This window comes from Providencia sp. M-27 (genome assembly GCF_011077905.1).
Classification (GTDB): domain Bacteria; phylum Pseudomonadota; class Gammaproteobacteria; order Enterobacterales; family Enterobacteriaceae; genus Providencia; species Providencia huaxiensis.
The window spans coordinates 1-57,671 of sequence record NZ_JAALBT010000014.1 but is presented as its reverse complement, the minus strand read 5'-3'; the positions used below and the strand labels follow the sequence as shown (position 1 = coordinate 57,671).

Below are 57,671 nucleotides of genomic sequence, written 5' to 3'. Positions count from 1 at the left end.
TTTGATTTTATCAACCAATTGTTGTGCATCATTTTTTTGAAATTGCGCATCAATCAGTACCACTTCACTTGAGCCGCTAATAATTTCAGAGGAAACAGGGAACACGCTGTTATTTCCGGGGTTATAAACATCCAATGCCAGTTTTTCAGCTTGTGCTAGATTCATAGTTGTGGCGAATAATGTGGTTGCTGCTAATAAGGTCAATTTCATGTTGTATCCTAAAATGAAGTTATACAGAAAAGTTTGTTTTGCATGTCGTGTATACTAAATTGCAATGATAAGATGAAAAACCCCATAATTAGGTGTTGTTTGTTGCATAATTCGGTTAAATGAGAGTGGCATGGATAGATTAAAAGCGGCAGAAGTATTTATTACTATTGTTGAACAGGGCAGCCTAAGTGGCGCAGCTGAAAAACTGGATATGTCGAGAGCGATGGTGACACGCTATTTGTCGGAAATGGAACAGTGGGCGGGAGTGCGTTTATTAAATCGTACCACGCGAAAATTAAGTTTAACTTCCGCAGGGGAAGGTGTATATCAACAATCTTTGCAACTTAATGCTATTTCCCAAATGGTGCCTGTGCAACAAGAGCATGATGCAAAAGCATTATCCGGTTTAGTGCGCATTAGTTGCTCACAATCTATTGCCCAAAGTGCGCTCTCTGTGGCTATTGCTGAGTTTATGACACTCTACCCGAATATGGCTATTGATATGCAAATATCGAATAAATCGGTTAATTTAATAGAGGAGCGAATTGATTTAGCGATCCGCATCACCAATCAGCTGGAACCGAGTTTAATCGCTAAACCCTTGTCAACTTGCCATTCTGTTATTTGCGCTTCACCTGATTTTTTAAAAGGAAAAAAACATCCTGAAAAACCAGAGGATTTAGTTTTACTCGATTGCTTAACCTATAATTTTTTTGGTCGTAGCTTATGGGTATTTGAAAAAGCAGGCATGCAGCATAGTGTGTTAGTTGATGGGCGCTTAAGTGCTAACGAATCCGTATTTCTCGCTGAAGCAACATTGCAAGGCGCGGGTATCTCTATGCAACCTTATTATTCAGTCGCTAATCATTTGGCTTCGGGGGAGTTAGTTCAGTTATTACCTGAATATACGCCAATGCCACTAGGTATTTACGCTGTGTATACTAGCCGGCAAAAAATGCCAACCGCCCTGAGAGTGCTGATTGATTATCTCGCTAACTGGTTTGAAACTTCACCTCACTGGCAGTTATTGATGCAACAGCGCGGAAGTTAGCTGGGTTTTTATTTGATTAAAGTTATCCTCTAAATGTTGAGTAAAAATATTGGTCAATTGTGATGAGGGGCGGTGAATAGGCCTTATCAAGCTAACAGTAAAAGGAATCGAAAAACTGAGTGGGCGCAACGCTAACTTGCCAGCGGATTGTTGGTGAAAATCTAATGCGGTTAAAGGGTTAACAATAGAAATTCCAATTCCTTTTAGTGCCATAGCGCAAATAGATGAAGCCGAATGTGTTTCCATGACCATTTTTCGTTCGACGTGGTGTTCCGCAAAGGTTGAGTCAATCAACTGACGGTAGCTGTCAGTTAATGATAGGCTAATAAAACGTTGGTCTTGGAAATCGTTGGGGGTTAACACGTCTTTTTGGGTTAAAGGGTGGCTTGTGGGTAAAACACACACTTCATTTAAACTTCCCAGTGTTTGTTGTTCAGTTCCCGGTGGCATTTGCAGATGTTCAGTAAGGCCAAAATCGTAACGTTGAGCCGACAACCATTCTTCAAGAACCGGGGATTCTTGCGGGATCACTGTGATGCTGACCTCTGGGTAGTTTTCCATAAATGACTGGCAAACTTGGGGTAATAAAGATTGGGCGAAAGCCGGTAGACAGGTTATCGATATTTGTGCATGTTCGAAGCGGCGGATGGTTTCTGCTGAATTTTTAATACGCTCCAAGCCATAATAAGAGCGTTCAATCTCTTCAAGAAACCGTAATCCTTGTGCAGTAGGTTGTAACCGCCCTTTGACTCTATCGAATAACTTAAACTGCAAAAGGTATTCTAAGCGTGCAAGTTCACGGCTAATAGTGGGTTGTGAAGTGTTCAGCAGCGCAGCGGCTTCCGTCAGGTTGGGGGTAGTCATCACTGCACGGAATATTTCGATGTGCCGCCATGAAATGGCTTGCATAGAAAGTCCTTAAATAAAGTCTATATCAAATATGAATAGACTTTAGCAAAATAGATATTTTTTTTCCCGTATTATTCTTTGAATAATAGCTTTTAATATAATAAAAACTTGCAAACGAGAAAGACAATGACTTCATTCGCAACGACAACAAGCCAATATTTAACTCCTGAGTATTTACGTGTATTACCTGAGCAGTATGGTAGCCCTGTTTGGGTTTATGATAGCGCGGTGATCATTGAGCGTATCAAGCAATTACAAGTTTTTGATACCGTCCGCTTTGCACAAAAAGCGTGCTCGAATATTCATATCCTGCGCTTAATGAAACAGCAAGGCGTTAAAGTCGATTCCGTTTCATTAGGGGAGATTGAACGTGCGCTGGTGGCAGGGTTCCAGCCTGGGCGTGAAAACTCAGAAATCGTATTTACTGCAGATGTGCTCGATAGAGCGACATTAGCGAAAGTCACTGAGCTAGATATCCCTGTAAATGCAGGCTCGATTGATATGCTTGAACAAATTGGCGAACAAAAAGCAGGTCATCCGGTTTGGTTACGCATCAATCCGGGTTTTGGCCACGGCCATAGTCAAAAAACTAATACTGGTGGTGAAAATAGTAAGCACGGTATTTGGCACGAAGACTTACCTTTAGCGTTAGAGAAAATTCGCCTTTACAATTTGTCGTTGGTTGGCATTCATATGCATATTGGTTCTGGGGTTGATTACCAGCACCTTGCTGATGTGTGTGATTCGATGGTGGCGTTTGTCACCACCGCAGGGGTTGATCTTCATGCAATATCAGCGGGTGGTGGGTTATCCACACCTTATCGTGAAGGTGATGAAGTAATCGATGTGCAACATTATTACAGCCTATGGGATAACGCTCGCCAACGTATCGAACAACACTTAGGGCACGCAATTGAACTTGAAATAGAGCCTGGCCGTTATTTGGTTGCTGAATCAGGCGTATTGTTAGCTGAAGTGCGAGCTGTTAAAGATATGGGGAGCCGCCACTATGTGTTAGTGGACAGCGGTTTTAATGATCTCATGCGCCCAGCGATGTATGGCAGCTATCACCATATTTCACTGTTACCTACAGATGGACGTAATGTGGATGGGGCTCAACTAAAAGACACTATAGTGGCAGGTCCGCTGTGTGAATCAGGAGATGTATTTACCCAATTAGAGGGCGGTTTAGTGGTGACTCGCGCTTTACCCGAGGTAAAAGTTGGCGATTTCCTCGTTTTTCATGATACGGGGGCTTATGGTGCATCTATGTCTTCAAACTACAATAGCCGCCCATTATTACCCGAAGTGATGTTTGTTGATGGTAAACCACAATTAATTCGCCGCCGCCAAACGATTGAAGAGCTATTGGCTTTGGAGCTGTAAGTCTTCCTTTCATTATAGATAAATAGATAACGGCATCTTACTCATAGGCTATTATTGTAAGATGCGGTTATTCTGATTCACCACACCTAGATTCCCATGTATTTTACCTACCTTATGTAAATTCTACGTAATACAATAAAAACAAGAAGGTAAAAATCGGTGCAAAAAGCGATGAGGGTTCTTCGTAAACTGTATAAGTATGAAAATAGCCAGTATGACGTTGAGCGTGAGGTTTCTGTTTATAGTCAAAGTACACTTTCAGACAAAGAACAATTGGAACTAACACGAATTAATTGGCAAGTGAATCACATTGAGTCTTTCAATGACCATGCTGATATTATGCGCAAGTTCAACAGTTTAAAAAAAGAGGAAAAACTCAGCCAAGAGCGCTGTTTTGATGCTTTCATTGCAGGTGTTGGGGGAAGTTATTTACGAGGACGTTCAGTACTAGGTGCTTTCCATAAACTCCAAAACATACAGATTCATGACTATATAGAAAAAACACAACTAGCCTGTTGCTGGGTATGCAGTGACTACAACCGAAAAATCTATATTAATGATAGTTATTTTCAGTACTGCTTATATTACGGAAATTCTTATACAGGTAATACCTCTTATGCTTATTTAAATTTAAAACATTTACTTAATGTTGAGCCAGTACAGCCACTTGGGGATGATAAAATTAAATTTAACCAGTTATTGGATTTATTCCGTTCTGCTAAGGATGATGAAACCCCCGGTCATTTTGAAAAGCGTTTGGCAGAAGCCAAAATAATCCCGGGTAATAAATACACACATAGAGGGGTTTTACAATCTTTAGCATTAATCGGTGTGATACCAAATCAGTTTATCCCTTTATCATTAGCATCGATGGTTAATTTTGGTGACCTTGTGAGTGCTGAGTCCCAGTTAAACAATACTAAAGGTCGCTCTGATATGGAGATGCCATGGGCTGGCTGGAAAGGACACTTAGGTATTGATGAAGACAAAGTGGTTGAATATTTCAATGATTATTTACTTTAAATATGAATGTCAAAGGGAACTCTTGAGTTCCCTTTGATTTACAAGCAAAAATCAATCAAGCCGCTTTCTTTTTCTTACTAGCTTCTTCATTTGATGGCTCATTTGGCGACTTTTTTGTAGGAAGTACACCCAAATCATCAAATTCAAACTCATCGACGTTGATCGTCCGTAACCGACTTGCTTCTGCTCTACGCAAAATATCGGCTTCCTCTTGCGTAATCACATTTTCAGGAAGTAATTGGTCAGCAAGCTTATCTAAGCGAGTAAAGCTGAGTTTGCGCTCTTTTAAACGGCAAATACGTTCGAAAATAGGTTCAGCGGCAATGATATCCAGTAATGCTTGGTTAACTAAGCCATGAGGGTTGTTTTCCGTAGGCGTTAAATACTGACCACGGCCCAATCTGTCGCGCGTTTCTGATGGCTCCATCAGGATTTGAGCCAACTTATGGTCTAATCGGTCTGATGGTGTTGACATCGCACGGCCAGTAGGGAATAGCGTGATGCGCATGACCCCTGCAACCAACTTGTTAGGGAAGTTTTTCAGAAGGTCATCCATCGCTTTTTCTGATTGATATAAACAATCTTCAACTGCCCATTTTACTAGTGGCAAATCAGCTTTTTGGCGGCCTTCATCTTCATAGCGTTTTAAAGTTGCAGATGCGAGATATAAGTTACTTAAAATATCCCCTAAACGTGCTGAGATACGTTCGCGACGTTTTAAACTGCCACCTAACACGCCCATGGCAACATCGGATAGCAATGCTAAGTTGGCACTTTGGCGGTTTAGCATTTGATAGTAACGACGAGTTTCATCTTTGGTCGGAGCATGACTTCCACGGCCATTGGTCAAACCAAGCCAGAAGCTACGGAATTGATTACTAATTACATGACCAATATGGCCAAATACGGCTTTGTCGAATTTATGTAAGTTGTTATCCTGCGCAGCGGCCATTTCTTCTAATACAAAAGGATGGCAACGGATAGCCCCTTGGCCAAAGATAATCATACTGCGGGTGAGGATATTTGCCCCTTCAACCGTAATGGCGATCGGTGCGCCTTGATAGGCTCTAGCAACAAAGTTTGAATCCCCAAGGCAAATGCCTTTACCGCCAGTAATATCCATGGCATCAATAATGGCGCGCTGGCCCCGGTGCGTACAATGGTATTTAACAATAGCAGATAGAACAGCAGGTTTTTCACCTAACATAATCCCAGAGGTAATGAGAGTTGCCGCCGCATCCATAAGATAAGTATTACCAGCAATGCGTGCTAATGGCTCTTCAATCCCTTCCATTTTCCCAATGGGTAACTTGAATTGGCGACGAATATAAGAGTAAGCCCCTGTTGCGATGGCAATACTCTTCAAACTACCCGTTGAGTTCGATGGCAATGTTATGCCACGGCCCACAGAAAGGCACTCAACCAACATTCTCCAGCCTTGGCCTGCCATTTTTGGACCACCGATAATGTAATCGATAGGTACAAAAATATCTTGTCCGCGGGTAGGGCCATTCATAAATGGAATATTTAGTGGGAAGTGGCGATGACCAATTTCAACTCCTGGGGTGTTGGTTGGAATTAATGCACAGGTGATACCAAGATTTTTCTCACCGCCTAATAACTTATCAGGGTCGGAAAGTTTGAATGCGAGGCCTAATACAGTGGCAATCGGCGCTAAGGTAATATAGCGTTTGTTCCATGTTAAACGCATCCCTAATACTTGCTCGCCTTGCCATTCACCCATACAAACAACACCTGAGTCTGGGATAGCACCAGCATCGGAACCTGCTTCAGGGCTGGTTAGCGCAAAGCATGGAATTTCTTCACCCGTAGCTAAGCCAGGTAAATAACGTTGTTTTTGTTCGTCAGTACCATAATGTTGCAGTAATTCGCCCGGGCCTAATGAATTTGGCACACCTACCGTGATAGCAAGAATACCAGACACGCCTGCGAGCTTCTGTAGAACCTGTGACTGTGCATATGCAGAGAACTCAAGGCCACCGTATTCTTTTTTGATGATCATAGCGAAGAAGCGGTGATCACGTAGGTACTGCCATACTTCAGGTGTTAAGTCTGCAAGTTCATGGCTAACTTCGAAGTCGTTGACCATGCCACAAACCGTTTCAACAGGCCCATCAATAAACGCTTGTTCTTCTGCCGTTAATTGAGGTTTCGGGTAGTTGTGCAGCTTGTTCCAATCAGGAGCTCCACGGAAAAGGTCACCCTCCCACCACGTTGTTCCTGCATCAATCGCCTCTTTTTCTGTACGCGACATCGGTGGCATGACTTTTTGGAACATTTTCATCGCACGAGCGGAAAAAAGAGATTGGCGTACTGGGCTGAATACAAAAGGAAATAGTACCAAGGCGACTGGTAGTAACATCCAGTAGCTCCAAAGGTTCATTGCGCCCATCACCGCGGTATAGGCTAATAACAATATCGAGCTAAAAATTAAAGAGGTTTTGTGATAACAAAGTACGCCGATTAAGGCGAGAAATAACACAATGCTGAGAAGGATCATAGTTAAGCTCCCGTCTACTTGTAAGAGGTCTGACCTGTTTGTTGCTTTAATCTATACCCATTAATAAAGAATTAGCAATGTATTTACATCTTAATTACAACTTAGCTCACAAAAACGTCATGTAAAGGAAGTTATTGCAGTAATTTGTCTTATTGGTTATGAGTTTCGATGAATTTTGTCGATAGGGCCAAGACAGCACAATCAAAAGTAGAAACAAAATTATCCCTGTGCAACAATCTGACTATTAAAGATTAATTACTGATATCTATCTGAGTTTTGCCATGGAGCGCCATTTTTCTTTTAGGATAATTTGGATATGAATTAATCGTACTCTCTATAACGTATTCTTAATTAAGAGGAAATCTCATGTATCAAGACTTAATCCGTGGTGAGCTGACAGAAGCGGCCGAGACGTTATCGAATTTTCTTAGCGATGATGCCAATATTGCTGCTATCCAACAGGCCGCTGTACTGCTCGCTGACTCTTTTAAAGCGGGTGGCAAAGTATTATCTTGTGGTAATGGGGGGTCTCACTGTGATGCAATGCATTTTGCTGAAGAATTAACAGGACGTTACCGTGAAAACCGCCCGGGTTATCCTGCAATTGCAATTTCAGATGTGAGTCATATATCTTGCGTGAGTAATGACTTTGGATATGAATACGTTTTTTCACGTTTCATCGAAGCTGTTGGTATGAAAGGGGATGTTTTACTCGGAATTTCTACCTCTGGTAATTCAGGGAACATTATTAAAGCGATTGCGGCAGCACGTGAAAAAGGCATGAAAGTCATCACGCTAACAGGCAAAGATGGCGGGAAAATGGCTGGCACCGCGGATATCGAAATTCGAGTCCCACACTTTGGGTATGCCGACCGTATCCAAGAAATTCATATTAAAGTTATTCATATCTTAATTCAGTTAATCGAAAAAGAGATGGTGAAATAACAGTTATTACTGTTTCAGGAGTTTTTAAATGTGCGAGTTACTTGGCATGAGTGCCAATGTTCCAACCGATATTTCGTTTAGCTTAAGTGGGTTAATTTCCCGAGGTGGGCAAACTGGCCCACATAAAGATGGCTGGGGAATTACCTTTTATGAGGGGCTCGGGTGTCGCACATTTAAAGATCCTCAACCTAGTTTTTTGTCACCTGTCGCCCGCTTTGTGCAGGAATACCCGATTAAGTCAGAAAGTATTGTTGCTCATATTCGCCAAGCAAACCGAGGGGATGTGTCGTTAGTAAACACTCACCCCTTTACTCGCGAGCTATGGGGGCGTAATTGGACTTATGCGCATAATGGGCAGTTAAAGGGATATCGTACACTGAAAACTGGGCGCTATTGGCCGATAGGTGAAACCGATAGCGAATGGGCATTTTGCTGGATACTTCATCAACTCAGTGAAAAGTACCCACGCAGGCCATCGAATTGGAAAAGTGTGTTCCGTTTTATTGCGACCTTAGCTGACCAATTGCGTCATAAAGGCGTGTTTAATATGTTGCTGTCTGATGGGCAATATATGATGGCCTTTAGTTCAACGAATTTGCATTGGCTAACGCGCAAGGCACCATTTGGTAAAGCTAAATTACTCGACCAAGATATTGAAATCGATTTTGAGCAGTGCACGACACCCACTGATGTTGTTTCTGTCATCGCAACGCAACCATTAACGGGTAACGAAAATTGGCAGCGAATTGACCCCGGTAATTTCGTCTTATTCTATCTTGGTGAGCGCATATTGTGATTTAGACCCTAACAATTTTGTTGGGGTTTCAGGTTGGTCAATAACTGCATATTTACCTAACGCGACGGACACCTCAGCGGGTCTTCCTGTACGGTTGAAATACTCGTAAGCAGGTTGGAGTTGTTTCCAAAAGGCATAGTGGCTGGAATTGCGGTAGCGCAGCATATTTTCATTTGTCATTCTAAATGGGTAAATGCTGACATTAATGACGGGCTGTCCGCTAAGTAAGGCTGTCTCTACCCTTTGGTAAATTTCACCCATATATTCATCCGTCATGGCATAACACCCAACTGAAACACAACTGCCATGGATCATAAGGTAGCTACCGTTATAGCCTTGTGCCTTATCAAACTCATTAGGGAAACCGATATTGATAGATCGGTAATACCGACTGTTAGGATTGAGCTGTTCTGTTGTAATTTGATAAAATCCTTCTGGGCTTTTTAGGTCACCTTCAATCTTTTTGGGACCTAGCCCGCCAGAGAATTTACAAATTGGGTAAGTTTTCGACAGTTTATATTTTCCTGATGGCGTTTTTTGATAGAGTTCTAATAAACCTTCTTGCTTAAATATTTGAATAAAAATAGATGAATTTGGGTTATCAGATACGTTATTATTAAGTAGAAATGAATAGTTACTCGCCTGAATAGCAGGGGAATATATGAGTATAAATAAAAAAATTGCACTAAAAAATTTACTTAATTTCATATCTAAGCCATATCACGAAAATGTTATTGAACAAAAAGAGTACATATTTTATGCATTTTAGACGAGTAAATCGAAAATTAATATAGTTTGTTAATAGTTTTTAAATGAACCTTTATTGCTTAAAAATTAAACATTGGTCGATAAATATGAGCTTAAGCATCGATAATAACGAATTGTTAACAGAAAAATTTAAATATTAATGCAATTTGCTTGAACTATGTCACTTCTATAGCCGGACATAGAGAGTGGGAACTGATAAAATTATGGTTGGCAGAAGATAAAATTTAGTAACAATTATGTGAGAATACCTGCTTAAGTGATGACTATTACTTGAGCTATTTTTTATTTAATGAGTCGCTATCATTCATTGCTGAATCGTTAGCTTAGGGTTTAACTGATAAACTTGTGCAGATCTTATGATTAAAATTAAAAAAGGCCTCAACCTTCCTATCGCAGGTGAGCCAGCCCAAGTGATAGAAGACGGCCCGAAAATTCAACACGTAGCTGTGCTAGGTGAAGAATATGTCGGAATGCGTCCTTCGATGCTGGTTAAAGAAGGTGAGCGTGTAGTTAAAGGACAGGTTCTTTTTGAAGATAAAAAGAACCCAGGGGTTTTGTTTACAAGCCCAGCCTGCGGTCAAATTATTGCTATTAATCGTGGTGAGCGTCGTGTGCTTCAATCCGTTGTCATCGAAATTGATGGTGACGAACAAGAAACTTTTGCAGCTTATACTCGTGATGAGCTATCAACGTTAACTCAACAGCAAGTTGAAGATAATTTGATAAAATCGGGTATGTGGACATCTTTAAGAACGCGTCCATTTAGCCGTTCACCACAGCCTGGTTCTTCACCTATCGCTATTTTTGTCACTGCAATGGACACTAACCCACTTGCAGCGGATCCTGTTTTAGTTATTCAAGAGCAAGAACAAGCATTTAACGATGGGCTTTTGGTTTTAAGTCGCTTAACGGAAGGTAAAATCCATGTGTGTCATGGAGAGGGAGACTTACCGAAGAATGCGGCTCATAACCAAATTTCTTATACCCAATTTACAGGGCCGCATCCTGCTGGTTTAGCGGGAACTCATATCCATTTCTTGGAACCGGTCAGTATTAAGAAAAAAGTTTGGAGCCTTAATTACCAAGATGTAATCGCTATTGGTAAGCTATTTGTTACGGGTCACCTTTACACAGACCGCGTGATTTCATTAGCAGGGCCACAAGTTGAAAAGCCTCGTCTTCTGCGTACTCGCCTAGGTGCTGATTTATATGAACTAACACAAGGTCAGCTTAAAGCAGGTGAAAACCGTATTATTTCGGGTTCAGTCCTTTGGGGCGTGACATGCGATGATACCCATCACTATCTTGGTCGTTTTCATAATCAAGTCTCAGTGTTAGCCGAGGGTCGCGATAAAGAATTATTTGGCTGGATTATGCCAGGTGTTAATAAATTTACGATTACTCGTACCACAATCGGGCACTTCCTGAAAAATAAACGCTTTAATTTTACAACGACAATGAACGGTGGCGAACGTTCGATGGTACCAATTGGTAACTACGAGCGAGTCATGCCTCTCGACATCATGGTCACTCATTTATTGCGCGATCTCCTTGCTGGAGACACTGACACATCACAAGAATTGGGCTGTTTAGAGTTGGACGAAGAAGATTTAGGTTTATGTACCTACGTTTGCCCAGCGAAATATGAATATGGTCCGGTGCTACGTGATGTTCTGACCAAGATTGAGCTAGAAGGGTGATTCCATGGGTCTGAAAAATTTATTTGAAAAGTATGAGCACCATTTTGAGCCCGGTGGAAAGCTAGAAAAATACTATGCGTTATTTGAAGCAGTTTCGACTGTTTTTTACACGCCGGGTACGGTAACAAAAGGGCGTTCTCATGTCAGGGATACCATCGACCTGAAACGTATGATGATATTGGTATGGCTAGCGGTTTTCCCGGCGATGTTCTGGGGAATGTATAACGTTGGTAACCAAGCTATCCCAGCTTTGCACCAATTATATAGCGGAGCTGAGTTACAGCAAGTTCTCGCAAGTGATTGGCATTATAGCTTAGCACAGTTTTTAGGCGCATCACTTTCGATGGATGCAGGGTGGGGAAGTAAAATGCTGCTGGGTGCAGTGTATTTCCTGCCTATTTATGCAGTCGTTTTCTTAGTCGGTGGTTTCTGGGAAGTGTTATTCGCCATGATCCGCGGCCATGAAATAAACGAAGGCTTCTTTATTACCTCGATTCTATTTGCCTTGATTGTGCCGCCAACTATTCCTTTGTGGCAGGCTGCATTAGGTATTACTTTCGGGGTTGTTGTCGCGAAAGAAATTTTTGGCGGTACTGGGCGTAACTTCTTAAACCCGGCATTAGCGGGTCGTGCTTTCTTATTCTTTGCTTACCCTGCTCAAATATCAGGTGACTTAGTTTGGACTGCCGCAGATGGCTTCTCTGGTGCAACACCATTATCACAATGGGCAACAGGTGGTGAGCATGCGCTAATGAACACGGTGACTCATGAGCCGATTACTTGGATGCAAGCTTTTTTAGGTAACATGCCAGGTTCAATTGGTGAAGTGTCAACACTGATGCTGTTTATTGGTGGTGCTCTTATCATGTTCTTCCGCATCGCATCATGGCGTATTGTTGCTGGTGTGATGGTCGGTATGATTGCAATGTCTTACCTATTCAATGCTATTGGCTCTGATACCAACCCATTATTTGCCATGCCATGGTGGTGGCACATGGTACTCGGCGGCTTCGCATTTGGTATGATTTTTATGGCGACAGACCCAGTATCAGCGTCATTCACAGACAAAGGTAAATGGGCGTACGGTATTCTGATCGGCGTAATGTGTGTCCTTATCAGGGTTGTTAACCCAGCTTATCCCGAAGGGATGATGCTGGCTATCCTATTCGCCAACCTGTTTGCTCCTCTGTTTGACTATCTGGTCGTTCAAGCAAATATTAAGCGGAGAAAAGCTCGTGGCTAATGAAAAACCAATTAATAACGATAGCGTCGGCAGAACATTTCTAGTCGTTTTTATTCTTTGCCTAGTGTGCTCAATTGTCGTCGCAGGGGCTGCCGTTGGTTTAAAACCACAGCAGCAAGAGCAGATTCAGTTAGATACTCAACGTAATATTTTAAGTGTGGCAGGTTTGCTACAACCTAAAATGACCGCTGAGGAAATTCAAAGTGTATATAAGGAACGTATCGAGCCTAAGCTTTTGAATTTTAAAACTAATGAATTGTCTGATAGCACTAGCCGTTATGACTTAAATAACGAGCTACGTAGTGAAGAAACGAGTATTGCATTATCTCCAGCAGAGGATATTGCAAAAATCCGCCGTCGTGCCAATAGCGCTGAAATCTATTTGGTTAAAGATGAAACAGGGAAAGTATCACAAATTATTTTACCTGTTTACGGCTCTGGCTTGTGGTCTGTGATGTATGCCTTTATTGCGGTTGATGTAGATGGTGTCACTTCTCGTGGTATTACTTACTACGCACATGGTGAAACCCCAGGTCTGGGTGGTGAGGTTGATAACCCTCAGTGGAAAGCGCAATGGCCTGGTAAAAAACTGTTCAATGAACAGGGGGTTCCGGCAATTAAAATCGTGCGCGGTGGTGCTACAGATAACCCATTCGGTATCGACGGCCTTTCAGGTGCGACTCTAACATCAAACGGGATCCAACATATGTTTGATTTCTGGTTAGGGGATAACGGTTTTGGTCCGTTCCTGAAAAAAGTACGTGAAGGAGCGCTGAATAATGGCTGATTCAAAAGAAGTAAAACGCGTCCTACTTGGGCCGCTATTTGATAACAACCCGATTGCCTTACAGGTATTAGGGGTTTGTTCTGCACTTGCAGTGACAACGAAGTTAGAAACCGCACTCGTTATGACGATTGCTGTAACCTTAGTGACGGCATTTTCTAACTTCTTTATTTCACTTATCAGGAACTATATTCCGAGCAGTGTACGTATTATCGTTCAAATGGCGATCATTGCATCTTTAGTTATTGTGGTTGACCAAATTTTACGTGCATATGCCTATGAAATATCAAAACAACTTTCTGTATTTGTTGGCTTGATTATTACTAACTGTATCGTAATGGGGCGTGCTGAAGCTTATGCAATGAAAGCGCCACCAATTGAAAGCTTCATGGACGGTATTGGTAATGGTCTAGGTTATGGTGTGATCCTTATTTTAGTCGGCTTTTTCCGTGAGTTATTTGGTTCCGGCAAATTGTTTGGCATCACAGTTTTTGAATCACTACAAACCGGTGGTTGGTACATGCCAAATGGCTTGTTCCTCCTCGCGCCAAGTGCATTCTTTATCATTGGTATGTTGATTTGGGGATTACGTACTCTAAAACCAGCTCAGATAGAGAAGGACTAATAACATGGAACATTATATTAGCCTGTTTGTTAAAGCCATTTTTATTGAAAATATGGCATTAGCGTTTTTCTTGGGAATGTGTACTTTCCTTGCGGTGTCGAAGAATGTAAAAACCGCTTTTGGACTGGGTATTGCTGTAACGGTAGTTCTTGGGATCTCTGTTCCAGCCAATAACTTGGTATACAACTTGATATTACGTGATGGTGCGATTGCGGAAGGTATCGACTTATCCTTCTTGAACTTCATCACTTTTATCGGGGTTATTGCCGCGTTAGTTCAGATCCTTGAAATGATTTTAGATCGCTACTTCCCATCACTGTATAACGCGTTAGGTATCTTTTTGCCATTGATTACCGTTAACTGTGCCATTTTCGGTGGTGTTTCTTTCATGGCTCAGCGTGATTATAACTTTAGCGAATCGGTCGTGTATGGGTTCGGTTCGGGGATCGGTTGGATGCTCGCAATCGTATTGCTGGCGGCTATCCGTGAGAAGATGAAGTACTCAGATATTCCATCGGGTCTAAAAGGGTTAGGTATCACCTTTGTGACAACCGGTTTAATGGCATTGGGCTTTATGTCCTTCTCCGGTGTGCAGCTATAAAGGCGAGAAGAATTCATGGAAATTATTATTTTAGGTGTCGTGATGTTTACCCTGATTGTCTTGGTGCTGACAGGTTTAATCCTGTTTGCAAAATCCAAGCTAGTCAACACAGGGAACATCAAAGTTGAAGTTAATGGCGATCCAGACAAAAGCTTTGAAGCTCCAGCAGGTGACAAGCTGTTAGGCATGTTATCAAACCAAGGTATTTTTGTTTCATCAGCGTGCGGTGGTGGTGGCTCTTGTGGTCAGTGCCGTGTGACAATCAAAGAAGGCGGTGGTGATATTCTGCCAACTGAGCTTTCACACATCAACAAACGTGAAGCAAAAGAAGGTTGCCGATTAGCGTGTCAGGTCAACGTTAAACAAGATTTAAAAATTGAGCTTCCAGAAGAAATTTTTGGTGTGAAGAAATGGGAGTGTGAAGTTATTTCTAATGATAACAAAGCCACTTTCATTAAAGAGCTAAAATTGAAAATCCCAGAGGGCGAGGTTGTTCCTTTCCGTGCGGGTGGCTTTATTCAAATTGAATGCCCGGAACATGTCGTCAAATATGAAGATTTTGATGTGCCGGAAGAGTATCGTGAAGATTGGGATAAATTTAACCTGTTCCGTTATGTGTCTGAGGTTAAAGAGCCAACGGTTCGTGCTTACTCAATGGCAAACTACCCGGAAGAGCATGGCATCATCATGCTAAACGTGCGTATTGCTACACCTCCACCTCGTAACCCTGATGTTCCACCAGGAATTATGTCCTCTTATATTTGGTCATTAAAGCCAGGGGATAAAGTGACGATTTCTGGGCCGTTTGGTGAATTCTTTGCTAAAGAAACGGAAGCAGAAATGGTGTTTATCGGTGGTGGTGCGGGAATGGCACCAATGCGTTCTCACATATTTGACCAACTGCGTCGCTTAGATTCTAAACGTAAGATCAGTTTCTGGTATGGTGCGCGTTCAGTCCGCGAGATGTTCTACACAGAAGATTTTGACCAACTTGCAGCCGAACATGAAAACTTTACATGGAATGTAGCGCTTTCTGATCCTATGCCTGAAGATAATTGGAATGGTTATACAGGTTTCATTCATAATGTTTTATATGAAAACTACTTAAAAGACCATCCGGCGCCAGAAGATTGTGAGTTCTATATGTGTGGGCCTCCAATGATGAATGCTGCTGTGATTAAAATGTTGAAAGACCTCGGTGTTGAAGATGAAAATATCTTATTGGATGACTTCGGTGGTTAAGCAACTTAGCTGATTTTATTAGATTTATTAAAGTCAGTAGACAGTAATACTTTAAAGAGGGAAAATATTTTCCCTCTTTGTGATTTTAGTAAATCGATTAAGTGCTAATTAGCTAGCGCTTAATCGATAGATTTATAATTATTTTGACTGGAACATTCTCTGCATGGGTGACGATGTAAAGTGTGTTAATAGTCTGGGCGACCTTAACAAAATGCGCTCATGATTGACGCGGAGAAAATTATGCTAAGTAAAAGAATCTATACCCCAATACTGCTATTTGTTGCGGCTCTGTTTCTTACTGCCTGTGGTGGACCTGAACAGCAGAATCTTCAGGGGCAAACGATGGGCACGTACTATTCGGTTAAATATGTTACAGACTCTTCGGAGCCAAAGCCTGAAGCTATTCAAGCTGAAATAGATAAACGTCTGGAAGAAGTTAACGACCAAATGTCAACATATCGCCCAGATTCAGAATTAAGTCGTTTTAACCAATTTAAAGAAGTGAATACACCATTCCCTGTATCTGCTGCAACGGCAACAGTGGTTAAAAAAGCGATTGAAATTAATAAGCTGACAAGTGGTTCATTAGATGTAACGGTTGGCCCTTTAGTTAATTTATGGGGTTTCGGTCCTGAAGGAAGAGTGACTAAAGCACCTTCGGATGAGGAATTAGCTAAGCGTAGCGCTTGGGTTGGTATCGAAAAACTTGCTGTTCAAGATAATAACCTAATTAAAACAATCCCTGAGCTGTACGTTGACCTCTCCTCAATTGCTAAAGGTTATGGTGTCGACGTTGTTGCTGAATATTTAGAATCATTGGGTATCAATAATTATATGGTTGATATCGGTGGTGAAGTGCGTACGAAAGGAACAAATGGTAAAGAAGTGCCATGGCGTATTGCAATAGAAAAACCTGCAGCGGATGGGGCAAGCCAAACAGCACAAGAGGTCATTGAACCGGGTGACCGTTCTATCGCTACATCAGGAGATTACCGTAATTATTTCGAGCAAGATGGCGTTCGTTTTTCTCATACGATTGACCCGAAAACAGGAAAACCAATCACTCATAATTTAGTTTCTATTACGGTGATTGCAGAAAATTGCATGAGTGCTGATGGCTTATCTACAGGGCTAAATGTTTTGGGGCCTGAAGCTGGCTTTGCTTTAGCTGAAAAAATGAATATTCCTGTTTTCATGATTGTTAAGACAGATAAAGGTTTTGAAGAGCGTTATACTAAGGCATTCGAACCGTTTTTAACCAAAAAACAGTAGTTGTGGGAGGACAAAAAAATGCTTAATATTTTCATTGCAGCCTTTGCACTGTTTTTGTTGGCCTTTTTAGGCATGTCACTTGGGTATATTATTAAACGTAAGAGTATTCAAGGTAGCTGCGGTGGGTTAAGCAGTATTGGTGTTGAAAAAGTGTGTGATTGTCCCGAACCTTGTGATGCGCGTAAGAAACGCATGGCACGCGAAGAAGCACGTAAAAAACTGCTCAATAAAAACCGAATTATATAATTCAACTCTTAATTTATATACCTTAGCTAACAGTATTGTTGGCTAAGGTCGCTATGAAAAGCATTATACTATTTAATCTTACGGACGTGGCTTAATATAACTTGTTATTATGTAATAAAATAAAATGATTATTTTAAATTATGTAAGTTAAAAACTAAGCTATTATTGAAATAACTTAGTTTTTATATTGAAGTATATTATTTTTTAAATGCTTTAGGTGAATCAACCATTACAGCATCAACACCAATTTCTTTTGCGAGTTGGTAGTCACTTTCATTATTAACACCAAAAACAATGATATAAGCATTACCATTTTTTCTAAAACAATCAATAGCTTCTTTGTCCCATGAAATAACCGCAGGTGAACGGGCTTCACCTAAAGTGTATTTTTCAACAACTTCAATTTTTCGATGTAATTCAAAACCGAACCAACGGGTTTCAGATTCATGATTTTCCATAGGACATTGATGACTTATCACACTATTTGCCAGTATAGTGCGAGTTTCATCTCGGCTTTCGAATAACTGTAATTTAGGCTCAAGAGTTTTCAGTGCATTTAAAAATGCGTCATTAGTTGAATAAAAACGTACTCGATTAACACTATTTGTCTCTTTCAATAGATTAAGAATAGCTTCTGCTTGAATGTTAGGGTCTGCATCAGGTGATTTCAGGTCAACATAGAAAGTTGTATTCGGATATTCTTGCAAAATAGTTTTTAACGTACTAATCGTGGTTTTCTGCAAAGGAAACTGTTGATTATGTTTTTGGCTAAATTGATAAGCCGCATTGATTTGGTTTAGTTGCTCAGCGTTGTATGCGGATACTTTACCTTTTTTATCGGTTAGTTCATCCAGTTTGCTTGGTCGATATAAAACTAATTGATTGTCTTTACTTAATTGTACGGTTATCCAAATCGCATCTGACTTATTTTTAATCGCTAAATCAATAGCGTAAAGCGTATTTTCAGGGGCATCCGCAGTTCCTGCTCGATGCGCAACAATTTTAGGGGATAGTGCAAAAGCTGTCTGGCTAGCAAACAGTATTATGAGAGTTGCCATAAAATTAACATATTTTGATGTTGATATAATTGCCATAGATATAATCCATAGATAGTTTTCAAGGTATTGTCGTTGGTAAAACAACTCTTTCTATTACTTTTTTGTTTAAAAGTAAGTATTAACACTTATTTTTAAGACTAACTTTAAGTAGAGTCTTTAATTGGATAGCTTGGCAGATGATTATTGCAATATGATGAATTACCTAGTTATCATTAAGTTAGCACCCTGTTCATCAGTTTTATGGTGATGTAACAATGATTGCATGGCTAGCAAATACACTGTATATTTAATCAGGTGTTTGATTGGCAGGGTTAACTCGTGCGTAAAATTATTCATATTGATATGGACTGCTTTTATGCAGCGATAGAAATGCGGGACGATCCAAGCCTTCGCAATGTGCCTATTGCGGTGGGTGGAAGCGCAAATCGTCGAGGCGTTATTAGCACTGCAAATTATGAAGCCCGTCGCTACGGTGTTCACAGTGCTATGTCCACAGCAATTGCACTTAAGCTTTGCCCGCATTTGAAAGTTGTTCCTGGGCATATGGCACTTTATAAAGAAACCTCTTTGCATATTCAAAAGATATTTGCACGCTATACGGACCTCATAGAGCCCCTTTCTCTTGATGAAGCTTATTTGGATGTTACGGATTGCACACAATTGCACGGCTCTGCAACGTTAATCGCAGAGGCTATTCGCCAGCAAATCTTTGATGAACTGCAATTAACCGCTTCAGCGGGGATAGCGCCAATAAAATTTTTGGCGAAAATCGCTTCAGATATGAATAAACCCAATGGTCAATTCGTAATCACACCGCAAAATATCGATCAATTTGTTCTTAACTTGCCTCTAAAAAAAATTCCTGGGGTGGGTAAGGTAACAGCCCAAAAATTAGCGGATATGGGGTTGATGACTTGTGCGGATGTCCAAAAATATGATGTTGTTGAATTGATTAAAAGCATGGGTAAATTTGGACAGGTACTTTGGGAGCGTTGCCATGGTATCGATGAGCGAGCTATTAACCCTGATAGGCTGAGAAAGTCGGTGGGGGTTGAGCGTACGTTTGCTGTGGATATTGACCAGTGGGGGGATTGTTTGCTGCTGCTTGATAAATTATATGATGAACTCCAACGGCGTTTGGCGAAGGTAAAACCTGACCTACGCATTGCTCGCCAAGGTGTGAAATTTAAATTTGCAGACTTCCAGCAAACCACACAAGAACATGTATATCCAGTTCTCAATAAACAGGATTTGGTGCAAATAGCGAAACAAGTTTGGGATAATCGGCGCCTAGGGCGTGGTGTTCGGTTAGTTGGCTTACATGTGATGCTACAAAGCCCACAGCTTGAAAGACAACTATTACTTGAATTATAAAAAAACACCCATCGTATGATAGGTGTTTGATTTGCAATTAATTAGTTGTTTATTCTTTAACTGGAATTGCTTTTAAAACCGCAGTTAATAATTTCCAATACTCACCAACGCTTGCAATATGCACACGCTCATCAGGGGAGTGTGCCCCACGAATGGTTGGCCCAATAGAAACCATATCCATGTCTGGGTAAGGTTTTTTGAATAAGCCACACTCAAGGCCTGCGTGGATCACCATCACATTAGGGATTTTACCAAACAGTTTGTTGTAGGTATCGCTAACTAAATGCATCACTGGTGAGTCTGCATCTGGCTGCCAACCTGGGTAGCTGCCTTCCGCTCGGTATTGGGCTTGTGCTAATTTACTGATAGAGGTCAGCATGTTAACAACGTAGTTTTTGCCGCTATCGATAAGAGAACGCACAAGAAAGATAATTTCTGCTTTATCTTCAGTTAGTCGTACAACGCCTTCGTTAAGTGATGTTTCAACCACACCAATGGCAACATCACTCATGCGAATTACACCGTTTGGCGCAGCATTTAAGAAGAAAACAAAACGTTTTTGGCAGTCATCAGAAAGCGCTTTTAACTCACTTTGTGCTTCGTCTAGCAGTAGAACAAGGCTAGGTTCGACGACAGCTAATTCGTTTTTCAGAATATCTTCATAACGTGCTCTTAATGTCGTTAATTCAGCAACTTTGTCTGCTGGAACAGCAATAACGGCATAGGCTTCACGAGGAATAGCATTACGGACAGTACCGCCTCTGAAATCTAATAATTTCAGGCTTAAATCTTCTGCGTGTCCTGCCAGAAAGCGGGCTAGCAGCTTATTGGCATTACCTAAGCCTAAATGTACATCACCACCTGAGTGCCCACCTTTTAAGCCTTTTAGGGTCATTGTGAAGGTTTTATAGCCTTGTGGTAAGGCTTCACGAGTCAGGTCAAATGTGGTTGTAAAATCAACACCACCAGCACAACCCATGTAAATTTCACCTTCTTCTTCAGAGTCGGTGTTAATCAGAATATCTGCTTGCAACCAGCCTGCTTTCAAGCCAAAGGCACCTTCCATACCGGCTTCTTCGGTCATGGTCAGGAGAACTTCCATTGGGCCATGTTCAACACTATCATCAGCAAGAACCGCCAATGCAGAAGCTAAACCAATGCCGTTATCAGCGCCTAATGTGGTTCCTTCAGCAGTGACCCACTCTCCATTAACATATGGACGAATTGGGTCTGTTTTAAAGTCATGCACCGTGTCGTTATTTTTTTGTGGCACCATGTCTAAGTGAGCTTGTAAAACAACTCCTTTGCGGTTTTCATAACCAGGTGTTGCAGGTTTACGGATCAGAATATTGCCCACTTCATCGCGTTCAACGTGAAAGCCCTTTTGTTTAGACCAATCAACAATATGCGCTGCTAAGGCCTCTTCATGGTATGAAGGGTGTGGGATAGAGCAGATTTTAGCGAAGATGTCCCATAGCGGTTGGGGGGATAATGTAGCAAGTTCAGACACGTTTTTCTCCTTTTCCCGTCATATTTTGAGTTGTAGCGTTGTTGGCTTCACTCGTAAACCCTAGTCACATACTTATGCATGCTCCTAGGGATTTTCTCATTTGCCGCCTAGCCACAACCCAAATTATTTAGGGAAAATATTTAATTTCCTTGGGGTATGGCATCACTAGTTTTATTGACCGAGCAACTCAAATTACCTCAGAGATTTTTAGTTGAGTTATGTTAGTTACTAGCTTGATATGCAAAATTAAATGATGCATTGCTGATAAACTCAGGATAACACTTTCTTTTGAGCAATGGACAGTGTAAATGATAATAATTAATGACGAATGACGCTTTTTGCTGGTTTTTAACCGCCCAAATCACTATAATCTCGCGCAACCTTTTTTCCGCAAGACACATTTCAGATTTACTCAGCAGTCGGGACCCGAATTATATGAGCGAAAAATATGTCGTAACGTGGGATATGTTGCAAATACATGCCCGTAAACTCGCACAACGTTTATTACCAGTAGAGCAATGGACTGGTATTATCGCGGTTAGCCGTGGTGGCCTTGTTCCTGGTGCACTTCTCGCACGCGAACTTGGTATTCGTAACGTTGACACCGTTTGTATTTCTAGCTATGACCATGACAACCAGCGCGAATTAACCGTGATTAAACGCGCCGAAGGTGATGGTGAAGGCTATATTGTGATTGATGACCTCGTTGATACTGGCGGTACAGCACAAGCTATTCGTGATATGTACCCTAAAGCGCATTTTGTGACTATTTTCGCAAAACCAGCAGGTCGTCCATTAGTTGATGATTACGTTGTGGATATCCCACAAGACACATGGATTGAACAGCCATGGGATATGGGTGTCGTTTTTGTTAAACCATTGTGTGAACAAGATAAATAAATCGGTGTTTCAGGCGAGTTTTAGGTGAAAAAACATTGTTATTATAAAGTATTATCGACTTTATTGATTGCAAGAACACATTAATACCTAAAATTTTTAAGCTAAACGCGATATAATTTGGGGAATGCATTTTTGCATTCCCTTTATTTTTTGGCCAAGTTCAACTCTGATAGACAAGGAAATAGGGATGACTCAGCAAAACCTTTCAGAAAAACTTTTCAAACCTAAAGTCAGGCAAGTTGAAACGTCAACACTAGTCTCTTATTCATCTCAAACCATTTCTCAAATCAAAGAACATAGCGTGTTAAGCGGGTCTCATCATGCGGGGTGGTATCGTATGATCAACCGCTTAATGTGGATTTGGCGAGGGATCGACGCCTTAGAAATTGAAGAAGTACTGAGCCGCATTGCTATCTCTGATGCCGAGCGCAGTAATGATAACTTATTGGATACGGTCATTGGCAACCGGCGCGGAAACTGGTGTTTTGAATGGTCCCAGCAAGCCATGCATTGGCAGCAAAAAGCATTAGAGTTTGAGAAAGGTGCAGAGGCAGGGGATGCTTGGTTACGTTCAGCTAACTTGTACAGCATTGCTGCTTACCCATTTATTAAGGGCGATGAGCTTGCTGACCAAGCTATTTTGCTGGCTTGTAAAGCTTATGATAGCGCAGCGAAATTTTCTCAATACCGCTTAAAGAAAATTCCATTTAAAGTTGATGGTGGAAAAGAAGTCTGCGGCTTTCTACATATTCCTTCACAGGGGCAAGGGCCTTATCCGACTGTGATGGTCTGCGGTATGTTAGATAGCTTACAAATTGATTTTTGTCGCTATTTTCGTGACTACCTTGAACCTCTTGGCATTGCGATGCTAACACTGGACATGCCATCCATTGGTTATTCTGTTAAGCAAAAACTGACCCAGGAAACAAGCACGTTACATGAGCAAATCGTTCGCCAACTAGGGGATATTGCTTGGATTGACCATACGCGTTTTGGCATTGTGGGCATGCGTTTTGGCGCAAATATAGCATTAAGATTGGCTTATATGTGCCCTGATAAGATTAAAGCAGTCGCTGTCATAGGGCCAATTGTGCACAGTTTATTGCATGAAGAAAAATATCAGCAAGATATTCCTCGGATGGTTTTGGATGTGTTCGCCAGTCGCTTGGGTATTTATCAAGTTGATGGTTCTGCTTTACGCCATGAATTAAGCTGTTATTCACTTAAAAATCAGGGGCTTTTAGGGAAACGTAATCAAGTTCCAATGTTATCGGTTAGCCTTAAAGATGATATTTATAGCCCTAAAGCGGAATCTGATTTAATTCGACGTTCATCGATGGATGCTGACACGATAATTTTACCAAGCAAGCCTGTTTTTGCTAATTTTGAAAAGGCATTAAGTGAAACTACCAATTGGTTAAAAGCAAAAATACTTTAATTTTATTTAATAACTTGCTTATTTTTTCCCATTTGTTAAAAAGGGATCTTCCCAAGAAGGAGATCCTTAACATGGCTTTACCGACTGATTACTCAAATGGAAAGTATTTAAAGAAGTTTGCTACGATAGGACCTTATTTACGTGAAAAACAATGTTTAAATGGTTGTTATATATTTGATAGCCTTGTTGTTTGTGTAAATGCAAATATTGCTCCAGAAAAACGTGAATTTTGGGGGTGGTGGCTAAAATTGGTTGCAACTGATAAAGGCTTTGAATTTACTTATCATTTTGGCCTATACAATAGCCATGGTAGCTGGCAAGTTAAAACCTTAAAAGATGCAGCAACCATTGAGGCGACTGAGCAAAATTTAGTGTCTTTTCATCAAGCCCTTGTTAAACAATTATCTGAACTTGAGTTGAGCCTCTTTCCCTCCCCGCTAATGGCAGAATTAAAACTGGAATTAAGCGCATAAATTTGTTTTAAACCAACTTTTGTTGAATTTTGCGTTATGCCTGTTGGCATAACGCGCTTCTCCTGATAAAAATGATACCTACTTTTTGGTTTATTAATCCTAATGGCAGAAAAATGATGAAAAATAGCCAGACGCTGGTGGTTAAATTAGGGACCAGTGTATTAACAGGGGGCTCGCGCCGTTTAAATCAAGCTCACATTGTTGAGTTGGTTAGGCAGTGCGCGCAGCAATATGAAAAAGGGCATCGTATTATTATTGTGACTTCTGGGGCAATTGCCGCAGGTCGCGAACATTTAAATTATCCCGAACTGCCGGCTACCATCGCATCTAAACAGTTGCTTGCGGCGGTCGGTCAAAGTCGTCTGATTCAGTTATGGGAACGGTTATTCTCCATTTATGGCATTCATATCGGGCAAATGTTACTGACACGAGCCGATTTAGAAGACAGAGAACGTTTCTTAAATGCACGAGATACCTTGCAAGCACTGTTAGATAACGGAATTATTCCAGTTATCAATGAAAATGATGCCGTTGCTACCGCGGAAATAAAAGTCGGTGATAATGACAATCTATCTGCTTTGGCTGCGATCCTCGGTGATGCTGACAAACTGTTATTACTGACTGATATCGAAGGCTTATATGATGCCGATCCACGCAGTAATCCAAACGCAAAATTGATCCCCGAAGTATATGGTATTAATGATGAACTTCGTGAAATGGCGGGGGGAAGCGTCAGTGGGTTAGGAACCGGTGGAATGGCAACTAAACTGCAAGCGGCAGATGTCGCAGGCCGTGCAGGGATTGATGTTATCATTGCTGCTGGAAATAAACCGGATGTTATTAATGCGGTTATTGAAAACCTTCCTGTTGGCACCCGTTTTTATGGGCAAAAAAACCCAATGGAAAATCGTAAACGTTGGATTTTCGGCGCTCCAGCCGCTGGGGATGTGTATATTGATGATGGTGCACAACTGGCGATCATGGAAAAAGGCAGTTCGTTATTGCCAAAAGGTATTCAGAAAATTGAAGGCGATTTCTCTCGAGGTGCTGTGATCCGTATTCGTAATATGGCAGGAAAAGACCTTGCTCATGGGGTCAGCCACTATAATAGTGATGCACTTAGAATGATTGCGGGGCACCATTCACAAGAAATCAGCAAAATACTTGGTTATGAACACGGTTCTGTGGCCGTTCATCGTGATGATATGATAGTGAGTTAATTATGTTAGAAACAATGGGTAAGGCGGCAAGGGTTGCTTCGTGGCAATTAGCTCAGTTAAGCACCAAACAAAAAAATGCAGCACTATTACAAATTGCTGATCTACTAGAAAAAGACAACGCCGTTATACTTGCAGCGAATCAAAAAGACATGGCGCAGGCAAAAGAAAGCGGTATGACCGAAGCGTTGCAAGACCGCTTATTATTGACGGCAGAGCGTTTAAAAAGTATTGCTGATGATGTCAGAAAAGTATGCCAATTAGCGGATCCTGTTGGGCAAATCATTGATGGAAGCCAATTGGATAGCGGTTTAAATTTGCAACGCCGCCGTGTCCCATTAGGGGTTGTTGGTGTTATTTATGAAGCTCGTCCTAATGTCACCGTGGATGTGGCTTCGTTATGTTTAAAAACAGGTAATGCGGTCATTTTACGTGGCGGGAAAGAGACTCATCATACTAACCTCGCGGTGGTGAGTGTTATTCAAAAAGCATTGGAAAATAGCGGGCTACCAGCAGATGCAGTACAAGCTATCAATAACCCAGACCGTGAATTAGTCGCGCAATTACTCAAATTAGATCGCTACGTCGATATGCTAATCCCTCGCGGTGGTGCGGGTTTACATAAATTATGCCGTGAGCAATCAACGATCCCAGTCATTACGGGTGGAATTGGCGTTTGCCACACATTTGTTGATAAATCGGTGGATTTTAATAAAGCCATTAACGTGATTATTAATGCAAAAGTTCAGCGCCCAAGTGCCTGTAATTCACTTGAAACATTATTAGTCCATAAAGAGATTGCGAATGAGTTTTTACCGTTTTTAAGTGACAAAATGGCGCAGCAACAAGTTACACTACATGCAAGTGAGAAAGCGCTTCCATTGCTAAAACAAGGCCCAGCAAAAGTTGTTGATGTAAAACCTGAAAACCTTGTTGATGAATGGCTATCACTGGATCTTAACGTCGAAATTGTTGATGATATTGATGCAGCTATCGACCATATTCGCCAGTATGGCACCGCACATTCTGATGCTATTTTGACAGAGTCTATCTATCAAGCTGACTATTTTGTTCAGTGTGTAGATTCAGCAGCGGTATATGTTAATGCAAGTACTCGTTTTACCGATGGTGGGCAGTTCGGTTTAGGCGCAGAGGTTGCCGTGAGTACGCAGAAATTACATTCACGTGGCCCTATGGGGTTAGATGCGCTGACAACGTATAAATGGATCGGATATGGCGACTTTTTAAGTCGTCCATAAAGAGTAAAAATGATGAGATAGCCACACTTGTGTGGCTTTCTTTTTTTGTTTGCCAAATTAGGCAATTTATCATAAGCAAATTTGTAGTTAGTATTGCTTAGTATTTATGATGATGGGATGAAATTTAATGTTTTACATTATCGGTCCAAGAGGTGCGGGTAAAACCACAATTGGTAAAAAGTTTGCAGAATCTAAAGGTTATCAATTTGTTGATACAGATAAATTGATTTTAGAAAAAGCCGGAAAAAGTATTGCTGAAATTGTTGAACAGCACGGTTGGGATTACTTTCGCCAGTTAGAGACTGACGTCCTTAAGTCGATTACGCAAAGCGATATGATTGTTTCAACTGGTGGGGGGCTTGTTCTCGCAGAAGAAAATCAGCAAATTATGCGTAATAACGGCACCGTTATTTATTTAAATACCAATCCTGAAGTTTTAGCAAAACGCCTTGCTGCAGAGCCACAAGCAGATCAGCGGCCAAGCTTGACGGGGAAATCTTTAGTTGAAGAAATTGAAGAAGTGATGCAGCAAAGGGAGCCTATCTATCGCGCGACAGCACACCATATTATTGATGCTGCGCAGCCAGTCGACGATATCATCACACAACTTAATGATTTAACTTAAACGTATTTAGGGTAAGCCATCGGTATTTTCGGAATATACCAATTAGAGTAAAGGGAGCGGCTCAGTAAGATAGACGCAACTAAGGGTAGAAACGTATCACTCTAATATATAAAAATATAATCATAGTATAGGGACTCATTATGTTGGCAAAGATAGTCAAAACAGTACTTAAATTTTTATTTCGTGTACAAGTTATTGGTGATGCGAAAGAATTTAGTCATGATAAATGCTTAATTACACCTAATCATGTTTCTTTCCTTGATGGTGTATTAATTGCACTTTTCTTGCCTGTTAAACCTGTATTTGCTGTTTATTCGACATTTGCCACACCGAAAATGGTGAAGCGGCTTAAGCCCTATGCAGATATTGTCCCCCTTGATCCTGCCAACCCTCTAGGTATTCGCCATCTTGTTAAAGAGGTAGAAAAAGGGCGTCCGATAGTTATTTTCCCAGAAGGCCGAATTTCGGTTCATGGCTCTTTAATGAAAATATACGAAGGCGCAGCGTTTGTGGCCGCAAAGTCCGAAGCAAAAGTTGTGCCTATTCGTATTGAAGGGGCTCAATATAGCCACTTTGGGCGTCTGAAAGGGATTTTTCCATTAAAATGGTTTCCGAAGATCACATTGCATATCTTGCCGGCACAAGATATTCCAATGCCAGAAGCACCTAAGGCTGTAGAGCGTCGTGCCTTGGCGGGTGAACACCTGTACCAAATCATGAAATCTGCTCGTATGTCTTGTTTACCACAAGTCACATTAGTTGAAGAATTTATTCAAAGTGTCCAGTTTTTTGGGCGCCGCACGCCTTGTATTGAAGACATCGCATTTAAAGAGGATTCATATCAATCTCTATTGAAAAAAACGTTAGGGGTTGGTCGTATTATCGAACGTTATACACATGAAAATGAAAGGGTTGGCTTATTATTGCCAAATGCGACAGTCACCGCGGCTGCGATCTTTGGCGCTTTAATGAGAGGCCGAGTACCTGCTATGCTTAATTACACTGCGGGCAGTCATGGTATTAGCAACGCGTTAAAAGCTTCTGCAGCGAAAGTGGTCTTTACTTCCCGCCAGTTTTTGGAAAAAGGCAACTTAACTCATATTCCAGAACAAGTGCCAGAAGCCAGTTGGATTTACCTTGAAGATTTAAAAGACACGGTAACATGGCAAGATAAAATATGGATTATTAAGCACTTACTTAACCCTAAAAAAGCGATTATTCCCCGAAAACCGTCCGATGAAGCGATTGTTTTATTTACATCCGGCTCAGAAGGTACACCCAAAGGTGTTGTCCATAGCCATGCCAGTTTAATGGCAAACGTAGAACAAATTAAAACGATCGCTGATTTCACACCTCGTGACCGCTTTATGTCATCACTGCCGCTATTTCACGCATTTGGTTTGACGGTTGGCTTATTTATCCCACTATTTTCAGGGAGCCGAGTTTTCCTTTATCCAAGCCCATTGCATTACCGGATCATTCCTGAATTAGTCTATGACAAAAACTGTACCGTATTATTTGGGACATCAACCTTTTTAGGTAACTACGCACGGTTTGCTCATCAGTATGATTTTGCACGTTTGCGTTATGTGGTTGCCGGCGCAGAAAAATTATCGGATAAAACGAAAAAGATCTGGTTCGATAAATTTGGCATCCGAATTCTTGAAGGTTATGGGGTAACTGAGTGTGCTCCAATTGTATCAATCAATGTCCCTATGGCCGCGAAAGAAGGCTCTGTAGGGCAGATTTTACCCGATATGGAAGCGCGAATTATCCCAATCTCTGGTATTGAACAAGGTGGTAAACTACAGCTTAAAGGCCCAAATATCATGAAAGGGTATTTGCGTGTTGAAGCTCCAGGCGTACTTGAAACACCGCAAGCTGAAAATGCACAAGGTGAAATAGAGGAAGGTTGGTACGACACAGGTGATATCGTTGAATTAGATCATAAAAATTTCTGTACGATAAAAGGCCGTGTTAAACGTTTTGCTAAACTTGCAGGCGAAATGGTTTCTCTCGAAAGTATCGAGCAAATGGTGGCTTCTCTTTCTCCTAGTGCAAATCACGGTGTGGTTACAAAGCCAGACAGCAGTAAGGGTGAAGCGCTTGTTTTGTTCACAACAGATAAAGAATTAGACCGTAGTGCATTGTCTAGCGCAGCCAAAAGCAAAGGGTTAACCGAGTTAGCGGTTCCTCGCGATATTCGTTTTGTTAAAGAGTTGCCAGTACTCGGTAGCGGTAAAACGGATTTTGTCACATTAAAGCAAATGGCATTAAAGGATGAATAAGATGCAAGAAAGTACTTCCAATTCACCGTTAATGAGCAGAGGGATGAAAGCCGTTCTTGCTTCACAGTTTCTCTCTGCATTTGCAGATAACGCATTATTATTCGCCATATTAGCCCAGCTAAAAGCCGAATTTTACCCTGAATGGAGTCATCCTATCCTGCAAATGGTGTTTGTTTTTACGTACATCGTTTTAGCACCATTTGTTGGGCAAATCGCAGATAGGTTCTCAAAGGGACGCGTGATGCTGTTTTCTAACATCTTCAAGTTTATTGGGGCATTAGGGATTTGTTTTGGCCTAAACCCATTCCTTTGTTATGGGTTAGTGGGAATCGGCGCAGCTTCATATTCACCAGCTAAATACGGTATTTTGGGGGAACTGACCGGGGGAGATAACCTCGTTAAGGCCAATGGTGTCATGGAAGCTTCAACAATCGCAGCCATTTTAGTGGGGTCAGTTGTTGGCGGAATGCTTTCCGATATTAACTTAATCTTAGCGCTGGGAACATGTGCTGTACTCTACGCATTAGCCGTCATCGCGAATTTTTTCATTCCACACTTACAAGCTGCGAGGCCTGGAAAAGGTTGGGATCTTAAATTATTGATGACGTCTTTTTTTAGTGCTTGTCGCGTGCTATGGGCAAACCAAGAAAGCCGTTTTTCACTAGTAGGAACCAGCTTGTTTTGGGGCGCTGGGGTAACGCTACGTTTTCTGCTCGTTGCATGGGTACCTGTGGCGCTGGGGTTACAAGACAACACAACACCAACTATTCTAAATGCCATGGTTGCGGTGGGAATAGTCGCAGGTGCTGGGCTTGCTGCCAAATTTATTACTTTAAAAACGGTTTATCGTTGTATCCCTGCTGGCGTTATTATCGGGGTAATGGTGGTGTTACTTTCGTTGCAAACTAATATTATTCCATCCTATTTTATTTTAATTATTCTTGGTATTTTTGGCGGTTTATTTGTCGTTCCGTTGAATGCATTATTGCAAGAAAAAGGGAAGGAGACCGTTGGGGCAGGGAATGCGATCGCGGTACAAAATTTAGGTGAAAATAGTGCAATGCTGATTATGTTAGGCTTGTACTCATTAGCAATTAAAGCAGGTTTGTCAGTTGTGAATGCGGGTATTGGTTTTGGTGCTGTCTTCGCAATTGCGATTGCGGGTTTATGGGTTTGGGATCGTGCTCGTAAAAAAATGGTATAAAGGTAGATAACATCATGATAGATGAGAAGCTGCTTGAAACACTGAGTATTCAGGTTGGGCTAAAACTGAAAGAACAGGGTAAAACAGTCACAACCGCAGAGTCTTGTACTGGGGGCTGGGTCGCTAAGGTTTTAACCGATATATCGGGTAGTTCAGATTACTTTCAGCGTGGCTTTGTGACATACAGCAATGAAGCAAAGCATCAGATGATCGGTGTTAAGGATGAATCTTTACAGCGATATGGCGCTGTAAGCCAACAAGTTGTGACTGAAATGGCGACAGGTGCTTTACAAGAAGCCAGTGCAGATTTCGCTGTTTCAGTTAGTGGGATAGCAGGCCCTGGGGGCGGTAGTGTAGAAAAACCTGTTGGTACGGTATGGTTTGGTTTTGCACAAAAACAGGCAGACCAAACGGTATTTGTCACTACACAACATAGAGTGTTTCAAGGAAACAGAAATGAAGTTCGTTTTCAATCAACAGTTTATATACTTGAAACACTTTTAAAACAGTTAAATTAAAAATTTCCTTGATGCTGTATGATTATACAGTATAATTAATTTCAACAAACCGAATTCAATCGTTTTATTTGCAGTGGTCAAATCATTGCACTTAGGGAGTAAACATGGCTATTGATGAAAACAAACAAAAAGCACTTGCAGCAGCATTAGGCCAAATTGAAAAACAATTTGGTAAAGGCTCCATTATGCGTCTTGGTGAAGATCGCTCTATGGATGTTGAAACTATCTCAACAGGCTCCTTATCCCTTGATGTTGCATTGGGTGCTGGTGGCTTGCCACTAGGTCGTATTGTTGAAATCTACGGCCCTGAATCCTCAGGTAAAACAACATTAACCCTGCAAGTTATTGCAGCAGCACAACGTAGCGGTAAAACGTGTGCTTTCATCGATGCTGAACACGCTTTAGACCCTATCTATGCTAAAAAACTAGGCGTAGATATCGATAACTTACTGTGTTCTCAACCTGATACAGGTGAGCAAGCGCTAGAAATTTGTGATGCATTAACTCGTTCAGGCGCAGTTGATGTGATCATCGTTGACTCCGTTGCTGCGTTAACACCGAAAGCTGAAATTGAAGGTGAAATTGGTGATTCACATATGGGCTTAGCAGCTCGTATGATGAGCCAAGCAATGCGTAAATTAGCGGGTAACTTAAAGACATCTAACACTCTACTGATCTTTATCAACCAAATTCGTATGAAGATTGGTGTTATGTTTGGTAACCCAGAAACAACAACGGGCGGTAATGCATTAAAATTCTACGCATCTGTTCGTTTAGATATCCGTCGTATTGGTGCTGTGAAAAATGGCGAGGAAATCGTCGGTAGTGAAACTCGCGTTAAAGTAGTAAAAAACAAAGTTGCAGCACCGTTTAAACAAGCGGAATTCCAAATTTTGTATGGTGAAGGTATTAATACCTTTGGTGAGCTAATTGACTTGGGTGTAAAACACAAGTTAATTGAAAAAGCTGGGGCTTGGTATAGCTATAACGGCGACAAGATTGGCCAAGGTAAAGCTAATTCAACAAATTATTTAAAAGAGCATCCTGAAGTCGCTCAAGAAATTGATACCAAACTGCGTGAAATGCTATTGAACCACACCGGTGAATTTAGCAGTGCGGCAACAGACTTTATCAATGATGCTGATGAAGAAGAAACACCAGAAGAATTTTAATATCAACCTAATTGATTGATTAATTGATGATTTATAGGCGCTCCACTGATGTGGTGGCGCCTGTTTTATTTTACACCTATTGCATTAATAGTTTATTGAACAGTTTTTCTGTGGAAAAATACACCAGTGAAACGTATAAACATACTTTCAGAAAATATCTAGACGCTTTACAATGAAAGCTGCGAATGGATGTATCTATATTTTACTTCTGCACAAAGAGACTTTATCTTATCAGTCACTTTTCAATCGGAGAGTTGATTAGAGGTGATGTTACATTCCATCTCAACAATTCGTAATTCTGTTTCCAGCTTGATATCGGGATAAATATGAGTAAAAGCACCGCTGAGATCCGTCAAGCGTTTCTCGACTTTTTTCATACAAAAGGTCATCAAGTGGTCTCTAGTAGTTCACTAGTGCCAAATAATGACCCTACACTATTGTTCACAAACGCAGGGATGAACCAGTTCAAAGATGTATTTCTTGGCCTGGATAAAAGAGCATACTCCCGAGCGACAACTGCGCAGCGCTGTGTGCGTGCAGGTGGTAAACATAACGACTTAGAAAATGTGGGCTATACTGCTCGCCACCATACATTTTTTGAAATGTTAGGCAATTTTAGCTTTGGTGATTACTTTAAGCATGACGCTATTCGTTTTGCTTGGGAGTTATTGACCAGCGAAGAATGGTTTAACTTACCAAAAGAAAGGTTATGGGTGACCGTTTACGCAACTGATGACGAAGCTTATGATATCTGGAATAAAGAAATTGGTATTCCAGTTGAGCGTATTATTCGTATCGGTGATAACAAGGGTGCACCATATGCGTCAGATAACTTCTGGCAGATGGGTGATACAGGTCCTTGTGGCCCATGTACCGAGATTTTCTATGATCACGGTGATCATATATGGGGTGGGCCTCCAGGAAGCCCTGAAGAAGACGGTGACCGCTATATTGAAATTTGGAACTTGGTGTTCATGCAATTTAACCGTCAGTCTGACGGGACAATGGAACCTCTACCAAAACCTTCGGTTGACACAGGAATGGGCTTAGAGCGTATTTCTGCGGTATTGCAGCACGTTAATTCAAACTATGAAATTGATATTTTCCGTGAACTTATCGCAGCTGCAGCTAAAGCAACTGGCGCGACAGATTTAGAAAACAAATCATTACGTGTTATTGCTGACCATATCCGTTCTTGTGCATTCCTTGTTAGCGATGGCGTTATTCCATCGAACGAAGGTCGTGGTTATGTGTTGCGTCGCATTATCCGTCGTGCTGTTCGTCACGGTTATATGCTTGGTGCAAAAAACACCTTCTTCTACAAATTAGTTGCGCCACTGATTAAAGTCATGGGGTCTGCGGCAGATGAACTTGGACGCCAGCAAGCTATGGTTGAAAAAGTTCTTAAGACCGAAGAAGAGCAATTTGCTCGTACTTTAGAACGCGGTCTTCAATTATTAGATGAAGAACTTGCTTCACTGAAAGGGGATACTCTGGATGGTGAAGCTGCATTCCGCTTATATGACACCTATGGTTTCCCAATCGATTTAACGGCAGATGTTTGCCGCGAACGCAATATTAAAGTCGACGAAGACGGCTTTGAGCGAGCGATGGAAGACCAGCGTCGTCGTGCACGTGAATCCAGTGGTTTTGGCGCGGATTATAACTCTTTAATTAAAGTTGATAAGCGTAGTGAATTCTCCGGTTATCAATATGATGAGCAACAAGCCACTATTACTGCACTATATAAAGATGGCCAGCCTGTAGACAGCTTGAATGCGGGTGAAGAAGGCTTAGTTATACTAGATAAAACAGCATTTTATGCAGAGTCTGGTGGGCAAGTCGGTGATACGGGTTATTTAAATAATGAGAGCGCGAGTTTTAAAGTCACGGACACGCAAAAATATGGTCAAGCGATTGGGCATATTGGTCAAGTAGAAGCGGGTTCGCTGGTTGTTAACCATAGAATTACTGCATTCGTGGATAACGCTAGACGTGATGCTATCCGTTTAAATCACTCAGCAACGCACTTACTGCATGCGGCATTACGCCAAGTATTAGGCGACCATGTTTCTCAAAAGGGTTCACTGGTTAATGATAAATACTTGCGTTTTGACTTCTCTCATTTTGAGGCGATGACACAAGATCAACTACGTCAAGTAGAAGATATTGTGAATGCGCAAATCCGTAAAAACTTAGAAATTGAAACTGAGCTGATGGATTTAGAAGGCGCTAAAGCAAAAGGTGCTATGGCATTGTTCGGTGAAAAATATGAAGAGCGCGTGCGCGTTCTGAGTATGGGTGATTTCTCTATCGAGTTATGTGGTGGTACACATGCGCGCCGCACTGGAGATATTGGTTTATTCCGTATCTTGAGTGAATCTGGTACGGCAGCAGGCGTTCGTCGTATTGAAGCGACGACAGGCACAATGGCGATTGAAAGCATTCATCATCAATCAGAGCAACTTTCGGCAATTGCACACTTAGTAAAAGGTGATATGAATAGCCTTGTCGAGAAAGTAAAAGCGGCATTGGACAAATCTCGCCAGCTCGAAAAAGAAATTGTGCAACTAAAAGATCAACAAGCATCTCAAGAAAGTGCTTCACTAAGTAGCAAAGCGAAAGAGGTGAAAGGCATCAAATTGTTAGTCACTCAATTAGGAGATACTGATCCTAAGTTATTGAGAACTATGGTTGATGACCTTAAAAATCAGTTGAAATCAGCGATTGTCGTGCTTTCAACAACAAGTGGTGATAAAGTCAGTATGATCGTTGGGGTAACTAATGATTTGACGGCTAAAGTTAAAGCAGGGGATTTGATTTCCCACATTGCAAGTCAGGTAGGTGGTAAAGGTGGTGGCCGCCCAGACATGGCTCAAGCAGGAGGTACTGACGCTAGCGCATTACCTGCTGCTATGGCGAGTGTCGAAGAATGGGTTGAAGCACGCCTGTAAGCACTTACAAAGTTGCCTCATTGAAAAATGAGGCAACTTTAATCTGTTGCGGCATTGTTAATGTATCGTTTGTAGTGCTATATTTTGCTTGTAAATAATTAGAATGCTTGTATTGATGGCATCAATGCTTTAGGTGAATGTCATTGCTTTACGTTTTCACGGTGTGTGATGGACAATAGCGGGGGATACCTAGAGACCCGACTCTTTTAATATTTCAAGGAGCAAAGAATGCTTATTCTGACTCGTCGAGTTGGTGAAACACTCATGATAGGCGATGAGGTAACAGTTACTGTATTGGGTGTCAAAGGCAACCAAGTTCGTATTGGTGTTAATGCCCCAAAAGAAGTTTCTGTTCACCGTGAAGAAATTTATCAACGGATCCAGGCTGAAAAGACTCAACCAGATAATCAATAATAATGAATAAGCGTCCAATGATTGACCACACAGCAAGAATGGGCGCTTGTCTTACTCGTATTATTTCTAAAAATACCCTTTCGTTTTTATAATTCTCTAGCGTCAAACTCATTTTATTGTTTAGTCTTAGGTTTCCTTGTACTGAAATTTTGTTTCCTTTTGTTTGAAATATAGGCTAATCAATCCCGTGAACTCATTTTTATTCGTTTATAGAATAATTTTGTCCCTGTATTTTTGTTTATAAAGTTAGTGTCATAAGGGCTGAAAAGTATCTTTTTCGGTGTTAAACTAATCATCTTGCTTGTGAAATGTGCAAACGGACAACGGAATGCAAAAAGTTTGGAAAAATTGTTTGACTTCTAAGTCTAGGAAAGTAATATGTGCGCCACACAGCAACGAGATGTTTGAAAAAACAAATCGTGTGTAACTAAAATATGGTGAGGTGGCCGAGAGGCTGAAGGCGCTCCCCTGCTAAGGGAGTATGCGGTCAAAAGCTGCATCGAGGGTTCGAATCCCTCCCTCACCGCCATTTTAGATTATGCATCCGTAGCTCAGCTGGATAGAGTACTCGGCTACGAACCGAGCGGTCGGAGGTTCGAATCCTCCCGGATGCACCATCTTTAACCCTATGAGAACATCTGATGGGGTATTGTTTTGGTTTTAGCAGCAAAACAAGACAGTAACTAAGAAGTTGATTTATAGAAGTAGAAGTTGATACAGAAGTTTGAGAGAGCAGCACATCTTGCATTAAGTATGCATCCGTAGCTCAGCTGGATAGAGTACTCGGCTACGAACCGAGCGGTCGGAGGTTCGAATCCTCCCGGATGCACCATCTCTTAGCTAATAACTTAGCAATATCAATAATACCTTTTAATTTAACTCAATAATAGTTATTGAAACTATCGATTTACTATCGACCAAATTTTGCATCCGTAGCTCAGCTGGATAGAGTACTCGGCTACGAACCGAGCGGTCGGAGGTTCGAATCCTCCCGGATGCACCATCATTAAGAAACTCCTCATTTGAGGAGTTTTTTTTTGCCCAAAATTGTCATTTATAAAATTAACTAAATCGTATTTTCTATACCACTTTGATTTATTCCCTCATAAACCACACATCTAGACAGCGACAATTTATGTGATTTAGGCTAAAGTAATTGCCTTAATAAAATAAATTAACATCACAGGCGGGAGGTCGACTTGATCCCGGACGTATCGAAAGCGCTCTCATGGTTAGAGGCGCACCCAGAAACACTAAATGGTATTCAACGTGGTATAGAGCGTGAAACATTGCGTGTAACCCCTACAGGCGCAATTGCAGAGACCTTGCATCCAGAAGGGCTGGGAAAAGCTTTAACACATAAATGGATCACGACAGATTTTGCGGAGTCCTTACTCGAATTTATTACTCCTGTAGATAAAAGCATTAGCCATAATTTGGCTTTTTTGCGGGATTTGCATCGTTATACAGCTCGTCACCTTCAGAATGAAAGAATGTGGCCGTTGAGTATGCCATGCTTTATTGAAAGTGAAGATAGAATCACTCTTGCACAATATGGTTCTTCTAATGTGGGGCAGTTTAAAACACTGTACCGTGAAGGCCTTAAAAATCGTTATGGTGCTTTGATGCAGACGATAGCAGGGGTGCATTATAACTTCTCTTTGCCGATCGAATTTTGGCAAGCATGGGCAGGAATTGAAGACGCAGAAAGTGGCAAAGAAAAAATTTCTGAAGGCTATTTACGCCTGATTAGAAATTACTATCGCTTCGGTTGGGTTATTCCTTATCTATTTGGCGCATCTCCGGCTATCTGCGGCTCTTTTTTGAAAGATAGGGAGACAACGCTATCATTTGATAAAACGGACTGTGGTACGTATTACTTGCCTTATGCGACATCATTACGCATGAGTGACTTAGGGTATACAAATAAATCACAGAGTGATTTAAACATCACATTCAATAAATTGGATGAATATGTCGAAAGCCTGAAAAAAGCCATTTATAAGCCTTCTGCTGAATTTGAAAAACTGGGTGTTAAAAAAGATGGCAAATATATTCAACTGAATACGAATGTGCTACAAATTGAAAATGAGCTCTACGCTCCAATACGACCTAAACGCGTACCTAAAGGCAGTGAATCACCTTCTGATGCGTTATTACGTGGTGGTATTGAGTACATTGAAGTCCGCTCACTGGATATCAATCCATTCAGTGCGATAGGTGTTAATGAAACTCAAGCACGTTTTGTTGATCTATTCTTAATATGGTGTGTACTTGCTGATGCACCTGAAATGAATGCACAGGAATTAGACTGCTGTCGTCAAAACTGGAATCGTGTCATTCTTGAAGGTCGTAAACCAGGCCAAGTCATTGGTTTCGGCTGTGGCAGCGAAGTTAAACCACTAGTTGACGTTGGACAGCAATTATTTAATGACTTGATCCGCGTTGCTGAAGTGTTAGACACTTGTTGTGATGCCAAATATCAAGAAGTTTGTCACCAATTTTTCGCTATGTTTAAAGACCCAACTCTCACGTATTCAGCGCTTGTTATGGATGAAATGTTAGAAAAAGGTATTGGTGGTTACGGGTTAGAATTAGCTGAAAAATATTTTGAACAGCTAGTGAATGAGCCGTATGAAGTGATAACTGAAGAGCAATTTGAGCAAGCACGATTAGCTTCAATAGAGAAGCAAGCAAAGATGGAACAAAGTGAGAGCGAAAGCTTTGAGGACTATCTGCGCATTCATGCAGGACGCTAAAAGAAATGGCCACGCTAGGTGGCCAAAAAAAAATCTCTTAGAGAATTAGGGATGATAACAAATTGCGCGTCTTTCAATAATTCAGACTCTGTATTTTCAAAATAGTTTCATTTATTTTAGAAAATATTTTTTATTTTCGAGGAGGTCACGAAATGCCATTATTAGATAGCTTTACTGTCGATCATACTCGCATGTCAGCACCTGCTGTACGTGTGGCAAAAACCATGAAAACACCAAGCGGTGATACCATCACAGTTTTTGATTTGCGTTTTACTGTACCCAATGAAGAAGCCATGACAGAAAAAGGGACGCATACTTTAGAGCACCTCTTTGCAGGCTTTATGCGTGATCATCTTAACGGAAATGGTGTTGAAATTATTGATATTTCACCAATGGGGTGCCGTACTGGTTTTTATATGAGCCTTATCGGCCAGCCAGATGAACTGCGTGTTGCTAAGGCCTGGAAGGCTGCAATGGAAGATGTTTTGCAAGTGAAAGACCAAAACAAGATCCCTGAATTGAATGTCTATCAGTGTGGTACATACAAAATGCACTCACTGGAAGAAGCCCAGCAAATTGCGCGTAATGTTCTTGCATCAGAAATTGGCATCAATAAAAATGATGAATTAGCATTACCAGCAGAGAAACTTGAACAGCTACATGTTTAGCTTTTTATCAAATATTCTCTATGAAAAGAGCCGATTAAGGCTCTTTTTATTTTTTATATGAGAATTAGATTGCAAGTTTATGACTAAATCAAAGGTCAGGGACTTGAGAACTAAATGTAAGAGGCGTGATCCTTACTTGTTTAACGATATTTTCACTCATCGCTAATACTTCGATAAGGTAATGGCCTACCACAATTTGCTCTTCAAGTTGTGGAATATCACCGATGACCTCTAAAACCATGCCATTAACCGTCCTAGGACCGTCTATAGGGAGATTCCAATCAAAAGCCTTATTCAGTTCACGAATATTCGCAGAACCGTCTACAAGAACGCTCCCGTCACTTTGTGGCAAGACTTCTTCAGCCAAAGATGGTGACATAGAGGTTGTGAAGTCACCTACTATCTCTTCTAATATATCCTCGACAGTGATAAGACCTTGAATTTCACCGTATTCATCAACAATGATCCCAAGTTTTTCTTTATTGTGCTGGAAGTTAACTAACTGAACATTTAATGGTGTACTGTTAGGAATAAAATAAATGTTATCCGCAGCTTTGATGAGGTTTTGCTTATTAAACTCACGCTTTTCCATCATGAGACGGTAGGCTTCGCGGACGCGTAAAATACCAATGGAGTCATCAAGTGAGTCACGGTATAACACAATACGGCCATGAGGTGAGTGGGTGAGCTGCCGAATAATTGATTTCCAGTCATCATTGACATCAATACCAACAATTTCATTCCTTGGCAGCATAATATCGCCGACAGTGACTTTGTCTAAATCTAGAATTGAAATCAACATGTCTTGATTTCGGCGGCTAATTTTATGCTTTGATTCGTTAACAATGGTACGTAGTTCTTCCTTATTAACTGCATCAGTTCGTGCGGTTAGTGACTTCACCCCAATGCAGCGTAACAGTAGTGCTGAAATAGTATTAAATGCCCAAACAATAGGCATCATGACTACTTGCAATGGTTTTAAGAAGTAACTACTTGGGAATGCGATTTTTTCAGGGTACAGCGCTGCCAGCGTTTTAGGCATGACTTCGGCAAAAATGAGGATCACAAAAGTCAGGATCCCCGTCGATATCGCGACTCCAGCGTTACCATACAGCCGCATACCGATAATCGTCGCTAATGCGGATGCGACTATGTTGATTAAGTTGTTACCAATAAGGACTAGACTTAACAGTTTGTCAGGGTGTCTAAGAAGTTTTTCAACGCGGATCGCTGAGCGATTACCTTGTTTTGCTAAATGTTTTAACCGATAACGGTTTAGCGTCATCATCCCTGTTTCTGATGCAGAGAAATAGGCTGACATAAAAATTAAAACAATCAATATGATGATTAGCGTACTCGTGGACACATCATCCAAAACAAGTTTCCTTATATTGTGAAAGTCGTGGCTTTATTTGTGTCAAAATACCATAAACTCCTGTATTAAACGGTTACCAAAAAAAGCCATAGTTAAGATGATTGAGCCACCAACATGGAAAAATAGGACGCGCTTACCTCGCCATCCTCCATGGAAATGCCCCCAAAGTAGAGTGATATAAACAAACCAGGCGATCACGGATAACACCGATTTATGAATATTTTCTTTATCAAAAATATTATCCATATAAATAAAACCGGTACATAAGGTAAGAGTTAGCAAAATGACGCCAACTTGAGTGACGTGGAACATTTTACGTTCAATCACCATCATAGGAGGCATATCGGGGCTAAATTTTAAGGTTTTGTTTTTTAGCTGATGGTCAATTAAAGCCACTTGTAATGCATATAAAGCGGCAATAAGAAGCGTTGCATAGCTCAATAAAGCTAAGCCAATGTGAACAAAAAGTGGTACTCGCGCTTCGAGATGCGTAATAAACTCCCCAGGCATTAGCGTCGACAACATCAAGTTAATGATGGCAAAACTATAGACGATGGGTGTTAAGTACCAAGCTTTTCCCCAGTAAGCGACAACAGTCATAATCACACACATGAGTAAGCTCACTGTTGAGCCTAAATTCAGCAGTGTGAGGTTTTGTCCTTCGGCTTCACTAAAAATCAAAAATTTCAATGTAATTGTGTGAGTCACTAACGCAATCACAGCAAGAAAAAGTGCGAGATAGCGGTAAAGTGGCTGCTTGCGCACTTGGCCGGGGACGATCAGTAATAGACTGACCATGTATGTACAAACTGCTATGACTGCAAATACGGGCATAGTATAGTGTCGTTAATCATTTTTAGTGGAAAGTTATTTCATAGTATAACTTGTACGAGTGTAGGCTCCAACTATTGGACGGGCCAATCGCAATATATTCGTTGCTGATAGCATTTCATGCGCCTACTGGCTTGGTTTGTATTATTAAACTCAAACCATAATAACCTGTATCATCTGTTTCAAACAGGGGGCAGCGAAAAAACTGCGAGCATGTTACAATGGTGGCATTATTTTGCCGCGATTATTTTTAGTGTTGGTTTTCCTTCATCATAGTGAAGGCATTGATGCTTATAATTCAAGTTGTTAGATAATGCACACTTGAAATTATCTGTATTAGCAACCAGATCAGGCTGACATCGGCCCATCAACAGAATTGAGCTAAGACATATGTTTGATAATTTAACTGACAGACTATCGCGCACGTTGCGCAATATCAGTGGGCGTGGCCGTCTAACTGATGAAAATATTAAAGAAACACTACGCGAAGTTCGCATGGCCTTACTGGAAGCTGACGTTGCTTTACCAGTTGTCCGTGAATTCATTCAAAAAGTTAAAGAAAATGCCGTTGGGCAAGATGTCAATAAAAGTCTAACACCCGGCCAAGAGTTCATTAAAATAGTTCAAAATGAACTGACTAGGGCGATGGGGGACGAAAACCACCAACTTAATTTGTCCGCACAACCCCCCGCAGTTGTTTTAATGGCGGGCTTGCAAGGTGCAGGTAAAACAACCAGCGTTGCAAAATTAGGTAAGCATCTAAAAGAAAAACAGAAGAAAAAAGTATTAGTTGTCTCAGCTGACGTTTATCGCCCCGCAGCGATTAAACAATTAGAGACATTAGCTGAAAGTGTTGGAATAGACTTTTTCCCTTCAGAAGTACAAGAAAAACCCGCAGCAATTGTTCAAAAAGCATTAAAACATGCACAATTGCAATTCTACGATGTGTTGTTGGTGGATACCGCAGGTCGCTTACACGTCGATGAAGCGATGATGGAAGAAATCCAAGAAGTTCACCGCATTATTAAGCCAGTTGAGACCTTATTCGTCGTTGATGCGATGACAGGGCAGGATGCGGCAAACACAGCGAAAGCATTTAATGAAGCCTTACCACTGACAGGGGTTGTATTGACCAAGGTCGATGGTGATGCTCGAGGCGGTGCGGCACTTTCAATTCGTGCGATTACGGGGAAACCTATTAAATTCTTAGGTGTTGGTGAAAAAACTGATGCCTTAGAACCATTCCACCCAGAACGCGTCGCGTCGCGTATCCTTGGCATGGGTGATGTGATTTCTCTGATTGAAGAGATTGAGCATAAAGTTGACCGTGATGAAGCTGAAAAGCTTGCTAAAAAACTTAAAACGGGAGATGGCTTTGATTTAAATGACTTTTTAAGTCAATTAAAGCAAATGCGTAATATGGGCGGCATGGCGAGTATGATGAGCAAAATGCCTGGAATGTCTCAGTTACCCGATGCCGTTAAGTCCCAAATGGATGATAAAATCACCGTTCGTATGGAAGCGATGATTAATTCCATGACACGTAAAGAACGTGAAAAACCAGAAATTATTAAAGGCTCGCGAAAACGTCGTATTGCGGCAGGTTCGGGAACTACTGTGCAAGAAGTTAATCGCCTCTTGAAACAATTTGATGATATGCAACGCATGATGAAGAAAATGAAAAAAGGCGGCTTAGCCAAGATGATGCGCGGCATGAAAGGTATGATGCCACCGGGTTTTCCGGGGCGTTAAGCAATAAAGCCTCAAACAAAACGCACTTTTGATTGATTTTTGCGTCAAAGTGAGTAAACTTTTCGGGCTTTTTATATGACAGCCGGACTCTATCCCTCGATGGAGTCTGGTTGTTTTGTTAACTAATGAGGATGTTATGGTAACAATTCGTTTATCTCGTGGCGGCGCTAAAAAACGTCCGTTCTACCAAATCGTTGTAACCGATAGCCGCAATGCGCGTGACGGTCGTTTCATTGAGCGTATCGGTTTCTTCAACCCGATCGCTGCAGGTCAAGCAGAAGAACTGCGTTTAGACCTAGACCGTGTTGAGCATTGGGTTGGCTTAGGCGCAACTATTTCTGACCGTGTTGCACAACTGGTCAAACAAGCTAAGAAAGCAGCTTAATCTGTCGCGGTGGTAACAATGAGCAAGCAAACTAAACTACAGCCACCTGAAAACCCAATAGTATTGGGGAAATTAGGTGCGGCATACGGTATTCGTGGTTGGCTCAAAGTTTTTTCGTCCACCGAACATGCTGAAAGTATTTTTGAGTATCAGCCTTGGTTTATCCAACGTTCAGGTCAATGGCAACACATTGAAATTGAAGATTGGAAACATCATAACAAGGATATCATCGTCAAGCTGAACGGGGTCGATGACCGCGATGCAGCAGCACTCTTGACTAATTTTGAAATTGCGGTTGATTCAACCCAACTTCCTGAATTAGAAAACGAATACTACTGGAAAGACCTGATGGGCTGCCACGTAGTGACGTTACAAGGGTATGATCTTGGTACCATCACTGACATGATGGAGACTGGTTCAAATGATGTACTGGTCATTAAGGCGAACTTAAAAGATGCATTTGGCATCAAGGAGCGGTTGGTTCCGTTTCTTGATGGGCAGGTTATCAAGAAAGTCGATCTCGATGCCAAACTTATTGAAGTGGATTGGGATCCTGGTTTTTAAATCTCCGGTTGAACGGTTTTGATGAGTGGGACGAAATCATGTGGATTGGTGTAATTAGCCTGTTTCCCGAAATGTTCCGCGCAATAACCGAGTACGGGGTAACTGGCCGGGCAGTGAAGAATGGCCTGCTAACATTTGAGTGCTGGAATCCGCGAGATTTTACTCACGATAGGCACAAGACTGTTGATGATCGCCCCTATGGTGGTGGTCCAGGCATGCTGATGATGGTGCAACCGCTTAAGGATGCAATCAACGCAGCAAGAACTGAGGCTGGTGAGGGTGCAAAGGTTATTTATCTTTCACCGCAAGGGCGCAAACTCAGTCAAGACGGTGTTTGCGAGCTGGCAACCAATGAGAAATTGATCCTCGTTTGTGGCCGCTATGAAGGCATTGATGAACGTATCATTCAAACCGAAGTTGACGAAGAATGGTCAATCGGTGATTACGTTCTCAGTGGTGGGGAACTCCCCGCGATGGTGTTGATTGACTCAGTTTCACGGTTTATACCCGGGGTACTTGGTCATCAAGCCTCTGCCCAAGAAGACTCTTTTGCAGATGGTTTGTTAGATTGTCCACACTATACCCGCCCTGAAGTGTTAGATGGCATGCAAGTTCCTGATGTTTTACTTTCAGGAAACCACGCTAAAATAGATAGCTGGCGCATGAAACAATCACTCGGCCGTACCTGGCTTAGAAGACCTGAGCTTCTGGAAAGCCTAGCTCTGACTGACGAGCAGAGGATGTTGCTGGCTGAATTCCAACGGGAATATCAGTCTGAGCAACAAATGAATCCAGACAATTAATTGTCTAAACATATCAGTTTACCTAGGGTAAGAGAGTTATTATGAGCAACATTATTAAACAAATCGAAGAAGAGCAAATGAAGCAGGACGTACCTTCATTCCGTCAGGGTGACACCGTGGAAGTTAAGGTATGGGTCGTAGAAGGCTCTAAAAAACGTCTGCAGGCATTCGAGGGCGTGGTTATCGCTATTCGTAACCGCGGTCTGCACTCTGCATTCACTGTTCGTAAAATTTCTAACGGCGAAGGTGTTGAGCGTGTATTCCAAACTCACTCTCCAGTCGTAGATAGCATTGCTGTTAAACGTCGTGGTGCTGTTCGCAGATCTAAACTGTACTACCTGCGTGAGCGTTCTGGTAAGGCAGCTCGTATCAAAGAGCGTCTGAACGCCAAGTAATACGCTTTCGCTACATCCGAAAGTTATGTTATAGAGAGGCCCGCTTTTGCGGGCCTTTTTATATTCGTCACTATATTCTTCATATTTCAAATTGTAGCTGTGTTGGCTGCACTCATTCGCACTAGTCACATACTTGTGTATGCTCCTAGCGTCTCATTCCTTTGCCGCCTTGCTACAACTCGAACTATTTAGAATACAACTGAGAAAATCTATTTCAAGTTGTAGCCGTGTTGGCTTCGTTCAGCCATACAGGTCACATACTGATGTATGCTCCCTGCGATGTCCTTACTTTGCCGCCTTGCTACAACTCGAACTATTTAGAATATAGCTGAGAGATTAACCTCTTAATCTGTAAATAAATATTTACTAAAAATCAGTATCGAACACTAATTTAAATATTATAAATGTTAATTTTATGTGAATTTTCATATTTATCAATTTATTACTTGGATGTAAATATTTATTTACATACATGGAAATATTTTACATAAATGGATTGAATTGTTTACGATGCATGGTATGTTATTACTCATGCACTCAAACACAATACGTAAATAATAAACTAAGCAAATATAAGCTAATAAGTAGGTAAAAAATGATCATGCAAAAAGATGTACTCAACAACGTGAATATTCAAGACGAGCAGGTATTAATCACTCCTGAGAGTCTGAAAGCAAAATATCCGCTGAGTAACAGCAGCCTGCATGCCATTGCGACATCGCGTCAAGTGATTGCTGATATCATTCATCAACGCGACCCTCGCTTACTCGTGGTATGTGGTCCTTGCTCAATCCATGATGTGGATGCTGCGATTGAATATGGTGAGCGTTTGAAAGTATTAGCCGAAGAATTAAGTGATAGCTTATATATTGTGATGCGTGTGTATTTTGAAAAACCTCGTACAACAGTGGGTTGGAAAGGCTTGATTAGTGACCCATTTATGGATGGCTCCTTTGAAATGGAAAAAGGCCTACATATTGCTCGTGACTTGTTGACTAATTTAGTGAATATGGGCCTACCATTAGCAACAGAAGCACTGGATCCTAACAATCCTCAATATTTAGGGGATCTATTCAGTTGGTCTGCAATTGGTGCAAGAACGACTGAATCACAAACACACCGTGAAATGGCATCAGGCTTATCTATGCCTGTTGGTTTTAAAAATGGGACCGATGGTAGCTTATCTACAGCAATTAATGCGTTAAAAGCAGCAGCAATGCCACACCGTTTTATGGGAATTAACCAATCGGGCCAAGTTTGTTTATTGCATACTAAAGGCAATAGTAATGGGCATGTTATTTTACGTGGTGGAAAAACGCCTAATTACAATGCTGAAGATATCGCGGCTTGTGAAGTGGAAATGAAAAAAGCAGGTTTAGCGCCATCGCTTATGGTGGATTGTAGCCATGGAAACTCAAATAAAGATTACCGCCGTCAACCATTAGTTGTTGATTCTATTATTGAACAAATTATTAATGGTAATGAATCAATTACAGGTATTATGTTAGAAAGCCATATTAATGAAGGGAATCAAACATCTGAACAAGCCCGTGACGCAATGAAATACGGTGTTTCAGTAACAGATGCCTGCATTAACTGGCAAACGACGGAAACGGTATTGCGTAATTTACATCAGGCATTGTTACCTGTGCTTGAACAACGTGCGCAAAAATTGAGTAAAGTGAGCTGATCAAGGTATTGGTATGTCTGTTGAGTTAACCCATTTACGGGAACAAATTGATGAAGTTGATAAATCTTTATTAGATTTATTAGCAAAAAGGCTGCAACTGGTTGCTGAAGTCGGTGAAGTGAAAAGCTTACATGGTTTACCGATTTATGTGCCTGAACGAGAAACAAGCATGTTGGCAGCACGTCGCGCAGAAGCTGAGCGTATGGGGATCCCGCCTGATCTGATTGAAGATATTCTTAGGCGGATCATGCGCGAATCTTATGCACGTGAAAATGATAAAGGGTTTAAAACACTGAACCCATCAGCAGGCCCCATTGTGATTGTTGGTGGTGATGGGAAAATGGGACGGCTATTTCATCGTCTCCTTAACTTATCAGGCTACCAAGTAAAGACCTTAAATGAAGGTGATTGGCCGCAAGCAGAATCTATAGTAGCAGGTGCTAGCATCGTGATGATTAGTGTGCCAATACATTTGACGGTACAAGTCATCAACCAACTGCCTAGGCTGGATAAAAGCACGGTCTTGATGGATATTGCATCGATTAAGCAACAGCCATTAGAAGCGATGTTAGCAGCCCATGATGGGCCAGTACTTGGGCTTCACCCGATGTTTGGCCCTGATATTGGTAGTGTTGCAAAGCAAGTTTTTGCTTACTGTAATGGCCGTAGTTCAGAGGCTTATCAATGGTTCCTTGAACAACTATTAGTTTGGGGAGCTCGTTTGAAAGAAATATCAGCCGAAGAGCATGATAGAAACATGAGCTTTATTCAGGCATTACGCCACTTTACAACATTTACTTACGGGCGAAATCTTGCTGAGGAAAATATCGATTTACAGCAATTGCTTGATTTATCATCGCCTATTTATCGCTTAGAGCTTGCGATGGTTGGGCGTCTATTTGCCCAAGACCCTCAACTATATGCAGACATTATTATGTCTTCAAATGAAAATGTTGAATTGATACGTAGATATCATCAGTTATTAGGTGATTCAATAGCACTACTAGAGAACAAAGATAAAGCAGAATTTATTCGCCAATTTAATCAAGTTAGTCAGTGGTTCGGCGAAGATGCCCATCATTTTATGAAAGAAAGCCAATCATTATTGCAACGAGCAAATGATAATCGAAAATAATCATCTCCACCCTCTATCGTGTTTTATGGCGGTAGGGGGCTTTAATTTTTGTTGATTTATTATTATCTTCCATAGTCTTCTGTTTTAGCTAATCTTGTCTATATATTTATTTAAAATAAGCAATTGTACTTATATGTATAATTTCTATCGAATAATATGCCACTTAGCCAAAAATTAAATTTATTCACTATTTAATTCTAAATTAATCGATTTATAAAATTAATATTTATAAATCGATCGATTTATGTGATAAAGATTTCATCTATTTTATCGATAACTCTACTCATTAAATGATGGTTAGCGTGGTAAATATATGTTTTTTAAAAATCTTAAAATCAGTATGAAGTTAACGGTCGCATTTGGTAGTTTTGTTGCGCTTATTATCCTGAGTTCACTCTTTTCTTTAGCCAATATGAATCGAGCTAATGATGGCATGAAACAAGTCCTGTATGAAAGTTATCCTATTGCCTCTACCGCAGGACAAATGATGGATAACTTTTATTCTTTTATAGGGATCCAAGAGCTAATTTTACTTGATGATCGTGGTAGTGATAAACGCAGAGAAGAGTTGGCAAAAATTACATTAAAAATTAATGAATTGATGGAAAGCTTAGAAAATAACGTTACAGATGATCGCTCTAAAGAAGTCTTGGCTGATTTGCGTGTTATTCGCCAACAGTTTCATTCATCAATTACTCGCATCAATACCTTTTTATCAGAGAATAATCGCCAAGCTGCTATTGATGAAATGATGACGAAAACTTCGAGTATTCAACGTGATTATAGAGATCAAATTCAAACTTTAATGGCAATTCAAGATTTGCAGATGCAAGAGATTGGCCGGAAAGTTAATGCAGACTATGAAAGTAATAAAATATTACTAGCAGTGCTATCAATCTTGAGTATTGGCGCGGGCTGCATAATGGGTTGGTATATTACGACAATTATTACAAGGCCATTGGAAAATGCAGTCAATTTCGCTCAGTCAATTGCAAATGGGGATCTGACTAAGGATATTCAGGTTACCTCAAAAGATGAAACAGGAGTGTTATTAAATTCACTTAATGCGATGAAAGAGCACCTACTAGAAATCGTTCAAGAGGTTCAGCAAGGTTCTGAAAGTATTTCGGCAGCAGCAGGGCAGATTGTTGCGGGGAACCAAAACCTGGCCGCGCGCACCGAAGAGCAAGCTGCATCAGTTGAAGAAACAGCCAGTTCAATGGAACAAATCACTTCAACGGTTCAAAACACGACTGAACACACTCATGAAGCCAGTATGCTTGCAGACCAAGCTGCGATTATTGTGCAAAATAATGGTGACATGATGAGCCAAGTCACGAACAAAATGCGTACAATCAATGGTTCATCATCACAGATGACAGAAATTATTAATCTAATCGACTCGATTGCATTCCAAACCAATATTTTAGCATTGAACGCATCCGTTGAAGCGGCAAGAGCCGGTGAACATGGGCGAGGCTTTGCCGTTGTTGCTGGAGAAGTGAGATTATTAGCGCAAAAAAGTGCCGCTTCCGCGAGTGATATTCGTGTGTTGATTGAAAATTCATCGGCACAAACACAAGAAGGCATGGAACTTGTTGAAAAAGCAACTCAACAAATACATGGCATGGTTGATAGTGTAAAAGAGATGAATGCGTTATTACGTGAAATTGGGCAGGCTAGCCGTGAGCAAAGCGATGGGATTTCTCAAATCAATAGTGCGGTCGGGCAGCTTGATTTAACTACACAGCAAAATGCGAGTCTAGTTGAAGAATCTGTTGTCGCAGCGGACTCATTAAATGAACAGGCGTACCATTTGAAGGAGCTAGTCAATTATTTCAGAGTGAAACCGTCGACTCACCAACCTGAAGTGAGAGTATAGTTTCAGTTTAATAGGCTGCACTGAAAAATGCAGCCTAACTATATCTTATTAAGGTGTAATTTTTTCAGGTTCAACAGGAACCACATTTTCGGATGGGTAGCAGCCTAATATTTTAATTGACCTAGTAATTGTTGAAAGCTCTCTTAAAGCTTGTTGCATATTATCTGAACGTAAGTTTGCATGCACATCGACATAAAACATCTCTTCCCACGGTTTTCCATTAATTGGGCGTGATTCTAATTTGCTCATAATTATCTTATTATTTTTCAAAATAACTAATGCATCAACTAAAGCACCGGCTTGTTGGCCAGTAGTAAGAAGCAGTGTTGTTTTTGCAGGAACTTGTTCTGTGACTTCAATTGCTTGTGGTGCAACAACAATAAAGCGAGTCATATTAATTTGCTGATTAGCAAGGTTATGCTCTATTACACTTAAATCATATAGTGCGCCACCAGCTTCACTTCCAAGAGCTGCGACACTTGGTGAGTTTTGGTCTGCGACCATTTGCATTGCAGTTGATGTGCTATCACAATATTTTATTTCCCAGTGTGGGAATTGCGCTAAGTACTGGCTACATTGCTGGAAAGGCTGTGGATGGCTATAAACGGTTTTGATCTGACTGAGATCGGTATTTCCTGTAGTTAAGAGACAATGGTTAATTGGGAGCCGAATCTCTCCGACGATTGATAATGACGTATTTTGCAGTAAATCGTAAACATCGTTAATTGCGCCCGAACTGGTGTTTTCTATTGGCAAAATACCATATTCCGCTTGTCCATTTTCAACTAATGAAAAAATATCTTGGAATTTGTGGCAACTGCATTCAACCAATTGGTCAAAATGACGGGCTGAGTACTGGCGTGCAGCAATGTGTGAATAAGAGCCTTTAGGCCCTAAGAACGCAAACCGGGCAGTGTCACTAGGGGTTAAATTTAAATGCTTTTGTAAAATTGCCTGTTGTGTAAGAACGGAGTCCTCAATAATCATTTGAAATAAGCGAGTAATATAAAAGCCATCAAGCCCTAGAGGTTTGCCTTTGTTAATTAAAACATCCAAAAGCTGGCGTTCACGGTCTTTATCACGAATTGGGCGGCTATCATCAATTTTTGTTTCCGCAACTTCAACAGCATAACCACGGCGCTTTGCTAAAAGATTGAGTAACTCACTATCCAGTTGGCTTATTTTTTCTCTTACTTTCAATAAATTAGTGCTGTTTTCCATTCTGCCCACCCTGTTAATATTATGATATAAAAAAAGCCCCCTAGAGGGGGCTTTTTAATTTTGTCTTCTTTTCTTTCTCGAACGACAAAAGCCCCTAATTAGGAGTTGCTAAAGAAGAAAAAGAAAACAAAATTAAGATTCATATGAATACCTTTAATCAGATTCAATTTAAATAAACCCGATACTCACTAAGAAGTCAATAGGTAAGGATCAGAAACATAAAAAAACGCGCCCATAGTGAGCGCGTTTGTAAGGTTCAAGATTAGTTGATAGATAATATAAAATTATAACGTAACAGTATTATTCGCTTCTTTTACACTATTATATGCTCTTCTTGATTCTCCTTTGTGTTGCACTTTATTGAGTTGTCTTTCGAGTTTGTTAATTAGTTCATTAATTGCAACGTACATATCTTCATGTTTGGCACTTGCGACCAATTTTCCTGTCGCTGTTTTTATGTTGGCATCAACCATAAAACCTTGTGGCTCTTTTGATAATACAATATGGGTATTTATCAGGGATACTTGCCACTTGTCGAGTTTTGTTAGACGGCTCTCAATGTGCTCACGAATCGCTGGGGTAATGTCCATTTGCTTGCTAGTAATGTTCACTATCATATAGTTACCTCTCATTGTTTCCGTCTTTGTTGAGTTCAGAATACCTATTCTTGCTAAGAAAAAATTGATGTAGATCACATCTCATTCAGGGGAAGAGTAACAGCAATCTGAAGTGTGATTTCACATAAAAAAGGGGTGAAAAAGCATTGCCAAAATGAATGGATTAAGGGACACTGATTGGGTTGGCTAGGGGAACGGTAAATAGCCGGAGCTTTTTTTGGGTTAAAATTAGTCCCTTAAATGAGCAAGCAACTAAATCGCCGCTAGCAAAGAAAAACAGCAGCCTTGGCTGCTGTTTTAGATCTCACGATGTTATTATTGTGGGTTTGCAGCAATAATACTCGCAACTTTATTCGCTTCTTGGTTTAGCCCCATCTCATTATAAGCAATTTCCATGTATGCTAAGGCATTACGTGTTGCTTCTGTGTCTGGGTAGTCTTTTAGCATTTGTTGAACACGATTAACAACCGCGACATAAGCACCGCGTTTGTTGTAGTATTCGACAACAGAAAGGTCGAATTTCGCTAAACGGTCTTTCAAGAAGACTAATCGCTTACTCGCATCATTTGAGTATAAGCTGTTAGGATAGTAGCGAACTAGCTGACTGAAATCTTTGAATGCAACTCGTGCATGCTGTGGGTCTCTGTCTGAGCGGTCGATACCAAAAAGGCCTTGCAATAAGCTATCATCCAGAGCCATTGCGGTTAAGCCTCGCATATAGAGGACATAATCAATATTTGGATGAGTTGGGTTCAAACGCATGAAACGGTCAATCGCAGCTATCGCCATTGGCAGTTCTGCTGATTTATAATATGCATAAATCAGGTCTAATTGAACCTGTTGAGCATATGGACCAAATGGATAACGGTTATCAAGAGCTTCAAATTGTTTAATCGCTGCTTTAAAATTGCCGTCCTGTAATTTTTGCTGACCCGTTGCATATATTTCAGCAGGGGAGCTATCAGGGCTGACTTCAGGAGTGCTGGAACAGCCGACTAAAATCAGGCTCAACGTGGCTGCAGCCACCAGATTTTTCATACGTATCATCACGTGTAGGTTATCCTCTGAGTGTTTCGAGGGAGTCTATCCATAAGGCTCCCGGCAAAATTCGAGTTACAATAGCATATATTTTAAATGAAACGGCGCTGCCGTCAAAATACAAACACCAAAAAGTAGATTAATTTATGGCTCAACAAGTACAACTTAGTGCAACTATCGCTGAATCACAGCTTGGTCAACGTTTAGATCAGGCTTTGGCCGAATTGTTCCCTGATTATTCACGTTCTCGCATAAAAGAATGGATTTTAGCTGATAGAGTGCAGGTTAATGGCAAAGTTATCAATAAGCCAAAAGAAAAAGTTTTCGGCAGTGAACAAATTTTAATCGATGCCCTCATTGAAGAAGATAATCGCTGGGAACCACAAGATATCCCACTTAATGTGATTTATGAAGATGAAGATATCTTAATTATTAATAAACCGCGTGATTTAGTTGTTCACCCTGGTGCAGGGAACCCTGATGGCACAATTTTGAATGCGTTGTTATATCGCTATCCTGAAATTGCAGATGTGCCAAGAGCCGGTATTGTTCATCGTTTAGATAAAGACACCACTGGCTTAATGGTTGTAGCAAAAACAGTTCCTGCTCAAACCCACCTCGTCGAAGCATTGCAACGTAGAGAAATTACGCGTGAATATGAAGCGGTTGCAGTAGGCCGTATGACTGCGGGGGGCATGGTAGAAGAACCTATCTCTCGTCATCCAACTAAAAGAACGCATATGGCTGTTCATCCAATGGGGAAACCTGCGGTAACGCATTATCGAATAATGGAGCACTTTAGAGCCCATACTCGGTTACGTTTACGTCTGGAAACGGGGAGAACCCACCAAATCCGTGTCCATATGGCCCATATCAATCATCCATTAATTGGTGACCCTTTATACGGTGGCCGTCCGCGTCCATTAAAAGGGGCGACAGAAGAATTTCTGGAAGTGATGCGTAATTTTGATAGGCAAGCACTGCACGCCACCATGTTACGCTTATATCACCCAATTTCAGGTATTCAAATGGAGTGGCATGCACCGTTACCTGATGATATGGTTAAGCTTATTGAAGCTCTAAAAGCAGATACTGAACTGCATAAAGACGATATGGACTGGTAATGAATACATTGATTTTCCCTGATTGGCCACAACCTAACAACATAGCGAGCTGTAGTACAACGCGTGCAGGTGGTGTGAGCCTACCACCTTTTGATAGCTTGAATTTAGGTGATCATGTTGGGGATATCCCCAATGCCGTCAGTGAAAATCGTCAGCGCCTTGAAAAACTTGCTCAGCTGCCACAACAGCCTGTTTGGCTTGAGCAAGTTCATGGGACGGATGTGCTCAATCTTGTTGGTAAGAAAGTTCACAATAGGCAAGCAGATGCCGTGTATAGCAATCAGGTAGGGCAAGTTTGCGCTATTATGACTGCGGATTGCTTGCCTGTGTTATTTACTAATCAAGCAGGAACGGAAGTGGCAGCAGCCCACGCAGGGTGGCGCGGGCTATGTCATGGGGTTCTTGAAAATACAATCAATCAGTTTATTAGTCCTGCAAATGAAATTATCGCTTGGCTTGGCCCCGCTATTGGTGCTGAAAAATTTGAAGTTGGTAAAGAAGTCAAAGAGGCTTTTGTTAATCAATCATCTGATTTAGCCTCTGCCTTTATTCCTTATAATGATAAATATCTAGCTGATATTTATTTATTAGCACGTAAAAAACTACAGGCTGCTGGCGTAACGAAGGTCTATGGTGGTGATTTTTGTACAGTAACAGATAAAAACAGATTTTTTTCCTATCGAAGGGAAGGAAAAACCGGCAGGATGGCATCATTAATATGGATAAATACCTAGCGTTGGTGTTTTGTTCTAAATTAACGGATATAACAGAAATAATTCCTTGCGAAACTTGAATATTTAATAACTGACCTCATCTAGTATCCAGTAGCAAATTTAATCTCATTTATTGGAGGTGTTATGCGTCTGGACCGTTTAACGAATAAATTCCAGCAAGCTCTCGCTGACGCCCAATCACTAGCCCTTGGGCGCGAAAACCAGTTTATCGAACCTATTCATCTATTAAGTGCCCTTTTTAATCAAGAGGGTGGCACAGTTCGTCCATTGCTGACGACGTTAGGCGTGAATGCCGTACAATTTCAGCAAAAAGTCGAAGATGCATTAGGGCGTTTACCTCAAGTGCAAGGTGTAGCGGGCGATGTTCAACCATCAAGTGACTTAATGCGTCATTTGAATTTATGTGATCAGTTGGCACAAAAGCACGGAGATGAGTTTATCTCCTCAGAATTATTTCTTGTCGCAGCTTTAGAAGCCAATACGACATTAGCAGACATGCTCAAAGCTGCTGGTGTTAATAAAGATAATTTAAAAAAGGCAATAGAACAGATGCGTGGTGGAGAAAAAGTGAATGACCAAAGCGCTGAAGACCAGCGCCAAGCCTTGAAAAAATACACTGTTGATTTAACCGAACGTGCAGAGCAAGGCAAATTAGACCCAGTGATTGGTCGAGATGAAGAAATTCGTCGGACCATTCAAGTACTGCAACGCCGTACTAAAAATAACCCAGTGCTGATTGGTGAGCCAGGTGTTGGTAAAACAGCAATTGTTGAAGGGTTAGCACAACGTATTGTAAATGGTGAAATACCAGAAGGGCTAAAAAACAAACGCGTATTATCCCTGGATATGGGGGCGCTGATTGCGGGTGCGAAATATCGTGGTGAGTTTGAAGAGCGTTTGAAAGCGGTTCTAAATGATCTTGCCAAACAGGAAGGTAACGTCATTCTGTTTATTGATGAGTTACACACCATGGTTGGTGCAGGTAAAGCCGATGGTGCGATGGATGCGGGTAATATGTTAAAACCGGCTCTAGCTCGCGGTGAATTACACTGTGTTGGTGCAACCACATTAGATGAATACCGTCAATACATTGAGAAAGACCCTGCTTTAGAGCGTCGTTTCCAGAAAGTGTATGTGGCAGAGCCATCTGTTGAAGACACAATTGCCATTTTACGTGGTTTAAAAGAGCGTTATGAATTGCATCACCACGTACAGATAACAGACCCAGCGATTGTGGCGGCAGCAACGTTATCACATCGGTATATTACTGACCGTATGTTACCTGATAAAGCAATTGACTTGATTGATGAAGCGGGTGCAAGTTTACGTATGCAAATGGATTCGAAACCAGAATCCTTGGATAGGCTGGAACGTCGTATTATTCAGCTCAAACTTGAACAGCAAGCGCTGAAAAAAGAATCGGATGACGCAAGTAAAAAACGTCTTGAAATGTTAGAAGAAGAGCTTGCAGAGAAAGAGCGTGAATATTCTGCGTTAGAAGAAGAATGGAAAGCTGAAAAAGCATCATTAACGGGTACTCAGCATATTAAAGCTGAACTTGAAAATACACGTATCGAGATGGAAAAAGCACGCCGTATGGGTGATTTGGCAAAAATGTCCGAATTGCAATACGGTAAAATTCCAGAATTGGAAAAACAGCTGGAAGCAGCAACGAAAGCTGAAGGTAAAAGCATGAAACTGTTACGTAACAAAGTAACAGATGTTGAAATTGCTGAAATCTTAGCGCGTTGGACTGGTATCCCAGTATCTCGAATGCTAGAAAGCGAAAGAGAAAAACTGTTACGCATGGAACAGCAACTCCATCAGCGTGTTATTGGGCAAGATGAAGCGGTCGTTGCAGTATCGAATGCAATTCGTCGTAGCCGTGCAGGGTTATCAGACCCAAATCGCCCAATTGGCTCGTTTATGTTTTTAGGGCCAACAGGGGTAGGTAAAACTGAGTTGTGTAAAGCGTTAGCAAACTTCATGTTTGATAGCGATGATGCAATGGTTCGTATCGACATGTCTGAATTTATGGAAAAACATGCGGTGTCGCGTTTAGTGGGCGCACCTCCAGGTTATGTCGGTTATGAAGAAGGTGGGTATTTAACCGAAGCTATTCGACGTCGTCCATATTCCGTCATTTTATTGGATGAAGTTGAGAAAGCACACCCTGATGTTTTCAACATTTTATTGCAAGTGCTTGATGATGGACGCTTAACGGATGGGCAAGGTAGAACGGTAGACTTCCGTAATACGGTGATCATTATGACATCTAACTTGGGTTCTGACTTAATCCAAGAAAGGTTTGGCATGATTGGTTATTCAGAAATGAAAGATATGGTGATGGAAGTGGTATCTCATAGTTTCAGGCCTGAATTCATTAACCGTATCGATGAAGTCGTTGTATTCCATCCATTAGGTAAAGAGCAAATTACGAATATTGCTAATATTCAACTGGCTCGTTTATACAAACGTCTTGAAGAGCACGGCTATGAAGTCAGCGCAACACCAGCTGCACTTGAGAAAATTGGGGAGGCTGGTTTTGACCCAATCTTCGGAGCAAGGCCATTGAAACGTGCAATTCAGCAGGAAATTGAAAACCCTCTGGCACAAGAAATCTTGTCAGGTAGGTTATTGCCAGGTAAACCAGTCATTTTAGATGTAGAAAATGACGAAATTGTTGCTAAACAGTAATTGATATTATTGTAGAATCAAAAGGTGGCTATCATTAGCCACCTTTTTTATATCAAATTACGTATAAAACTGCTTTTTTTGTTTGAGAATTGGTCGTAAAGTATAAAATGTAGTCACTTGAAAGTTTTTTTCAAAAAAACACTTGCCAGATTTTTCTGACTCCCTATAATGCGCCACCACTGACCGGGAACAAGACAACGCAAAGCGCGATGAACACTGAAACGGCAGCGAGAGATTCTGAAAAGAAAAAGCAAAAAATTGCTTGACTCTCACGG

50 protein-coding genes, 4 tRNA genes and 1 other annotated feature (1 of these 55 running past the window's edge) are annotated in these 57,671 nt (G+C 41.1%); of the genes, 43 read left to right on the top strand and 11 right to left on the bottom strand.

The annotated features are described in order from the left end of the window. Positions 1 to 210, bottom strand: partial view of an MBL fold metallo-hydrolase gene (locus G6Q48_RS17230; protein ID WP_166267747.1) — the beginning only. 663 nt of this gene lie to the left of the window's left edge; the window shows 210 of its 873 coding nt (coding positions 1-210); the start codon lies at positions 208 to 210; its stop codon lies beyond the left edge, outside the window. Between the two features lie 130 nt (positions 211 to 340). Between G6Q48_RS17230 and G6Q48_RS17225 the strand changes: the two genes are divergently transcribed. After that, positions 341 to 1,261 carry a LysR family transcriptional regulator gene (locus G6Q48_RS17225; protein WP_166267745.1) on the top strand — a complete coding sequence of 307 codons (921 nt, stop codon included), beginning with the start codon at positions 341 to 343 and terminating at the stop codon, positions 1,259 to 1,261. On the opposite strand, the gene G6Q48_RS17220 is transcribed toward G6Q48_RS17225, so the two are convergent. Next, positions 1,235 to 2,170 (bottom strand): LysR family transcriptional regulator, encoded by a 936-nt coding sequence (locus G6Q48_RS17220; RefSeq protein ID WP_166267743.1) that lies wholly within the window; start codon positions 2,168 to 2,170, stop codon positions 1,235 to 1,237. The genes G6Q48_RS17225 and G6Q48_RS17220 overlap by 27 nt on opposite strands. Before the next feature lie 126 nt (positions 2,171 to 2,296). Between G6Q48_RS17220 and lysA the strand changes: the two genes are divergently transcribed. Next, positions 2,297 to 3,556, top strand: coding sequence for a diaminopimelate decarboxylase (gene lysA, locus G6Q48_RS17215; RefSeq protein ID WP_166267741.1), 1,260 nt, complete (start codon positions 2,297 to 2,299; stop codon positions 3,554 to 3,556). A gap of 159 nt (positions 3,557 to 3,715) precedes the next feature. Beyond that, positions 3,716 to 4,579: a hypothetical protein gene (locus tag G6Q48_RS17210; protein ID WP_242685828.1), complete on the top strand. Its 864-nt coding sequence runs from the start codon at positions 3,716 to 3,718 to the stop codon at positions 4,577 to 4,579. A 55-nt stretch (positions 4,580 to 4,634) separates the two neighbouring features. Here the strand turns inward: G6Q48_RS17210 and fadE are convergent, their stop codons facing one another. Further along, positions 4,635 to 7,100, bottom strand: a complete 2,466-nt coding sequence (fadE, locus tag G6Q48_RS17205; protein ID WP_166267739.1) for an acyl-CoA dehydrogenase FadE — start codon at positions 7,098 to 7,100, stop codon at positions 4,635 to 4,637. A gap of 366 nt (positions 7,101 to 7,466) precedes the next feature. Between fadE and lpcA the strand changes: the two genes are divergently transcribed. Continuing rightward, the gene (gene lpcA / locus G6Q48_RS17200) at positions 7,467 to 8,045 is read left to right on the top strand and encodes a D-sedoheptulose 7-phosphate isomerase (protein ID WP_102139756.1); all 579 of its coding nucleotides are present in this window, start codon (positions 7,467 to 7,469) and stop codon (positions 8,043 to 8,045) included. Between the two features lie 28 nt (positions 8,046 to 8,073). After that, entirely contained in the window at positions 8,074 to 8,841 is a 768-nt protein-coding gene (locus G6Q48_RS17195; RefSeq protein ID WP_102139755.1) for a class II glutamine amidotransferase, read from the top strand. On the opposite strand, the gene G6Q48_RS17190 is transcribed toward G6Q48_RS17195, so the two are convergent. Beyond that, positions 8,812 to 9,549: a L,D-transpeptidase family protein gene (locus tag G6Q48_RS17190; RefSeq protein WP_102139754.1), complete on the bottom strand. Its 738-nt coding sequence runs from the start codon at positions 9,547 to 9,549 to the stop codon at positions 8,812 to 8,814. The two genes, G6Q48_RS17195 and G6Q48_RS17190, sit on opposite strands and share 30 nt — an antisense overlap. 416 nt (positions 9,550 to 9,965) lie before the next feature. On the opposite strand from G6Q48_RS17190, the gene G6Q48_RS17185 reads away from it, so the two are divergent. The 8 genes from G6Q48_RS17185 (at position 9,966) to nqrM (ending at position 17,322) form a co-directional block, all read left to right on the top strand. Beyond that, complete coding sequence (locus G6Q48_RS17185; RefSeq protein WP_166267737.1) at positions 9,966 to 11,309, top strand: Na(+)-translocating NADH-quinone reductase subunit A; 1,344 nt, start codon at positions 9,966 to 9,968, stop codon at positions 11,307 to 11,309. A gap of 4 nt (positions 11,310 to 11,313) precedes the next feature. After that, positions 11,314 to 12,552 carry an NADH:ubiquinone reductase (Na(+)-transporting) subunit B gene (locus G6Q48_RS17180; protein WP_004914105.1) on the top strand — a complete coding sequence of 413 codons (1,239 nt, stop codon included), beginning with the start codon at positions 11,314 to 11,316 and terminating at the stop codon, positions 12,550 to 12,552. Beyond that, the gene (locus G6Q48_RS17175) at positions 12,545 to 13,339 is read left to right on the top strand and encodes a Na(+)-translocating NADH-quinone reductase subunit C (protein WP_102139751.1); all 795 of its coding nucleotides are present in this window, start codon (positions 12,545 to 12,547) and stop codon (positions 13,337 to 13,339) included. The genes G6Q48_RS17180 and G6Q48_RS17175 overlap by 8 nt, the downstream gene beginning before the upstream one ends. After that, the gene (locus tag G6Q48_RS17170) at positions 13,332 to 13,961 is read left to right on the top strand and encodes an NADH:ubiquinone reductase (Na(+)-transporting) subunit D (RefSeq protein ID WP_102139750.1); all 630 of its coding nucleotides are present in this window, start codon (positions 13,332 to 13,334) and stop codon (positions 13,959 to 13,961) included. Before G6Q48_RS17175 ends, G6Q48_RS17170 begins: the two co-directional genes overlap by 8 nt. A 4-nt stretch (positions 13,962 to 13,965) precedes the next feature. Then, positions 13,966 to 14,562 (top strand): NADH:ubiquinone reductase (Na(+)-transporting) subunit E, encoded by a 597-nt coding sequence (gene nqrE / locus G6Q48_RS17165; RefSeq protein ID WP_102139749.1) that lies wholly within the window; start codon positions 13,966 to 13,968, stop codon positions 14,560 to 14,562. Between the two features lie 15 nt (positions 14,563 to 14,577). After that, a complete protein-coding gene (gene nqrF / locus G6Q48_RS17160; protein ID WP_166267735.1) occupies positions 14,578 to 15,804 on the top strand; it encodes an NADH:ubiquinone reductase (Na(+)-transporting) subunit F in 1,227 nt (408 codons plus the stop codon). Between the two features lie 240 nt (positions 15,805 to 16,044). After that, the gene (locus G6Q48_RS17155; RefSeq protein WP_102139784.1) at positions 16,045 to 17,076 is read left to right on the top strand and encodes an FAD:protein FMN transferase; all 1,032 of its coding nucleotides are present in this window, start codon (positions 16,045 to 16,047) and stop codon (positions 17,074 to 17,076) included. Between the two features lie 18 nt (positions 17,077 to 17,094). Continuing rightward, entirely contained in the window at positions 17,095 to 17,322 is a 228-nt protein-coding gene (gene nqrM / locus G6Q48_RS17150) for a (Na+)-NQR maturation NqrM (protein ID WP_102139747.1), read from the top strand. 197 nt (positions 17,323 to 17,519) lie between these two features. On the opposite strand, the gene G6Q48_RS17145 is transcribed toward nqrM, so the two are convergent. Then, complete coding sequence (locus G6Q48_RS17145) at positions 17,520 to 18,416, bottom strand: glycerophosphodiester phosphodiesterase family protein (RefSeq protein ID WP_166267733.1); 897 nt, start codon at positions 18,414 to 18,416, stop codon at positions 17,520 to 17,522. 282 nt (positions 18,417 to 18,698) lie between these two features. On the opposite strand from G6Q48_RS17145, the gene dinB reads away from it, so the two are divergent. Next, entirely contained in the window at positions 18,699 to 19,754 is a 1,056-nt protein-coding gene (dinB, locus tag G6Q48_RS17140) for a DNA polymerase IV (protein WP_166267731.1), read from the top strand. Positions 19,755 to 19,803: 49 nt separating this feature from the next. Here the strand turns inward: dinB and pepD are convergent, their stop codons facing one another. After that, on the bottom strand, positions 19,804 to 21,264 hold the full coding sequence (gene pepD, locus G6Q48_RS17135; RefSeq protein WP_166267729.1) for a beta-Ala-His dipeptidase: 1,461 nt from the start codon (positions 21,262 to 21,264) through the stop codon (positions 19,804 to 19,806). A 435-nt stretch (positions 21,265 to 21,699) separates the two neighbouring features. On the opposite strand from pepD, the gene gpt reads away from it, so the two are divergent. From gpt to luxS, 18 genes are all read left to right on the top strand, one after another. Further along, positions 21,700 to 22,164 (top strand): xanthine phosphoribosyltransferase, encoded by a 465-nt coding sequence (gene gpt, locus G6Q48_RS17130; protein WP_102139783.1) that lies wholly within the window; start codon positions 21,700 to 21,702, stop codon positions 22,162 to 22,164. 187 nt (positions 22,165 to 22,351) lie between these two features. Further along, positions 22,352 to 23,602 (top strand): esterase FrsA, encoded by a 1,251-nt coding sequence (gene frsA / locus G6Q48_RS17125; RefSeq protein WP_102139743.1) that lies wholly within the window; start codon positions 22,352 to 22,354, stop codon positions 23,600 to 23,602. A gap of 71 nt (positions 23,603 to 23,673) precedes the next feature. Beyond that, entirely contained in the window at positions 23,674 to 24,075 is a 402-nt protein-coding gene (gene crl / locus G6Q48_RS17120) for a sigma factor-binding protein Crl (protein ID WP_102139742.1), read from the top strand. Between the two features lie 116 nt (positions 24,076 to 24,191). Continuing rightward, positions 24,192 to 25,295, top strand: coding sequence for a glutamate 5-kinase (proB, locus tag G6Q48_RS17115; protein ID WP_102139782.1), 1,104 nt, complete (start codon positions 24,192 to 24,194; stop codon positions 25,293 to 25,295). A 2-nt stretch (positions 25,296 to 25,297) separates the two neighbouring features. Beyond that, positions 25,298 to 26,551, top strand: coding sequence for a glutamate-5-semialdehyde dehydrogenase (gene proA / locus G6Q48_RS17110; protein WP_166267727.1), 1,254 nt, complete (start codon positions 25,298 to 25,300; stop codon positions 26,549 to 26,551). A gap of 127 nt (positions 26,552 to 26,678) precedes the next feature. Continuing rightward, entirely contained in the window at positions 26,679 to 27,176 is a 498-nt protein-coding gene (aroL, locus tag G6Q48_RS17105; protein ID WP_102139740.1) for a shikimate kinase AroL, read from the top strand. 140 nt (positions 27,177 to 27,316) lie between these two features. Beyond that, positions 27,317 to 29,464: a bifunctional acyl-ACP--phospholipid O-acyltransferase/long-chain-fatty-acid--ACP ligase gene (aas, locus tag G6Q48_RS17100; protein WP_166267725.1), complete on the top strand. Its 2,148-nt coding sequence runs from the start codon at positions 27,317 to 27,319 to the stop codon at positions 29,462 to 29,464. Between the two features lies 1 nt (position 29,465). Further along, positions 29,466 to 30,668, top strand: a complete 1,203-nt coding sequence (gene lplT, locus G6Q48_RS17095; RefSeq protein WP_166267723.1) for a lysophospholipid transporter LplT — start codon at positions 29,466 to 29,468, stop codon at positions 30,666 to 30,668. 14 nt (positions 30,669 to 30,682) lie between these two features. Further along, the gene (gene pncC, locus G6Q48_RS17090) at positions 30,683 to 31,186 is read left to right on the top strand and encodes a nicotinamide-nucleotide amidase (RefSeq protein WP_102139737.1); all 504 of its coding nucleotides are present in this window, start codon (positions 30,683 to 30,685) and stop codon (positions 31,184 to 31,186) included. Between the two features lie 104 nt (positions 31,187 to 31,290). Next, positions 31,291 to 32,358, top strand: a complete 1,068-nt coding sequence (gene recA, locus G6Q48_RS17085) for a recombinase RecA (protein ID WP_102139736.1) — start codon at positions 31,291 to 31,293, stop codon at positions 32,356 to 32,358. Between the two features lie 326 nt (positions 32,359 to 32,684). Next, the gene (gene alaS / locus G6Q48_RS17080) at positions 32,685 to 35,312 is read left to right on the top strand and encodes an alanine--tRNA ligase (RefSeq protein WP_166267721.1); all 2,628 of its coding nucleotides are present in this window, start codon (positions 32,685 to 32,687) and stop codon (positions 35,310 to 35,312) included. A 228-nt stretch (positions 35,313 to 35,540) separates the two neighbouring features. Further along, positions 35,541 to 35,726, top strand: a complete 186-nt coding sequence (gene csrA, locus G6Q48_RS17075) for a carbon storage regulator CsrA (protein ID WP_004264815.1) — start codon at positions 35,541 to 35,543, stop codon at positions 35,724 to 35,726. A 436-nt stretch (positions 35,727 to 36,162) separates the two neighbouring features. Next, positions 36,163 to 36,255 (top strand) — tRNA-Ser (locus G6Q48_RS17070). Between the two features lie 11 nt (positions 36,256 to 36,266). Further along, a tRNA-Arg gene (locus G6Q48_RS17065) sits at positions 36,267 to 36,343 on the top strand. A 138-nt stretch (positions 36,344 to 36,481) separates the two neighbouring features. Further along, a tRNA-Arg gene (locus G6Q48_RS17060) sits at positions 36,482 to 36,558 on the top strand. Positions 36,559 to 36,652: 94 nt separating this feature from the next. Further along, a tRNA-Arg gene (locus tag G6Q48_RS17055) sits at positions 36,653 to 36,729 on the top strand. Between the two features lie 196 nt (positions 36,730 to 36,925). After that, positions 36,926 to 38,485: a glutamate--cysteine ligase gene (gene gshA, locus G6Q48_RS17050; RefSeq protein WP_102139734.1), complete on the top strand. Its 1,560-nt coding sequence runs from the start codon at positions 36,926 to 36,928 to the stop codon at positions 38,483 to 38,485. A 152-nt stretch (positions 38,486 to 38,637) separates the two neighbouring features. Beyond that, on the top strand, positions 38,638 to 39,153 hold the full coding sequence (luxS, locus tag G6Q48_RS17045; protein WP_166267719.1) for an S-ribosylhomocysteine lyase: 516 nt from the start codon (positions 38,638 to 38,640) through the stop codon (positions 39,151 to 39,153). Between the two features lie 88 nt (positions 39,154 to 39,241). On the opposite strand, the gene G6Q48_RS17040 is transcribed toward luxS, so the two are convergent. Both G6Q48_RS17040 and G6Q48_RS17035 read right to left on the bottom strand, forming a co-directional pair. Beyond that, complete coding sequence (locus G6Q48_RS17040) at positions 39,242 to 40,528, bottom strand: CNNM domain-containing protein (RefSeq protein ID WP_102139732.1); 1,287 nt, start codon at positions 40,526 to 40,528, stop codon at positions 39,242 to 39,244. Positions 40,529 to 40,570: 42 nt separating this feature from the next. Continuing rightward, entirely contained in the window at positions 40,571 to 41,362 is a 792-nt protein-coding gene (locus G6Q48_RS17035) for a cytochrome c biogenesis protein CcsA (protein WP_166267717.1), read from the bottom strand. Between the two features lie 387 nt (positions 41,363 to 41,749). On the opposite strand from G6Q48_RS17035, the gene ffh reads away from it, so the two are divergent. The 8 genes from ffh (at position 41,750) to G6Q48_RS16995 (ending at position 49,965) form a co-directional block, all read left to right on the top strand. Continuing rightward, positions 41,750 to 43,111 (top strand): signal recognition particle protein, encoded by a 1,362-nt coding sequence (gene ffh / locus G6Q48_RS17030; RefSeq protein WP_102139730.1) that lies wholly within the window; start codon positions 41,750 to 41,752, stop codon positions 43,109 to 43,111. A 136-nt stretch (positions 43,112 to 43,247) separates the two neighbouring features. Then, entirely contained in the window at positions 43,248 to 43,496 is a 249-nt protein-coding gene (gene rpsP / locus G6Q48_RS17025) for a 30S ribosomal protein S16 (protein WP_004264823.1), read from the top strand. An 18-nt stretch (positions 43,497 to 43,514) separates the two neighbouring features. Then, complete coding sequence (rimM, locus tag G6Q48_RS17020) at positions 43,515 to 44,060, top strand: ribosome maturation factor RimM (protein WP_047757188.1); 546 nt, start codon at positions 43,515 to 43,517, stop codon at positions 44,058 to 44,060. A 38-nt stretch (positions 44,061 to 44,098) separates the two neighbouring features. Beyond that, complete coding sequence (trmD, locus tag G6Q48_RS17015) at positions 44,099 to 44,863, top strand: tRNA (guanosine(37)-N1)-methyltransferase TrmD (RefSeq protein WP_125893610.1); 765 nt, start codon at positions 44,099 to 44,101, stop codon at positions 44,861 to 44,863. A gap of 41 nt (positions 44,864 to 44,904) precedes the next feature. Beyond that, the gene (gene rplS, locus G6Q48_RS17010) at positions 44,905 to 45,258 is read left to right on the top strand and encodes a 50S ribosomal protein L19 (RefSeq protein WP_096864779.1); all 354 of its coding nucleotides are present in this window, start codon (positions 44,905 to 44,907) and stop codon (positions 45,256 to 45,258) included. Between the two features lie 595 nt (positions 45,259 to 45,853). Then, complete coding sequence (locus tag G6Q48_RS17005; RefSeq protein WP_102139727.1) at positions 45,854 to 46,948, top strand: 3-deoxy-7-phosphoheptulonate synthase; 1,095 nt, start codon at positions 45,854 to 45,856, stop codon at positions 46,946 to 46,948. 13 nt (positions 46,949 to 46,961) lie between these two features. Continuing rightward, a complete protein-coding gene (gene tyrA, locus G6Q48_RS17000) occupies positions 46,962 to 48,083 on the top strand; it encodes a bifunctional chorismate mutase/prephenate dehydrogenase (RefSeq protein WP_102139726.1) in 1,122 nt (373 codons plus the stop codon). 313 nt (positions 48,084 to 48,396) lie between these two features. Then, a complete protein-coding gene (locus tag G6Q48_RS16995; protein ID WP_166267715.1) occupies positions 48,397 to 49,965 on the top strand; it encodes a methyl-accepting chemotaxis protein in 1,569 nt (522 codons plus the stop codon). Between the two features lie 48 nt (positions 49,966 to 50,013). On the opposite strand, the gene pheA is transcribed toward G6Q48_RS16995, so the two are convergent. The 3 genes from pheA to bamD form a co-directional block, all read right to left on the bottom strand. After that, positions 50,014 to 51,186, bottom strand: coding sequence for a bifunctional chorismate mutase/prephenate dehydratase (pheA, locus tag G6Q48_RS16990; RefSeq protein WP_102139724.1), 1,173 nt, complete (start codon positions 51,184 to 51,186; stop codon positions 50,014 to 50,016). Positions 51,187 to 51,212: 26 nt separating this feature from the next. Beyond that, positions 51,213 to 51,330 (bottom strand) — a sequence feature (Phe leader region). Positions 51,331 to 51,470: 140 nt separating this feature from the next. Continuing rightward, positions 51,471 to 51,803: a ribosome-associated translation inhibitor RaiA gene (gene raiA, locus G6Q48_RS16985; protein WP_102139723.1), complete on the bottom strand. Its 333-nt coding sequence runs from the start codon at positions 51,801 to 51,803 to the stop codon at positions 51,471 to 51,473. A 315-nt stretch (positions 51,804 to 52,118) separates the two neighbouring features. After that, positions 52,119 to 52,850: an outer membrane protein assembly factor BamD gene (gene bamD, locus G6Q48_RS16980; protein ID WP_102139722.1), complete on the bottom strand. Its 732-nt coding sequence runs from the start codon at positions 52,848 to 52,850 to the stop codon at positions 52,119 to 52,121. A 137-nt stretch (positions 52,851 to 52,987) separates the two neighbouring features. On the opposite strand from bamD, the gene rluD reads away from it, so the two are divergent. From rluD to clpB, 3 genes are all read left to right on the top strand, one after another. After that, on the top strand, positions 52,988 to 53,965 hold the full coding sequence (rluD, locus tag G6Q48_RS16975) for a 23S rRNA pseudouridine(1911/1915/1917) synthase RluD (protein ID WP_102139721.1): 978 nt from the start codon (positions 52,988 to 52,990) through the stop codon (positions 53,963 to 53,965). Then, positions 53,965 to 54,699 carry a purine nucleoside phosphorylase YfiH gene (gene yfiH / locus G6Q48_RS16970; protein WP_102139720.1) on the top strand — a complete coding sequence of 245 codons (735 nt, stop codon included), beginning with the start codon at positions 53,965 to 53,967 and terminating at the stop codon, positions 54,697 to 54,699. Before rluD ends, yfiH begins: the two co-directional genes overlap by 1 nt. 123 nt (positions 54,700 to 54,822) lie before the next feature. Then, on the top strand, positions 54,823 to 57,396 hold the full coding sequence (gene clpB, locus G6Q48_RS16965) for an ATP-dependent chaperone ClpB (protein WP_102139719.1): 2,574 nt from the start codon (positions 54,823 to 54,825) through the stop codon (positions 57,394 to 57,396). Positions 57,397 to 57,671 lie beyond the last annotated feature (275 nt).

What these genes read in the sequence shown, in the direction of transcription:
- G6Q48_RS17005 (WP_102139727.1), top strand. Translation starts at nt 45,854, where the DNA reads ATGATCATGCAAAAAGATGTACTCAACAACGTGAATATTCAAGACGAG.
- G6Q48_RS17155 (WP_102139784.1), top strand. Translation starts at nt 16,045, where the DNA reads ATGCTAAGTAAAAGAATCTATACCCCAATACTGCTATTTGTTGCGGCT.
- pheA (WP_102139724.1), bottom strand. Translation starts at nt 51,186, where the DNA reads ATGGAAAACAGCACTAATTTATTGAAAGTAAGAGAAAAAATAAGCCAA.
- aroL (WP_102139740.1), top strand. Translation starts at nt 26,679, where the DNA reads ATGTTTTACATTATCGGTCCAAGAGGTGCGGGTAAAACCACAATTGGT.
- proA (WP_166267727.1), top strand. Translation starts at nt 25,298, where the DNA reads ATGTTAGAAACAATGGGTAAGGCGGCAAGGGTTGCTTCGTGGCAATTA.
- G6Q48_RS17180 (WP_004914105.1), top strand. Translation starts at nt 11,314, where the DNA reads ATGGGTCTGAAAAATTTATTTGAAAAGTATGAGCACCATTTTGAGCCC.
- rluD (WP_102139721.1), top strand. Translation starts at nt 52,988, where the DNA reads ATGGCTCAACAAGTACAACTTAGTGCAACTATCGCTGAATCACAGCTT.
- raiA (WP_102139723.1), bottom strand. Translation starts at nt 51,803, where the DNA reads ATGATAGTGAACATTACTAGCAAGCAAATGGACATTACCCCAGCGATT.
- fadE (WP_166267739.1), bottom strand. Translation starts at nt 7,100, where the DNA reads ATGATCCTTCTCAGCATTGTGTTATTTCTCGCCTTAATCGGCGTACTT.
- aas (WP_166267725.1), top strand. Translation starts at nt 27,317, where the DNA reads ATGTTGGCAAAGATAGTCAAAACAGTACTTAAATTTTTATTTCGTGTA.
- pncC (WP_102139737.1), top strand. Translation starts at nt 30,683, where the DNA reads ATGATAGATGAGAAGCTGCTTGAAACACTGAGTATTCAGGTTGGGCTA.
- gpt (WP_102139783.1), top strand. Translation starts at nt 21,700, where the DNA reads ATGAGCGAAAAATATGTCGTAACGTGGGATATGTTGCAAATACATGCC.
- bamD (WP_102139722.1), bottom strand. Translation starts at nt 52,850, where the DNA reads ATGATACGTATGAAAAATCTGGTGGCTGCAGCCACGTTGAGCCTGATT.
- ffh (WP_102139730.1), top strand. Translation starts at nt 41,750, where the DNA reads ATGTTTGATAATTTAACTGACAGACTATCGCGCACGTTGCGCAATATC.
- G6Q48_RS17225 (WP_166267745.1), top strand. Translation starts at nt 341, where the DNA reads ATGGATAGATTAAAAGCGGCAGAAGTATTTATTACTATTGTTGAACAG.
- G6Q48_RS17145 (WP_166267733.1), bottom strand. Translation starts at nt 18,416, where the DNA reads ATGGCAATTATATCAACATCAAAATATGTTAATTTTATGGCAACTCTC.
- rplS (WP_096864779.1), top strand. Translation starts at nt 44,905, where the DNA reads ATGAGCAACATTATTAAACAAATCGAAGAAGAGCAAATGAAGCAGGAC.
- luxS (WP_166267719.1), top strand. Translation starts at nt 38,638, where the DNA reads ATGCCATTATTAGATAGCTTTACTGTCGATCATACTCGCATGTCAGCA.
- csrA (WP_004264815.1), top strand. Translation starts at nt 35,541, where the DNA reads ATGCTTATTCTGACTCGTCGAGTTGGTGAAACACTCATGATAGGCGAT.
- nqrF (WP_166267735.1), top strand. Translation starts at nt 14,578, where the DNA reads ATGGAAATTATTATTTTAGGTGTCGTGATGTTTACCCTGATTGTCTTG.
- G6Q48_RS17035 (WP_166267717.1), bottom strand. Translation starts at nt 41,362, where the DNA reads ATGCCCGTATTTGCAGTCATAGCAGTTTGTACATACATGGTCAGTCTA.
- lysA (WP_166267741.1), top strand. Translation starts at nt 2,297, where the DNA reads ATGACTTCATTCGCAACGACAACAAGCCAATATTTAACTCCTGAGTAT.
- G6Q48_RS17185 (WP_166267737.1), top strand. Translation starts at nt 9,966, where the DNA reads ATGATTAAAATTAAAAAAGGCCTCAACCTTCCTATCGCAGGTGAGCCA.
- proB (WP_102139782.1), top strand. Translation starts at nt 24,192, where the DNA reads ATGAAAAATAGCCAGACGCTGGTGGTTAAATTAGGGACCAGTGTATTA.
- alaS (WP_166267721.1), top strand. Translation starts at nt 32,685, where the DNA reads ATGAGTAAAAGCACCGCTGAGATCCGTCAAGCGTTTCTCGACTTTTTT.
- lpcA (WP_102139756.1), top strand. Translation starts at nt 7,467, where the DNA reads ATGTATCAAGACTTAATCCGTGGTGAGCTGACAGAAGCGGCCGAGACG.
- crl (WP_102139742.1), top strand. Translation starts at nt 23,674, where the DNA reads ATGGCTTTACCGACTGATTACTCAAATGGAAAGTATTTAAAGAAGTTT.
- rpsP (WP_004264823.1), top strand. Translation starts at nt 43,248, where the DNA reads ATGGTAACAATTCGTTTATCTCGTGGCGGCGCTAAAAAACGTCCGTTC.
- lplT (WP_166267723.1), top strand. Translation starts at nt 29,466, where the DNA reads ATGCAAGAAAGTACTTCCAATTCACCGTTAATGAGCAGAGGGATGAAA.
- G6Q48_RS17220 (WP_166267743.1), bottom strand. Translation starts at nt 2,170, where the DNA reads ATGCAAGCCATTTCATGGCGGCACATCGAAATATTCCGTGCAGTGATG.
- trmD (WP_125893610.1), top strand. Translation starts at nt 44,099, where the DNA reads ATGTGGATTGGTGTAATTAGCCTGTTTCCCGAAATGTTCCGCGCAATA.
- frsA (WP_102139743.1), top strand. Translation starts at nt 22,352, where the DNA reads ATGACTCAGCAAAACCTTTCAGAAAAACTTTTCAAACCTAAAGTCAGG.
- clpB (WP_102139719.1), top strand. Translation starts at nt 54,823, where the DNA reads ATGCGTCTGGACCGTTTAACGAATAAATTCCAGCAAGCTCTCGCTGAC.
- G6Q48_RS17170 (WP_102139750.1), top strand. Translation starts at nt 13,332, where the DNA reads ATGGCTGATTCAAAAGAAGTAAAACGCGTCCTACTTGGGCCGCTATTT.
- yfiH (WP_102139720.1), top strand. Translation starts at nt 53,965, where the DNA reads ATGAATACATTGATTTTCCCTGATTGGCCACAACCTAACAACATAGCG.
- recA (WP_102139736.1), top strand. Translation starts at nt 31,291, where the DNA reads ATGGCTATTGATGAAAACAAACAAAAAGCACTTGCAGCAGCATTAGGC.
- nqrE (WP_102139749.1), top strand. Translation starts at nt 13,966, where the DNA reads ATGGAACATTATATTAGCCTGTTTGTTAAAGCCATTTTTATTGAAAAT.
- nqrM (WP_102139747.1), top strand. Translation starts at nt 17,095, where the DNA reads ATGCTTAATATTTTCATTGCAGCCTTTGCACTGTTTTTGTTGGCCTTT.
- rimM (WP_047757188.1), top strand. Translation starts at nt 43,515, where the DNA reads ATGAGCAAGCAAACTAAACTACAGCCACCTGAAAACCCAATAGTATTG.
- G6Q48_RS17195 (WP_102139755.1), top strand. Translation starts at nt 8,074, where the DNA reads ATGTGCGAGTTACTTGGCATGAGTGCCAATGTTCCAACCGATATTTCG.
- G6Q48_RS16995 (WP_166267715.1), top strand. Translation starts at nt 48,397, where the DNA reads ATGTTTTTTAAAAATCTTAAAATCAGTATGAAGTTAACGGTCGCATTT.
- tyrA (WP_102139726.1), top strand. Translation starts at nt 46,962, where the DNA reads ATGTCTGTTGAGTTAACCCATTTACGGGAACAAATTGATGAAGTTGAT.
- G6Q48_RS17190 (WP_102139754.1), bottom strand. Translation starts at nt 9,549, where the DNA reads ATGAAATTAAGTAAATTTTTTAGTGCAATTTTTTTATTTATACTCATA.